Genomic DNA, 57,671 nt, shown 5'->3' on the forward strand with positions numbered 1-57,671 from the left:
TCGTCGTTCGCTCGCGCTCTCAACTACGAATAGGCAGACGGCGTCGACTATCGCGGACTAACCGCCTTCGCTTCGCTATCCATGGCGGTCAGCGTATGGAGTTGTGTTGTGTGAGTGCATGGCGTTAAGCTGAGTCTGCACCTGCAAAAAGGAAGCAGTAATAATGAGCAATAAGCAGTCGCCAGATCAGACGTCGCAAGAAGTTGAAGTTGCGGATTCAGATGAGACAAAAGAACTGCGCCTCGATGATGATGGGGCAACAACGAAACATCCCGATACTCCCCCCGGCGCACCCTCTTCTAAAGAGAGTGACAAGAAGTCATATGAGGCGGGTGAGATTTCGAGTCGGCAGATGGATGCCACTAGAATTTATCTTAAAGAGATCGGTTTCTCCCCTCTGCTTACAGCAGAGGAGGAGGTGCACTACTCTCGCATGTCGCTCAGGGGAGAGGAGGCGGGTCGCAAGCGGATGATTGAGAGTAACCTTCGCCTGGTGGTGAAGATTGCACGCCGCTATATGAATCGAGGTCTTGCACTACTCGATTTGATCGAAGAGGGTAATCTCGGTCTGATACGCGCTGTGGAGAAGTTTGATCCTGAGCGCGGGTTCCGTTTCTCAACCTATGCGACCTGGTGGATACGTCAGACTATTGAGCGCGCCATCATGAATCAGACGCGCACCATTCGACTGCCAATCCATGTCGTCAAAGAGATTAACGTCTATCTACGTGCTGCTCGCCAGCTATCACAGAGGCTTGATCGTGAGCCGACCCCTGAAGAGGTGGCTGCTGAGCTTGATCGACCGATCAAGGATGTAAAACGGATGTTGGGGCTCAATGAGCGCACCGCATCGGTTGATGTTCCGATCGGTGGTGAGGAGGGTGGCAAGTCGCTGCTCGATGCGATCCCTGATGAGAACTCACTCGATCCAACCGATTTTCTACAAGATGAGGCGATCGTCTCATCGCTTGATCGTTGGCTGGAGAAGCTAAACGATAAGCAACGCGAGGTGGTGGAGCGCCGCTTCGGTCTGCACGGCTACGATATCTCCACGCTCGAACAGGTCGGCAATGAAATTGGTGTAACACGTGAGCGTGTCAGACAGATACAGATGGATGCGCTGCGACGTCTACGCGAGATTCTCGAGCATGACGGCTACTCGATCGAGGTGTTATTGCGCTAGTCGAGTAGCAGTGCCGCAGCAACGCGGCGACTATCTGCGAGCAGTATGTTGTAGGTTCTACATGCCGCAGCCGTATCCATAACCTCTACACCGATACCGGCATTGATCAGATCGATCATCAATTTTTGGTTGGGAAAACGCTGTTTCTCACCCGTTCCCAGCACCACCACCTCGGGCTCCAGCTCGGCAATCGAGGCGAAATCGTCGCGTTGCAGCTGTTCGAATCCCGCGCTACACCACCCCTCGAGGAGCTTTTCTGGGGTGACAATCAGCGATTCAGTGTAGGTGGTCGCACCGATCTTGATCGCATCACGTTGGTAGGCACGAATGGCGTGGCCACCTGCCGATTGTTCAAGTTGAAACTGCATAAACGCACCTTACCGGTCTCATCTGCCTCGCTCAATAGCTAGCCTATAAAATATAGTGTTTGACACCCTTTCCCCTGCTAAGTAATGTTTTGCCTCTTGGCTGGGGTTATGCCCCGAATTGATGTGGCTCAGGCCCAATCCGGAAACAGATTTGTGATCGAAGAATTTCAAAGAATCAAGCGCTTACCGCCCTATGTTTTCAATATCGTTAATGAGTTGAAGGCTAAGGTACGAGCCCGTGGCGAAGATATTATCGATTTCGGCATGGGTAACCCCGATCAGCCGACTCCTCAACATATCGTCGACAAGCTGGTTGAGGCCGCTCAGCGTGGGGATACCCACCGCTACTCAGTCTCGCGCGGCATCCCACGCCTGCGCCGTGCCATCTGTAACTGGTATAAGAGCCGTTTCGATGTCGATCTCGATCCAGAGACTGAATCGATTGTCACCATCGGATCTAAAGAGGGTCTCGCCCATCTGGCGCTCGCTACCATGGGACCCGGTGACGCGGTATTGGTCCCCAATCCCGCCTATCCGATCCACCCCTACGGCTTTACCATCTCTGGTGCCGATATCCGCCACGTACCTCTGGTCGAAGGAGGTGACTTCTTCGGTGAGCTGGAGAAGGCGATCAAGGACTCGTGGCCGAAGCCAAAGATGCTGGTACTGAACTTCCCTGGTAATCCCACCACGCAGTGCGTCGAACTCGACTTTTTTGAGAAGGTTGTTGCGATTGCGCGCGAGCATGAGATCTGGGTGGTGCACGATATCGCCTATGGCGAGATCGCCTTCGATGGCTATAAACCACCCTCTATCCTTGAAGTGCCCGGTGCCAAGGATGTCGCGGTTGAGTTCTACTCACTGTCGAAGAGCTACAACATGCCGGGCTGGCGTGTCGGTTTTATGTGTGGCAACAAGACACTGGTCGCTGCGCTGGCACGAATGAAGTCCTATCTCGATTACGGCATGTTTACTCCGATCCAGGTTGCAGCAATCACCGCACTTGAGAGCGACCAGAGCTGCGTGACTGAGATCCGTGACATGTACCAGAGTCGTCGCGATGTGCTCTGTGATGGCCTTACCAGCATCGGCTGGGCAGTTGAGAAGCCGAAGGCGACGATGTTTGTCTGGGCCCCAATTCCCGAGCAGTACCGTCATCTCGGTTCGCTCGAATTTTCTAAAAAACTACTCGCTCAAGCGAAGGTTGCCGTTTCACCCGGCATCGGCTTTGGTGATTATGGTGATGACCACGTCCGTTTTGGGCTCATCGAGAATGAACATCGTACCCGTCAGGCGGTGCGAGGTATTCGCGAGATGTTCCGTAGCGATAGTAAGGCTGCAGCTGCAGCAGAAGGAGATGAGTCTTGAAGCCCGTAAATGTTGGCCTGCTGGGTCTTGGAACAGTTGGTGGCGGTACCGCCAAGGTACTCTCACGTAACGCTGAGGAGATCACGCGCAGGGCAGGTCGTGGCATCCGCGTGGTGCACGCAGCCGCACGTAATATCGATAGCGATAATCGTCCCATGGGTACCGAAGAGGCGGTTCTTACTAACGACGCCTTTGAGGTGGTTAACAATCCTGATGTCGATGTGGTGGTTGAACTGATCGGTGGTTACGATCTGGCGCGTGAACTGGTTCTCAAGGCAATCGAGAATGGCAAGCATGTGGTCACCGCCAACAAGGCGTTAATCGCTCTGCACGGTAACGAGATCTTCACTGCGGCTCAGGAGAAGGGTGTGATGGTCGCGTTTGAGGCGGCTGTTGCTGGCGGTATTCCGATTATTAAGGCTATCCGTGAGGGGCTGGCAGGTAACCGCATCGAGTGGCTGGCCGGCATCATCAACGGTACTGGTAATTTCATACTCACCGAGATGCGCGACAAGGGACGTGACTTTGCCGATGTACTGGCTGAGGCACAGGCGCTCGGTTATGCCGAAGCCGACCCGACCTTCGACGTTGAGGGTATTGATGCCGCTCACAAGTTGACCATCCTTGCCTCGATCGCCTTCGGTATTCCTCTACAGTTCGAGAAGACCTACACCGAGGGGATCAGCAAGATCACCAGCGATGATGTCGATAATGCCGCGCAGCTTGGTTACAGCATCAAACACCTCGGTGTGGCTCGTAGCACCGAGGAGGGCGTTGAGTTGCGCGTCCACCCAACTCTGATTCCTCAGCGCCGCCTGATTGCAAACGTTGACGGTGTTATGAATGCGGTACTGGTGAAGGGTGATGCCGTGGGCCCGACCCTCTACTACGGTGCCGGTGCCGGTGCCGAGCCAACTGCCTCGGCCGTTGTTGGTGATATTGTCGATGTAGTACGTACTCTCACCTCGGACCCTGAGAACCGCGTACCACATCTCGCTTTCCAGCCCGATGCGCTCTCCGATCATCCCATCCTGCCGATGGAAGAGATCGAGACGGCCTACTATCTGCGTATTCACGTCAGTGATAAGCCGGGTGTAATTGCCGATGTCTCTCGCATCCTTGCCGATCAACAGATCAGCATTGAGGCGATCCTGCAGAAGGAGCAGCCTGCTGATGCCGATTGGGTACCGGTGATCATGTTGACCCACCGTATCCGTGAGAAGCAGATGAACGAGGCAATCAAGCAGATCGAAGCGCTCGACACCGTGAAAGAGCAGGTTGTTCGAATTCGACTCGAAGCCCTCGATTCGGAATAGCTGCAACGCTACCGTGTGCCGTTACACAAAGGTGTAGCGGCACATAAACTCTGTGCAACTCCCCAAAGCCGAGCTAAGCGAGCAACGACTATCTCAGCGCCACAGAAAAATCTCACCCTGCTGATTCCTGGTCTACTGGGGCCGATTCCGCCCCATGGCGGTGCCCACTTCGAGCTACCTAAACTCGAGTCTCTATTGAGCAGAAGCGTTGTGTGTACCAACCATCACGACGCTACCCATAACCTCTTCGCCTGTTTTACCCCATCGCGCAATATCACTCCGCCGTTCTCCGTTGCGCAGGCAGCCTATGTCGCTGATGTTTCCAGCCCATCGGATAATGAGGTTGGTTATCTTCTGCGTGCAGATCCTGTCCATCTCCGCCCTGAGATAACGGGACTGCATCTCTACGAGATGCAGCTGCTCAACATTGAGAGAGAAGAGGCGGAGGCCCTGATTGAGTCGATTAACGAACTGATTACACCCACTGGTATGAGTCTCGAAATGGGTACTGAAGGGCGTTGGTATCTCAAGCTTGCAGAGGATCCAAAGCTGAACTGCATGGCGCTTGAAGAGGCGATCGGTTGTGATGTCAGTCAGCATCTGCCGAAGGGGGAGGGCGGGGCGCAATGGAACCAGTGGCTGAATGAGATACAGATGCTGCTGCACACCCATCCGGTCAATCAGCAGCGTCAACTCACAGGTCGTGCCGAGATCAACAGCCTCTGGCTCTGGGGTGGTGGTCAACTACCTGAGCTTTCGTCTCACTTTGATGAGGTGTGGAGTAATAGTGTGGTGGCAGAAGGGCTTGCACGACTCTCAGCCACAGCACACCACGATCTGCCACAACGGGGTGATAACTGGCTCGACGGGGTTGATACCTCTTCATCCAAAATACTACTGGTTATTGAGGGCCTGGAATCAGCACTCGCCTATGGCGATTTTGAATCCTGGTATAGCCAGTTACAGATACTCGACCGGAACTGGTTTGCTGCACTTCAATCGTTACTCGAATCGGGAGCAGTTGAATCGATACAGCTACTGCCGTGTAGTGGCAGTGAGTATCGGATCACTCGTTCGGATCGCTGGAAGCTGTGGCGGCGAAAAAAACCCATTGTTGATCTGATCAACTACCTGAGAGATTAAACACCATCGTGACTGATAAACAGATTATTCGGCGTGAAGAGCCTGTAGTGAGTGAATCGATCGCAAACAGTGGTCTTCCACCGCTGCTGGCACGCATCTACGCCTCTCGCGATATCAGATCCACTGGCGAATTGGAGCATGGGCTCAATGGCCTGCACTCCTATCGAGAACTGGCGGGTGTCGATGCAGCGCTCAAACTGCTCCATCAGGCGCTCAGCAGTGGTTGGCGTCTTCTGGTTGTTGGAGATTTTGATGCCGATGGTGCAACGAGCACCGCTGTAGCGGTGCGTGCACTGAAGATGATGGGGGCGGCCGAGGTCGACTTCCTGGTGCCGAATCGCTTCGAGTATGGCTACGGTCTGACCCCCGAAATTGTTGATGTCGCAGCTGAACGTAATCCTGATCTGATCATCACCGTCGATAACGGTATCTCAAGTCTGATGGGTGTGGCCGCTGCGCAGCAGCACGGTATTCAGGTGCTGGTGACCGACCATCACTTACCGGGCAGAGAGCTTCCGGCGGCCCAGGCGATCGTTAACCCTAACCAGCTCGGTGATAACTTCCCGAGTAAGAACCTTGCAGGGGTTGGCGTGATCTTCTATCTGATGATGGCGCTGCGTACCTATCTGCGTGAGCAGGGATGGTTCGCTGAACGCAATTTAGCCGAGCCCAATCTGGCACAGCTGCTCGATCTGGTGGCTCTGGGTACGGTCGCCGATGTCGTCCCGCTTGATCACAACAACCGGATTCTGGTGGCACAGGGATTATCACGAATTCGCGCCGGTAAGGGGTGTTGCGGCATTCAGGCGTTGATCGAGGTGGCTAAGCGCAACGCCTCACGTCTGGTCTCGGCCGATCTCGGTTTTGCCATTGGACCGCGGCTCAATGCGGCAGGGCGCATGGATGATATGAATCTCGGTATTCGTGCGCTGTTAAGTGATCGTCTCGAGGAGGCGCGAACTATCGCTAGCCAGCTTGACCAGCTTAATCGTGAACGGCGTGAGACTGAGGATTCGATGCGCGAGCAGGCGGTCGCCGATCTCGACAAGATGAATCTTGACGATAGCTATGAGATGCCGATGGGACTCTGTCTCTATGACCCCAACTGGCACCAGGGTGTGATCGGGATACTTGCCTCGCGGATCAAGGATCGTGTGCATCGCCCGGTGATCGTCTTCACCGATGACGGCAATGACTCAATCAAGGGCTCCGCACGCTCTATACCTGGACTGCATATCCGCGACGCACTCGATGCGGTCGCGACACGTGAGCCGGGGTTGATCACCAAGTTTGGTGGCCATGCGATGGCGGCCGGATTGAGTCTGTCTCGGGAACACTTTCCCGCCTTCAGCGAGGCCTTCGATCAGGAGGTGAGTGCACACCTTACAGAGGAAGACCTGCAGGGCGTGGTGTTGAGTGACGGGGCGCTGACCGAGGATGAAGCTGAGCTGGTACTGGCTGAACAGCTCCGTTTCTCAGTGCCGTGGGGGCAGGGTTTTCAGGAGCCGGTCTTTGATGGTGAGTTCGAGGTACGCCAGCAGCGTATCGTCGGTGATAAGCATCTCAAGCTGGTGCTCGCCTGGCCCAGTGGCAATAAAGAGGTCGATGCGATCGCCTTCAACGTTGAGCCTGCGCTACTGGATGGCAGCCTACAGAGGGTTCGTGTCGCCTATCGACTCGATGTAAATGAGTGGCGGGGTGTGCGCAGTGTGCAGCTATTGATCGAATATATTGAGTCGATCGACTAACGACTATTGATATCCCTCTTCAAGCTCAGCACAGAGTGCATGGGCCTGAGCAAGAATCTTTTTACGACCAAAGATTAACCTTAACTTTCCGCCTCCTGCTTGCTTCCAGAGAATCGCTGAACGAACACCTGACAATAGCAGGGCGCGAATGCGATTGGCATTCTCCGGGCTGTTTAGTGTCGCTGGATCGCCCTGCACCATGATGCGTGGTTGCAGGGTGCTGATGGTGGTGAAGTAGGTGTCTGCCAGACCTGCAATAACGTTGCTGTGGGTCGGTTCAAAATGGTTAAGCTGCTGACGTGCCCGCTCGATACCTGCGGTGACCGTTTCCAGCAGATCACTGCGCTTCATCAGCTGCTTCTCCAGGTGAAGCAGGGTGATCAGGTACTTGGTGGTCTCGATATCGCGTTGCGAGGTATCGTCGCCAAGCTGTCTGATCAGCAGGCGAAGTCCGTTGGCAACCCCCGCCAGACCACCGTAGACCGCTTCGATCGATGCCGGTTCGGTCTCGAAAACGGTGCCGACCATGGTCTGTAGGTCGTCTTGATCGTACTGCTCGCCGTGAGCAAGCTGTTTGACCATGGTCACCGCCTGCAGTGTGCCTGCTAGTGCTATGGTCTGGTTTCTAACTGTTTTTTCCATCTCTCTACTCTATTGCTGATTCGATGATGCCACCACCGATGCAGACCTCACCTTGATAGAAGACAACCGACTGACCTGGGGTGACGGCCCACTGCGGTTGTTTAAATTTGACCTGGCAGCACCCATCTGAAATCGGCTCAATAACACAGGCGGCATCGCTCTGGCGATAACGTGTTTTGGCGCTGCACTCGAGCGGTAGATCTGGCGCGCTTCCAGTAACCCAGTGGAGTTGGCTCGCCTCGAGACCGGTGTGGAACAGAAGCGGATGGTCGTGTCCCTGTGCGACCAGCAGTACGTTCTGCTCGAGCTCTTTTCCGACCACAAACCAGGGATCTTCACTCTTGCCCTTGATGCCACCGATACCCAGCCCCTTACGCTGCCCAAGGGTGTAGTACATCAATCCCTGATGTTCGGCGACATACTCACCCTCGGGCGTGCGCATCTCACCGGGACGGGCGGGGAGGTAACGACTGAGAAAGTCACGAAAATCGCGTTCTCCGATGAAGCAGATGCCGGTGCTATCTTTCTTGTTTTTGGTCGTAAGGTTGGCCTCCTCAGCCAGACGGCGCACCTCCGGTTTGGGTAGATGGGTGAGCGGGAAGAGGGTGCGGCTCAGCTGCTTTTGCCCGAGGGTGTAGAGGAAATAGCTCTGATCCTTGTTCCGGTCCTGACCACGTAATAGCTGGAAGTTCCCATCGACCTGATCGACTCCGGCGTAGTGGCCTGTCGCGATATAGTCGGCGCCAAGATCGATGGCGTAGTCGAGAAACGCCTTGAATTTGATCTCACGATTACAGAGTACATCGGGATTGGGGGTGCGTCCGGCACCGTACTCATCGAGAAAATACTTAAATACACGATCCCAGTACTCGGCAGAGAAGTTGACTGAGTGGAGTGGAATATCGAGCTGATCGCAGACCGCCTTGGCATCGGCCAGATCCTCAGCCGCACTGCAGTACTCCTCGTTATCGTCCTCCTCCCAGTTCTTCATGAAGAGACCTTCAACCTGGTAACCCTGCTGTTTAAGTAGCAGCGCAGCGACAGAGGAGTCTACGCCTCCGGAGATGCCAAGGATGACGCGAGTAGAGGCAGGATGTGACATAGACAAGGGGTTAACGTAACTGCGTAGAAAGAGTGGTGACTATTCTACCGACAACAAACCCTGAGTGCCTCATATCTCGCTGATTAGTTCGAGTGGATAGCGCTCGCCCGCCAGGTAATCATCAATACAGTGAAGCACCATGGGACTGCGCAATTTGATTGATGCGTTTACTAACTCGTCACGCGTGAGCCAGAGCGCCTGTTCAATACCCTGGTCGAGCGGTTGCTCAGGATGGTGGTCACCACAGCTGCCACAGAAGGTGACGCGGACGTAGGTGCGCTGATCCTCCGGACGAGTCCAGTTGTAGATACCTACAATCGACTCCGGTTGGAAGGTCCAGCCACTCTCTTCTTGAGTCTCACGAATAACCGCATCCAGTAGCGTTTCACCCGGTTCGAGGTGTCCCGCTGGCTGGTTATAGACGCGCTTTCCCTCGCTGATCTCCTCAACACAGAGAAAACGCCCATTTTTCTCGCAAATGGCGGCTACGGTGATGTGGGGTCTATCGATCTTCATCGCTGATCTGTGAGCATGGTAACGGTTTGATTCAGGGTTTCTGACTAAAATTAGCCCACGAGTCTCTATTTGGGAATCACAATAGTGAGTGTAGTTGAGGTCAGACGTCATATTAGCAAACGAATACGACTTGCGTGTTCGTTGCAGATGTCGGGCGGTCAGACCTTCTACGGAAGCACTCGCACACTTGCGATTGAAGGTGCCTTTATGGAGAGCACCTCGTTTTCAGCCGCAGGCGGTAAGATGCCCGAAATTGGCCAGGTTGGACTGCTCACGCTACGTTACAAATGTGGTATGAATGAAGCGCGAATCTTGACCAAGTGCCAGATACTCAATCTTCTGGGAACAGGTGTTGGAATCTCGATTCGCTACTCTGAACTCTCAAGAGCCGATCAGCGCACCATGGGACGAATTGTCGCCAGTGGTCGTGCCAATCTGGATGACGAGTAGCTCTGCCTGTTAATTCCGACCCAATAGCCCCGTGTTTTGCATGGCCTCCGTCGCGTTTTGAAGTGGTAGAATGCCTGCCAATTCAACAGCAACGGTAATGGTAATGGCTTACGACAAGATCGCAATTCCTGATTCTGGCGAGAAGATCACCCTCAACGACGACTCTTCTCTCAACGTACCTGATCAACCAATTATCCCCTTCATCGAAGGTGATGGAATCGGTGTCGATATCACCCCGGTGATGAAGAAGGTTGTTGATGCCGCCGTTGAGAAGGCCTATGGCGGCAATCGCAAAATCGCCTGGATGGAGGTCTATGCCGGTGAGAAGGCCAATAACCTCTACGGTGGCGATGTCTGGCTACCTGAGGAGACCTTTGAGGCGGTGAAAGACTATGTTGTCTCGATCAAGGGACCGCTCACCACCCCCGTTGGTGGTGGTATCCGCTCTCTCAACGTTACCCTGCGTCAGGAACTCGATCTCTACGTCTGTCTGCGCCCGGTTCGCTACTACACGGGTACACCTAGCCCGGTTAAGGAGCCTGAGAAGACCGATATGGTTATCTTCCGTGAGAATTCCGAGGACATCTACGCCGGTGTCGAGTGGGCCGAGGGGAGTGACGAGGTGAAGAAGGTAATCGACTTCCTGCAGAGTGAGATGGGAGTGAAAAAGATCCGTTTCCCAGAGAGCTCCGGTATCGGTATCAAGCCAGTTTCGGCCGAGGGGACCAAGCGTTTGGTACGCAAGGCGATCCAGTATGCGATCGATAATAAACGCCCCTCAGTGACCCTTGTGCACAAGGGCAACATCATGAAGTTCACCGAGGGTGCCTTCAAAAACTGGGGTTACGAGCTTGCCAAGGAGGAGTTTGGCGCGGTTGAGATTGATGGTGGTCCCTGGTGCAGCTTCAAGCATCCGGAAACCGGTGAAGAGATCGTTATCAAAGATGTCATCGCTGACGCCTTCCTACAGCAGATCCTGCTGCGTCCTGCCGAATATGATGTGATCGCAACCCTGAATCTCAATGGCGACTACGTCTCTGACGCCCTGGCGGCGCAGGTCGGTGGTATTGGCATTGCTCCCGGTGCCAACCTTTCAGATAGCGTCGCGATGTTCGAAGCAACTCACGGCACCGCACCAAAATATGCCGGTAAGGATCAGGTCAATCCCGGTTCGATCATTCTCTCAGCCGAGATGATGCTGCGCCACATGGGATGGACTGAGGCTGCTGATCTGGTGATTAAGGCGATGGAGGGTGCAATCCAGGCCAAAACCGTTACCTACGATTTTGAGCGTCTGATGGAAGATGCAACACTACTGAGCTGCTCTGCCTTTGGTGATGCGATGATAGAGAATATGTAACGATCAGTTAGTTAGCACCCAATCAACCCCGGTACTGATTCATCAGGCCGGGGTTTTTTGTGCTTGAAATACTTAATCAGGCCCATATACCTACTAAAAGCGTCGGTTATTGCAATCTGTTGCAGATCTGGCACGATGAAATTGAGGCAATGGGTAATAAAAGTGTATTTCGTTACGGTAAGAATCGGCTAAAATCGGCATCATGAGTAATAAAGAAGATCAACATCAACATGACGACGGGCTCACTCTGCAAGAGGAGAGGCCGAAGCTGAAAAAACCACCCATGTACAAGGTTGTACTGGTGAATGACGACTACACACCGATGGATTTTGTGATTGAGGTACTGGAGCGTTTCTTCTCGATGAATCGAGAGAAGGCAACCCAGATCATGCTTCATGTGCATACGCGGGGTAAGGGAATTTGTGGTGTCTTTACCCGGGATGTGGCCGAGACCAAGGTCTCACAGGTGAATGACCACTCCAGAAACAACCAGCACCCGCTGTTGTGCACGCTGGAAGAGGCGTAACTCGCCAAAGCAATTGAGGTTAAAAGGTCATGCTGAGTAAAGAACTGGAACTCTCGTTAAACAACGCCTTTCAGGCTGCTCGCGACAGTCGTCATGAGTTTGTCACGGTTGAACATTTGCTGGCTGCGCTGCTCGATAATCTGGCCGCAGCTCCGGTACTGCGGGCCTGTGGTGTTGATATCGATAAACTCCGTCTCGACCTGAGCGATTTCCTGGAGGAGACAACGCCGCTGATTCCCGTCAACGATGCGCGTGAGATTCAGCCGACCCTCGGATTTCAGCGTGTACTGCAACGTGCCATCTTTCATGTGCAATCCTCTGGCCGAGATGAGATCACAGGCGCCAATGTACTCATTGCCATCTTCGGTGAGAAGGAGTCGCAGTCGGTCTACTTCCTTGGTAAGCATGATGTGACACGTCTTGATGTGGTCAATTACATCTCACACGGCATCTCCAAGGTCGATGAGGATGAGGAGCTCTTTGGTGAGCCGCTCTCTTCGAGTGAAGATCTGGGGGAAGAGGGCGGTGGTGAAAAACAGCCACTTGAGAGCTTCGCCACCAATCTCAATGAGAAGGCACGCCTCGGGGAGATCGATCCACTAATCGGTCGTAAAGAGGAGGTTGAACGCACTGTACAGATCCTCTGCAGGCGTCGTAAGAACAATCCACTACTGGTGGGTGAGGCGGGTGTCGGTAAAACGGCCATTGCCGAGGGGCTGGCTAAGCTGATTGTCGATGGCGAGGTCCCCGAGGTGCTCTCTGAAGATACGATCTTCTCACTCGATCTCGGCGCGCTGGTGGCCGGTACGAAATACCGAGGCGATTTTGAGAAACGTCTCAAGGCGCTGCTGGCTCAGTTGCAAAAAACTCCCGGTGCCGTGCTCTTTATCGACGAGATTCATACCATCATTGGTGCCGGTTCAGCATCGGGTGGCGCGATGGATGCCTCCAATCTGATCAAACCGATGCTCGCATCGGGTGAACTGAAGTGCATCGGCTCGACCACCTATCAGGAGTACCGCGGCATTTTCGAGAAGGATCGAGCCCTGTCGCGTCGTTTCCAGAAGATTGATGTTCCAGAGCCGAGTGTCGATGAGACCTTTGAGATCCTCAAGGGGCTTAAGTCACGCTTCGAGGAGCACCACAAGGTTAAGTACCCGCTCAATAGCCTGCGTGTTGCCTCTGAACTTTCTGAGCGCTATATCAACGACCGTCATCTGCCCGACAAGGCGATCGACGTCATCGATGAGGCGGGTGCACGGGTGCAGCTGCAGCCGGCATCTAAGCGTAAAAAGACCATATCCGTGCAGATGATTGAGGAGATTGTCTCCAAGATGGCACGTATTCCGCCGAAGACCGTATCGGTCTCTGATAAGGATTCGCTGCGTAACCTCGAGCGCGATCTGAAGATGGTCGTCTACGGACAGAATGAGGCGATTGATGTGCTCAGCTCGGCGATCAAGATGTCTCGCTCCGGTCTTGGTAATCAGGATCGCCCAATCGGCTCGTTCCTCTTCGCCGGTCCTACCGGTGTTGGTAAGACCGAGGTGACCAAACAGCTTGCCAATATCATGGGCGTTGAGCTGATTCGTTTCGACATGTCGGAGTATATGGAGCGCCATACCGTTTCGCGCCTGATCGGCGCACCTCCTGGTTATGTCGGTTTCGACCAGGGTGGTCTGCTCACCGAGGCGATTAATAAACATCCCCATGCTGTGCTTCTGCTCGATGAGATCGAGAAGGCACATCCCGATCTCTTTAACCTGCTGTTGCAGGTCATGGATCACGGTACGCTGACCGATAACAACGGTCGTAAGACCGACTTCCGTAACGTTGTATTGGTGATGACCACCAACGCGGGCGCTGCGCAGATGAGCCGTAGTTCTATCGGCTTCACCACCCAGGACCACTCCAGCGATGGTATGGAGAGCATCAAGAAGACCTTTACGCCTGAGTTCAGAAACCGACTCGACTCAGTGATTCAGTTCAAGTCGCTCGATCCGTCAACCATCGGTCACGTTGTTGGCAAGTTTGTACTCGAGCTTGAGGCTCAGCTTGATGAGAAGGGTGTGACGATAGAGATCGATGATGAGGCACGTCTCTGGCTGGCGGAGAAGGGCTACGATCCGAAGATGGGTGCGCGGCCGATGGCGCGTGTTATTCAGGAGTACATCAAAAAACCGCTCGCAGAGGAGCTACTCTTCGGCCGGTTGGTCGACGGTGGCCACGTCAACATCACCAGTGACAGCGAAGGGCTTGTACTGGATATCGTCGAGGAGAGGGAGGCGGTACATTGAGGATCCGGTATTGACTGGATCCTCTGAGTGATCAGCGAGCGCGGTAGGTGATGCGACCCTTGCTGAGATCGTAGGGGGTCAGCTGCACGGTGACCTTGTCACCGGTAAGAATGCGGATGTAGTGCTTGCGCATCTTCCCTGAGATGTGAGCGGTGACGACGTGACCGTTCTCTAACTCAACGCGGAACATGGTGTTTGGCAGGGTGTCGATCACCGTGCCTTCCATTTCGATATTTTCTTCTTTTGCCATTCGGCCCTTGCTCTCTCTCTGATAATTCAGGCTGATCACGTCTTCGATTATCTGCTAGGAACGAAGACAGCTATTTTAAAGGGCGCTAATTATCGCAGCTTTTGCACGATAATGCACCGTTTTATCTACCTGAAATCAGTATAGAGAGAGGGACGTATAACCGCTACACGGCGCGTTTTAATGCGGTCGATGACCACGCTACGTGCGGGTGAATTACGTCTCTCCCCACAACAAGCTCAATCTTGAAGAAGTGATAGAGCGTGTTCTGATCGACAACCTCAGGGCACTCACTCTTTAACCGCTCAAGATGCTGGGGACTCAGGTAGAGAAGGTTAGGACGGACGCCGTGTTTCTGCTCAAACTGGTTGGCTAGTCTGTAGATCATGCTCAACATAGTTAGTGCCTCCAGGTGTTGCTAGTGACGGTGGAAAACTGCGTAATCCGTTACATCTACATCAATGTTATCGCCTTACTCAGAGTAAATTTTAGCCCTTTCATTGATGATTGCCACAATATCTTGTGGTTTAGTGGTTGGGTGGGCACAAGCCATATAAGTAGAATTAATGAAATAGGCGTTTAGAATGACATTTCTTATAAAAAAGTGTGACCATGTTCACACTTTAATTTCGATTTGATCAATATCTTCTAACTGAATGATAAAAAAGATTATTTGTTAAATTGTGCAAAATTGTTGGGTATAAATTATGAGCTGTCGTATCGCTAGATGCGCTCAAACTCAAACTAATGATTCATAAATGATGAGCATGTAAACCACACTACCCATGTGTAAATATGGCACTACTTTTTTATACTCACTTTAAACTCAATAAGTTACATAAGGGATTAAAGAAACTTTTTAACTTAGCCGCTATAATCTGCAACAAGTAAATGAATCCCATTAGACTACCTAGAAATGAAATATTGATGAAAACTGCTCTTCTGCTCACAGCTATCGCTTCTACACTTCTGCTCTCAGGATGCAACAACGACCAGTGGCATGGCTTTGTCTATACCGACCGTTATGATCTGAGTAACTACGCCTATGTTGGTAACTATGAGACCCTCAAGGAGTGTCGAATTGAAGTGGTACTAAAGATGAAAGCCTCCAACAGGTTAAGAGGTGGCGACTACGAGTGTGGCTTCAATTGTAAGCGTGATAAGAATGGGAAAATGGCTCCAATCTGTGAGTCTTCATCACGCTAGTTACCATTCAAGTCCAACTCTATATCCCTCGCGGCTGTACATCACAGCGCTGACTACGATTAATCCGTTCACCCTATGCCCCGTCTGTAGTATTATTCGGCGCTTTCTTGCCAAGACTAAGCTACGGATATCGTAATGCTGGAAATCAACCAATACATTCAAAAAATCAAAGAGATGCGTGGGCGTACAGATGCCCTTAGGGGGTACCTTTGACTTCGAAGTCCGTAGTGAGCGCCTAACAGAGGTCAAACGCGAACTAGAAGATCCCGCTGTCTGGAACGAGCCGGAACGTGCGCAGGAGTTAGGGCGCGAGCGCTCCCAGCTAGCGAAGGTGGTTGAAACGATCCTTAATCTCGATGCAATTCTCAACGACTCCTCAGATCTACTCGAGATGGCGGGTGAAGAGGATGATCAGGAGAGCCTGGATGCCGTGATCGACGATCTCGAGAAGGCTGAGACAGAGCTGGTCGAACTTGAGTTCCGTCGCATGTTCTCCGGCGAGACCGATCCCAATAGCGCCTATGTTGATATCCAGGCCGGCTCTGGTGGTACCGAGGCGCAGGACTGGGCCAATATCCTGCTACGTATGTATCTGCGATGGGGTGAGCGACGTGGTTTCAAGACCGAGCTTATGGAAGTCTCCGATGGTGAGGTGGCGGGTATAAAGTCTGCCACGATCCGTTTTGAGGGTGAGTACGCCTTCGGCTGGTTGCGTACCGAGATCGGCGTACATCGCCTGGTGAGAAAATCACCCTTCGATTCCGGCAACCGCCGCCACACCTCATTTGCCTCGGTCTTTGTATCACCCGAGATCGATGACAATATCGATATCGATATCAATCCAGCCGATCTGCGTATCGATGTCTATCGTGCCTCGGGGGCGGGTGGTCAGCACGTCAATCGCACCGAGTCAGCAGTTCGAATTACCCACAATCCCACGGGTACCGTGGTGCAGTGTCAGAACGACCGCTCACAGCACAAAAACAAGGACCAGGCGATGAAGCAGCTCAAGGCGAAGCTCTATGAGCTGGAGATGCAGAAGCGCAGTGCGGAGTCGCAGGCGCTGGAAGAGACCAAGTCCGACATCGGCTGGGGCAGTCAGATCCGCTCCTATGTGCTCGACCAGTCGCGCATTAAGGATCTTCGTACCGGGGTTGAGACCGGTAACACCCAGGCGGTACTCGATGGCGACCTGGATGATTTTATTGAAGCAAGTTTAAAGAGCGGTCTGTAGAGACCGGGCTACGCAAGAGTAGAGAGATGAATAATGAGTGAACAGCAGGACGAAAATAAGCTGATAGCCGAGCGTCGTCGCAAGCTATCCGATATCCGCGAAAATGGTGTCGCCTTCCCTAATGATTTCCGTCGCAACGTGGTTGCGGCCGAACTCCATGCTGAGTATGGCGAGAAGGATAACGAAGCGCTGGAGGCGACACCGATCCGTGTTGCGGTAGCGGGCCGCATGATGCTCAAACGCGTGATGGGTAAGGCGAGTTTTGCCACCCTGCAGGATATGTCGGGGCGCATTCAGCTTTTTGTTCAGCGCGATTCACTTCCAGAAGGGCTCTACAACGAACAGTTCAAGAAGTGGGATATCGGTGACATTATTGGTGCTGAGGGCGCACTGTTCAAGACCAAGACTGGCGAACTTTCCGTTAAGGTCGATTCGCTCAAACTGCTGACCAAGGCACTACGTCCACTGCCTGATAAGTGGCATGGACTGACCGATACCGAGGCGCGTTACCGTCAGCGTTATGTCGATCTGATTATGAGTGATGTGACTCGGGATACCTTCCGTGTGCGTTCGGCGGTCATCAGCTACATGCGAAAATTCTTCGACTCTCGTGGTTTTCTTGAGGTCGAGACACCGATGATGCAGGCGATACCGGGTGGTGCCACAGCACGCCCCTTCAGCACCTTCCATAATGCACTCGATATGGAGCTCTTCATGCGCATCGCGCCAGAGCTCTATTTGAAACGGCTGGTTGTCGGTGGCTTTGAGCGTGTCTATGAAATTAATCGTAATTTCCGTAACGAAGGCCTTTCGACGCGTCACAATCCCGAGTTCACCATGGTCGAGTTTTATGAGGCCTACGCCACCTATCACGACCTGATGGATCAGACCGAGGCACTGCTGCGTGGCATTGCTGAAGATGTGATCGGCTCTACCAAGATCACCTATCAGGGTGAGGAGTACGACTTTGGAAAATCCTTTACACGTATGACGGTCAAAGAGTCGATCCTTCACTTCAATCCCGAGCTAACTGATGCCCAGCTCGATGATATGGATCAGGCACGTGCCATTGCAGAAAAGCTCGAGATCCCGCTCAAGGATGGTTATGGCCTGGGCAAGGTTCAGATTGAGATCTTTGAGAAGACCGTTGAGCATCGCCTCAAGGACCCTACCTTTATTACCGCTTACCCGACCGAAGTTTCACCACTGGCACGTCGTAGCGACAACGACCCCTTTGTCACAGATCGTTTTGAGTTCTTTGTCGGTGGCCGTGAGATTGCCAACGGCTTCTCCGAGCTTAACGACGCCGAGGATCAGGCCGAGCGATTCCAGATGCAGGTTGCTGAGAAGGATGCTGGCGATGATGAGGCGATGCACTACGACGCCGACTACATCTGCGCGCTGGAGCACGGTATGCCACCGACAGCGGGAGAGGGGATCGGTATCGATCGTCTGGTCATGCTCTTCACCGACTCACCCTCGATCCGTGACGTACTGCTCTTCCCCCATATGCGTGCGGTTGAGTAACAACATCTCAGATCAAGATGGGTAGGTATCGTCCGCCGCAGAAACCGGGATCGAAGTACATCACTCCCGAGGGAAAGCAGAAGCTCGATGAGGAGCTCGACTTTCTCTGGCGCAAGAAGCGCCCCGAGGTGACAGCGGCACTCTCAGCAGCGGCAGCAGAGGGAGATCGCTCGGAAAACGCTGAGTATATCTATCGAAAAAAACAGCTCGGAGAGATTGACCGCCGAGTCCGTTTTTTAAGGAAACGACTCGAAAACATCGCGGTTGTTGAGGGTGAACCCGATGATCCTCGCACGATATTTTTTGGTGCCTGGGTCAGACTTGAAAACGAGACGGGTGATGAGCGTTCCTATCGCGTCGTTGGACCCGATGAGTTCGATATGGATGAACGTTATATCAGCATGGACTCACCGATGGCTCGTGCCATGATGAAGCGTCGTATCGATGATTCATTCACCGTAAAACTCCCCTCGGGTGAGGCGGAGTTCTATATCGTCGATGTCAGTTACAAACCATTTCAGCAGTAACCATTATCAGAGTGAAGGCCCCACGTGAAACAGAGTGACCTCTTTAGCTCCAGCACAAACTTTCGCTCAGCCTTTGAAGCGGGTCTCTTTACGATGCTGGGCAATGAGGGGCTCGGAACCTTTATTCTCGCCTGCGCTAACGCAACCTTCGATCACGATATCTATCGGGTGATGGAGGGCGATCTGCGAGCACTCTTCACCGCCAAAATGGGGTTTTACCAGCAGATGCTGGAGAAGGGCTATCAGATTACCGATAGCGATGAGGACCTGCTGGTTTTTCTGAAAATGGCTGCAATCGGATTCGAGGCGCTCGATATTACTGAGGATAGATCGATTGATGGTTGGAATGTTCAGTTCAACCACCTGAGGGCGTTTCGTCCACGACGCCTGACCGCTGAGGCAACGACTGGCATTCGAGCCGAATACGATAAAAACTGTTTTAACTTCAACAAACCCTTTCTGCAGAGTGAGAAACTCTGGGAGGGGGATTTGATGGGGCGTGAGATCTCACTCTTCTACAATAAATACCCCTTCGCTGAACTACATACGCTGCTGGTTCCGGAACGAAACCGAGGCCTGCCGCAGTTTCTGACCGAGGTGGATCATCGCTATAGCTGGCAAGTTGTCGAATCACTTGCCGACTCGATTCCGGGTGTTGGCATCGGCTATAACGCCTATGGCGCACTGGCATCGATCAACCATCTCCATCTGCAGATGTTTATTCGTGAGACGCCGATGCCGGTTGCCTCATCGCAGTGGCAACACAACGGTGGTGGGCGAGCCTATCCAGCACGGTGTGAACGCTTTGATGATGCAGATGTAGCCTGGCAACGAATCGAAGAATTTCATCAGCAGGAGATTCCCTACAATCTGCTCTATCTACCTGGCAGACTCTACTGTTTTCCACGGCTTTCGCAGGGAACTCACCCCGTGCCGGCCTGGAGTAGTGGTCTGACATGGTGCGAGATGTCGGGTGGGATGTTGACCTTCAATCGTGATGATTTTGAGCGTCTCGATAGCAATACCATTGAACAGGCGCTGGCAGAGACCAGTCTGAAATAGCCAAACTGGCTCAACGATAGTTAACCGAGCAGAATACTCTGGACCGCCTCGATCTGTTCGGCGTTGTCATCGATATCACCGATGTGAATCTCCGGCTCAATGCCGACCTTGTCAAAGGCTGGAACAGTAGAGCCATCGACAGAGGCCAACGGATGATCGGTGCCTGCATAGCTCTGCAGATTGGCGACGATGACCAGATCTGTGTAGTCGACCGGCCCATCATGGTCACGAGTGATATCCTCATGATTCGCCGCCACATCGATCAACTCCTGGGGAAACTGCCACGATTGTAGAATCTTCCGCCCCAGATCTGTGTGTAATTCTCTGACGCACCGATCAAGAAGCTCGATGTTTTTGATCATGGTGCGATACCCTTCCGCCTTTGAGAGTACGGGCAGTGCGCCGATATCGTGAATCAGGCCTGCCAGCAGTGCCTCATCGGGATCGAGATGGGGAAAGGCCATCGCCAGAACTCGAGAGATGGCAGCCACGTTGACATGGTGTTCCCAGAGGGTGCGTAACCGCGTATCGAGTGCCTCACTGGTCGCCTGAAACATCTGTTGCATCACCAGACTGGTAATCAGGTTGCGCGTCGTTGTCAGCCCCATTCGCGAGATCGCCGTTTTCAGGTTTTCAATCGGTGCACGGGCGCGATAGAGAGGGCTATTAGCCACTTGAAGCAGACGCGCTGATAGCGAGGGATCGGTTGCGGTAATAGCAGCCACTTCAGTGACACTACACTCTGGATCTTCAACAGTATCGCGTGCCTTGAGCGCAACCTCAGGCAGAGTAGGTAGAACCAGTGTGTTATTGGCTAAGTCAGCTTCGATTTCGGCGATGAAATCCTCTTTGGTATCCACCGTGATGGCCCCTTTATATTGGTTGGGTTACAAACCATTGCGTTTACGATGCAGCTTCTTCGATCTCAAACGGGTAGGGCAGATCATTGATGCTCAGTGTAGGGCCCTCTGCATCGGTGAGTTGAAGTCGGTCGGCCTCGGCACTGCTGATCTGGGTGACGACCAGCAGAGAGTGACCACCTTCAGGGTGTGGGGCTACTCGGACCACTTTACCGGAACCCTGATTGGACTCTGACTCTGGGTCAAACAGCTCATCACCAGGAGATGGGGCCGCTGAACTATCGACATGGGCGAGGTACATGCGACGTTTGAGCTTACCTAGGTACTGCATGCGTGCCACCACCTCCTGGCCTGGGTAACAACCCTTGCGGAAACTGACACCCTCGACCAGCTGTAGATTGACCATCTGTGGCACGAATGCCTCGAAGGTCTCGGTGAAGATTTGAGGTAGACCCGCCTCAGTATCGAGCAGCTCCCAACCATCGGCCCCTGTGGGTACCGCGTCACTGAGTTGTTGCCAGAGCGTTTTTACCGCTTCGACGTCACCACATATCTCATAACGCGGTGATGTTGATGGAATTCGCTGGATGGAGACGGAGTTGTGGGTTACTGCAAAATCGTTCTCGGGTAGCTCGCCCATTATGCTCTTTAATTGCTGTTGGCAGGCATCACCACTAACGCCTATTCGAATCAGCTCGTCGCTGAGATCTGTCAGTGTGACCTTGGCGCGGAGAATAAACATCTGCAGGCGCTTAAGAATCGGTTCGACCAGTGGACGAGGTAGCTTCAGATAGAAGGCGTCGTTGTGCTGATAGATGGTGAAGATCGCCAGCATGCGCCCCTTGGCGCTGCAGTAGGCGCTGAGTTGACCGATATTCTCATCGACTTCACGCATATCGTTGGTGAACTGATTCTGCAGATAGTCACGCGCCTCTTCACCCTCAACTCGGATGGTGCCGAAATGGCTAAGATCGCAGATCAGGTTGTCTGTAGGTGATGGGGTGTCTTCAAATCCACTCACCGTGCCTGTGTCATCAAACTGTGCTTTCGCGCTCTGTAAAAAGCTATTCCATTCAGAATTCATCGTTTCGCTCTCAGGCAATAGGTATTGCTCGATTCTATGCAATCGAGTCCACAATGTCAGCTCAATACACCTCTGATAGAGGGGGAATTCAGTGCTCATCGGGGGAGGAAATATTAATGTGCTTCAATCTATGCTAAAGCTATAGGCAGTGAGTACCAACGACCCGCTAATCGATCAATTCAAGGAGTAGTCAGTAGTATGCAGCGTCGTCCGGTCTACCTTAATCTCTTCAAGATTACGCTACCCGCAACTGCCTGGGTCTCTGTTCTGCACCGCGCCAGCGGTGTGTTGATGTTTCTCGCTATTCCCGCTTCGATCTATCTGTTGGGACTCTCGCTGCGCGATAGCAGCGGTTATAACCAGGTGCTCTCCATCTTGAGTCATCCCATCTCACTGTTGGTGATGCTGTCGATGCTCTGGGCTCTCATTCACCATCTACTGGCCGGTATCCGCTTTCTGCTTATCGATATCGACATTGGTATTGAGAAGGAGTCGAGTCGACGCAGTGCCTGGTGGGTTGTTATTGCTGCCCTGATCCTGACGTTGATGATCGCCGGAGTTTTAATATGAGTCACGGTGCGCAGGGGATGAATGCCTGGCTGGTGCAGCGCATCAGCGCGATCTACATCGCACTCTTTCTAATCTATCTGCTACTCATCCTCGCCATCGACCCGTTTCTCTCCTTTGATGGTTGGCAGGAGTGGATGGCATCTCCACTGCAGACGATCACCTTCTCGCTCTTCTTTATCGCGCTACTGCTTCATGCCTGGGTCGGTATTCGCGATGTCATACTCGACTATATCCATCCAACCCTGTTACGACTGCTGATGCTGACACTATTAATGGCGCTGTTACTGGGTGAGGCGGTCTGGGTATTTAAAATATTACTGGGGGCGGGATGACAATTGCGCATCGCAAGTTTGATACCTTGATCATCGGAGCCGGCGGCGGTGGTCTGCGTGCAGCGCTGCAGCTGGCTCGGGCCGAGGCCCATGTCGCAGTGGTCTCCAAGGTATTCCCGACACGCTCACATACCGTCGCGGCACAGGGTGGGGTTAATGCGGCGTTGGCCAATGTACTGCCCGATAACTGGCACTGGCATATGTTCGACACGGTCAAGGGGAGTGACTACCTCGGTGATCAGGACGCGATCGAGTATATGTGCCGTGCCGCTCCGCGAATCGTCTATGAGCTGGAGCACTTCGGCGTCCCCTTCTCACGACTCGATAACGGCAAGATCTATCAGCGCCCCTTTGGTGGTCAGAGTCGCGACTTTGGTGGTGAGCAGGTGGCGCGTACCTGTGCGGCGGCCGACCGAACCGGCCACGCCATACTCCATTCGCTCTACCAGCAGAATATCAAATCGCGCACCCACTTCTTCGATGAGTACTTTGCGGTCGATCTGCTCAAGGACGATGAGGGTAATATCTTAGGTGCGCTGGTGTTCGATATCGCCAGCGGTGAGCCGATGATTATCGAGGCGAAGACCACTCTGATCGCCACCGGTGGGGCAGGGCAGCTGTTCCGCACCAATACCAACGCACTGATCAACACCGGCGATGGCATTGCGATGGCGCTACGTGCCGGTATTCCAGTCCAGGATATGGAGTTCTTCCAGTTCCACCCGACCGGTATCGCCGGCAAGGGGATGTTGATTTCTGAGGGAACGCGGGGTGAGGGTGGCTATCTAGTCAATGGCGAGGGCGAGCGCTTTATGGAGCGATATGCACCACGTGCCAAAGATCTTGCCAGTCGCGACGTGGTGAGTCGAGCCATCGCCATTGAGCTGCGCGAAGGGCGAGGCTGTGGCCCTGAAAAGGATCACGTACTGCTCAAGGTCGATCACGTTGGTGAAGAGGTGATCCGTAAACGTCTGCCCGGCATCCGTGATCTCTCGATGACCTTTGCCCATATCGATCCGATCGATGCCCCCATTCCAGTTGCACCTACCGCCCACTACACCATGGGTGGCATTCCGACCAACCGCTTCGGCCAGGTCGTGACACCTCTCGATACGGCACCCGAAGAGCCGGTCCCTGGGCTCTATGCTGCAGGGGAGTGTGCCTGTGTATCGGTACACGGGGCCAACCGTCTTGGTGGTAACTCGCTGCTCGATATTTTGGTCTTTGGTCGCGCGGCGGCCAACCACATCATTGATCACCTGAAGCACAACCGACACCATCGCCCACTCAATCAGGCGAGCGTCGATCAGGCGATGGCACGTCTGGAGCGCTGGGATCGAACCGATGGTAGTGAAACCGTCGATGGACTGCGGAGTGAACTACAGCAAGCCATGGAGACATACTGTGGCGTATTCCGTACCGAAGAGGTTCTGCGCGAGGGGCTAGAGAAGGTGAGTGAGCTCGAGCAACGTATGGATCAGGTTGCGTTACATGATCACAGCCGGGTGTTTAACACGGCACGTGTCGAGGCGATGGAGCTTGAGAACCTGATGGGCCTGGCATTGGCCACCGTTAGCTCCGCCCTGGCGCGCACCGAGAGCCGAGGTGCCCACTCTCGAATTGACTACCCCGATCGTGATGATGTGAACTGGATGAAACACTCTCTCTACTTCCACGATGATCGTCAGGTCGACTATAAACCGGTTCGGCTCAAACCGGTCTCGGTTGACTCCTTCCCACCCAAGGAGCGGGTCTACTGACCCGGTACTGACTGCGATGCGATTCTCAATCTACCGATTTAATCCTGAAGTCGATAAGACGCCTTACATGGAGAGTTGTGAGCTGGCCGATGAAAAGCTCTCTCCCGGCATGATGCTGCTTGATGCACTCAAACTACTTAAAGTAAAAGATGAGAGTCTCGGCTTTCGTCGCTCCTGTGGTGAGGGTGTCTGTGGTTCTGATGCCATGAATATCAACGGTACCAATGGACTCGCCTGCATCACACCACTCGACTCACTCAAACAACCGATTGAAATCCGTCCGATGCCAGGCATGCCGGTGATCCGTGATCTGATTGTCGATATGGAACCCTTCTACCGTCAGTACCGCGAGGTGAAGCCCTATCTGATCGTTAACGATCCGGAACCCGAGGTGGAGCGACTGCAAAGCCCCGCTGATCGTGACAAACTTGATGGCCTTTATGAGTGCATTCTCTGCGGTAGCTGCTCCACCTCATGTCCCTCATTCTGGTGGAATCCCGATAAGTTCCTGGGGCCTGCGGCACTGCTGCAGGCGTGGCGTTTCCTCGCCGATAGCCGTGATCAGGAGGCCGAGGCACGGCTGGAAGCACTGGAAGGTCCCTACAAGCTGTTCCGCTGTCACACCATCATGAACTGTGTGCAGGTCTGCCCTAAGGGACTTAATCCGACCCGTGCGATCGGCAATATTAAACAGATGATGTTAAAGCGCTCGGTATGAGTCTGGATGACGATGAACGTAAGCTGGCAAGACTGCAGTGGCAGTGTCGGCGTGGTATGCGAGAGCTTGATGTGCTGCTTCGTGATTATCTGGATGAGTGTTATCCAGAACTGGATGACAAAAAGCGGGGTGAGTTCGAGCGGCTATTAACATCGGCCGACCAGGAGCTGCTGGAGTGGTTGATGGGACGTGCCGAACCCATGGATGGAGAGTTACAAGGTGTCGTCAAACAGATCCGTAGCCACGCCCAACGTTGAACTGCAGCCATCTGCTGAGTTCACTGTTGTTCTACTGCTCCTGCATGCCGCCGCAGCGATTACTCTCGCGCTAACTGAATTGAATATAGTTGTGGTGTTGATGCTCTTCCTGTTGTTAACGGTCAGCCTCTATTACTCAATTCACCGCTTCGCTCGATTGAGCCACCGCCACGCCGTTTTGCGAGCGGTTCATCGTGAGGAGGGATGGCTGTTAACGCGCCGTGATGGATCAACTGTAACGGCCTCATTGCTGGCCGAGAGTTATCTACACCGATTATTCACTATTCTGCGCTTTGCTATGGAAGGTAGAAGCGTGTGTGTAGTGATCTGGCGCGATATGCTTGATGCCGATTACCGACGACAACTGGTTGTCGCACTGCGAAGCCTTCAGCAGGAAGATCTTGCTTCAGGGCGTCAGGATGGTCGTTTGTGAGGTGAGAAGTTCATCTGTTTGCGGATAGTCGATGGTGTAGTGGAGACCGCGTGACTCCGTGCGACTTTGTGCCGAACGGATAATCAGATCGGCCACCTGCGCCAGGTTTCGCAGTTCAATCAAGTCGTTACTGATGCGGAAGTTACCGTAGTACTCATCAATTTCTCGCAACAGTAGGTCGACGCGACTTTTGGCCCGCTGCAACCGTTTATCACTGCGCACGATGCCGACGTAGTCCCACATGAAATGGCGTAGTTCATCCCAGTTATGCGAAACCACTACCTCCTCGTCGGAGTCGGTCACGCGGCTCTCATCCCAGGCGGGTACTGCGGCGGGTGGTGGCATCGTATCGACTGCTGTCGCAATAGCATCGGCTGCGGCTGAGGCAAACACCAGGCACTCCAGCAGCGAGTTACTGGCCATGCGGTTGGCGCCGTGAAGGCCGGTATAGGCGACCTCACCGACGGCAAACAGACCATCGATATCGGTCTGCCCCTGCTGGTCTGTGACGATGCCACCGCAGGTGTAGTGGGCAGCAGGCACCACCGGAATCGGCTCCTGGGTAATGTCGATGCCAAACTCGAGACAGCGCTTCTGCACAGTTGGAAAGTGTTCGGCAATGAATTCGGCTGAGCGGTGGCTGACATCGAGCAGAAGGTGGTCGGCACCGAGCCGTTTCATCTCGTGGTCGATGGCACGAGCGACAATATCGCGTGGTGCCAGCTCGCCTCGCTCATCGAAGCGGTTCATAAAGCGGTTGCCATCGGGCAGCAGCAGTCGTCCCCCCTCACCACGTACCGCTTCGGTAATCAGGAACGATTTTGCCTGGGGGTGGTAGAGACAGGTGGGGTGAAACTGGATGAATTCCATGTTGCCGACTCGACAACCGGCGCGCCACGCCATCGCGATTCCATCGCCGGTTGAGATGTCGGGATTGCTGGTATAGAGATAGACCTTGCTGGCCCCCCCAGTGGCCAGCACCACAAAGCGCGAACGCACCGCATTGACGCTATCCTGTTGACGATCGAGCAGGTAGGCACCGTGACAGCGCTGGTCATCAAGACCCAGCTTGGAGCCGGTGATGAGGTCGACTGCAATATGACGTTCCAGCAGGGTGATGTTGCTGCGCTGTTTGATCTGTCCGAGTAGGGTGGTCTCAATCTCACGACCGGTGGCATCCTTGGCGTGGATAACACGACGGTGGGTGTGGCCACCTTCACGAGTGAGGTGGTAGCAGGTGTCACCCTCAGCCGACTCCTCGGTGGTGAAATCGACACCGTTCTCAATCAGCCACTCAATCACCTTGGGGCCGTTTTCAACGGTATAATTTACGATCTGCTCATCGCAGAGTCCGGCACCTGCATTGAGTGTATCCTTGACGTGTGACTCGATCGAATCGTTCTCTTTATCAAGTACGGCCGAGACGCCGCCTTGAGCGTAGAGGGTACAGCCCTCACGCAGACGCTCCTTGGAGACAACGGCAACACTGAGATCAGAAGGGAGGCGAAGTGCGGTACTGAGGCCGGCCGCACCGCTGCCGATGATCAACACATCGAAGTAGGGGGTGTTTTCTGCTGTTTGAGTCACTATCTAATACGGTTATTTTGTCGAAAAGGCATGATGAACGGCAATATACCCTCTTTTAGACGTCACTTGCGAACTATCTTCCAACACCATTGTCGTATCACCCATAAGCGGGCTACGGCCATATAATAAGGGGTAGCCCCGAATGGGCAGCCAAGCAACAGATCAAGAGCTGGTAGTACGTGTCCAGGAGGGTGATAAACGCGCCTTCGACCTGCTGGTGCTCAAGTACCAGCAACGTATTATCAAACTGATCTCACGTTACATTAAGGATCAGAGTGAGGTGCTGGATGTGACGCAGGAGGCCTTTATTAAGGCCTACCGGGCGATCGCAAAGTTTCGTGGTGATAGCGCCTTCTACACCTGGCTCTATCGGATTGCGATCAACACCGCCAAGAATTATCTGGTCAGTCGCGGTCGCCGGCCGCCCAGTAGCGACATTGATGCCGATGAGATTGAGAAGATCGACGCACCGGCCACGATGCGTGATGGGGATTCGCCTGAAGCGCTAGCGATGCGTGATGAGGTGATGCAGACCGTATCAACAACGATTGAACGGCTACCTGAGGAGCTGCGTACAGCGATTCTGCTACGCGAACTCGAGGGCATGAGTTATGAGGAGATAGCACAGACGATGGAGTGTCCCGTGGGGACGGTGAGATCGAGAATCTTCCGTGCCCGCGAAGCGATCGATAAGCAACTGAGAGAACTCGAGAAGTAGAGGTGAATTATGAGCGATAAAGTCGGCGAACAACTCTCGGCCTGGATCGATGGTGAACTCAGCGCTGAGGAGCTAGAACTCTTCTACAAACGTATTGGTGAGGATGGTGAGCTGCGACGCCGTTGGCAGAGCTACCACCAGATCGGTGATGCGATCAGCGGACACGGCACCTCTATTCAAGATGATCAACTGGCCGATCGTATCGCCAGTGTGTTGGTCGACGAGCCGGCGCCAACGATGCAGCGTCGAAACTCTCTGACCTCTCGATTCATAAAACCGTTGGCTGGGTTTGCAGTCGCCGCTTCGGTCGCAACAGTCGCCGTGCTGGCCCTGCAGTTTAATGCACAGGTCTCTATTGATGGTGGCGGTGAACTGGTTGCCGAGAAACCTGCTGAACCGGTTGAATATCGCCGTCTTGCGGGACTCGAAGAGTATGGTCCGCGCCCCAATCTGCAGCGGGAGCTCGATCGCTACCTGGTGGTCCACAGTGAGCAGCTATCTGGCAGAAGTATTCAGGGTATGTCACCGATCAGGAGAATCGCCGTTGAGCGCGCAATGGTCGAGTAGAGGCACTATGTTTAACCGTACCCTTACCATTCTGATCGGCTGGCTACTGCTCTGGAACGTTGCTGCTGTCAGCGGCGCAGATGCGCAGATGCTGCTCGAAAAAATGCGCACCGCGATGGAGAACCTCAGCTACGAGGGCGATTTTGTCTTCAAGCAGGGTGATCATCTTGAGCCGATGCATATCCTCCACCAAGGGAGTGCCGATGGTGGTGGTGAACGTTTAACCACTCTCTCCGGGGTTCATAGCGAGATCGTTCGCCGTGGCGGCGGTCGGCAGTGCATCTATACCGGCGGAAGAAAACCGAAGGTCGATGTTGCTGGTGATTCGCATACACCCTCAACCCATCTTCTGCCCTATGCGGCCTTCGGCAGTATTGAGCAGCTCTCTCGAAACTACTCAATAGAGCTACTGGGACAGGACCGGATGGCTGGTCGAATGGCCGATGTGATTGCCATCGAGCCACCCGACAAACTCCGCTATGGCTACCGCCTCTGGCTCGATGCTGAGAGAGCGCTTCTACTCAACTTTATGGTGCTGGATAACGAAGGTGAGCCGATAGAGCAGCTGATGTTCACCTCTTTAAAGCTAATGGATAAGGTTCCAGAAGCGTGGCTAAAATCAGAGGCGTGTCGTCTTCGTCAGGCCGACAGCAAATCGGTTGAAGTGCAGCAAGAGCACGGAGCCGCTGGGTTGTGGGAGAGTAGGGCGCTGCCGAGCGGATTTGAACTTACACTCAATCAACAGCGTTCCAGTCGGCAGGTCGAGCACCTGGTCTACTCCGATGGTCTGGCTACGGTGTCGGTATTTATCGAACAGGCCGGTGAGGCACATCTACCTGATGGGTCCCACGCGATGGGGGGTTCGGTCAACGCGTTTTCACGCTTTGTAGAGCCACACCAGATCGTCGCTGTTGGTGAGGTGCCAGCCGCTACGGTTAAGCTGATCGCTGAATCGATTCAGCAGAAATCTACGGACTGACTCCGTGATTGAGGAGCAGGCTCAGGTTGTTCGAGTTGAGAGTGGAGAGGTCTGGGTTGAGACGCAGCGAAAGAGTAGCTGTGGTAGCTGCGCTGCGAATAGAGGCTGTGGAACTGCCGTTCTTTCGAAGGTGCTCGGGAACCGCACAACACCCATTCGTGTCATATGTGATGTGCCGGTAGGTGTAGGTGATCAGGTCGTCATTGCGATCCGTGAGGAGGCGTTGGTGCGCGGGTCGCTTGCCGTCTATATGGTTCCGTTGTTGGGTGTCTTGCTGGGTGCGATGTTGGGTGAGTGGATGGCGCCACAGTTGGGCACCGCTGTTGAGATGAGCACTATTGTGGGCGGAATAACAGGTATGTTGATCGGACTCTTCTGGTTGCGCCTCTTTAGCCGCAAGATCGGTAGCAGTCCACTCTATCAACCGGTTGTTGTTAAGAGAGTTGAAACTCTGAATCAGATTTAGCGTCTGCTCAGAGAAGCGAGATAATAATTGGAGTAAGCATGAACAGAGTATTTGATATAAGCCGACATCCCTTTCTGGCAGCGCTATTGGTGATTTTCTCAAGCCAGGCGTTCGCCGTATCACTTCCCGACTTTACCGAACTGGTAGAGGAGAATAGTGCCGCTGTAGTCAATATCAGCACGGTACAGAAAGTACAGGGTAAGCGGGTGATTCCCCATGTGGAGATCCCCGACCTGCCTGAGGATAGCCCCTTTGGTGAGCTGTTCCGTAAATTCTTCGGTGAAGGTGGTGAAAGTGAAGGGCTGGAACGTGATGCTCGCTCACTAGGCTCTGGTTTTATTATTTCGAATGATGGTTATGTTCTAAGCAACTACCACGTGGTCAAGGATGCCGATGAGATTATCGTGCGTCTTAATGATCGTCGCGAACTGAAGGCGGAGTTGGTCGGGTTTGATAAACGCAGCGATATCGCTCTGCTCAAGATCGAAGCCACTGATCTACCTGTTGCCCGTATTGGCAGCTCCGAACAGTTGCGACGTGGTGAGTGGGTGCTGGCAATTGGCTCGCCTTTTGGCTTTGAGTCATCCGTGACCGCCGGTATTGTCAGTGCGACGGGCCGTAATCTGCCGAGCGAGAACTACGTCCCCTTCATTCAGACCGATGTCGCAATCAATCCGGGTAACTCGGGTGGTCCGTTGTTCAATCTTGACGGCAAGGTGGTCGGTATCAACTCACAGATCTATAGCCGCACCGGCGGGTATATGGGCCTCTCGTTTGCGATTCCGATTGAGGTGGCAATGGATGTGGTCGCACAGCTGAAGGATAAGGGACACGTTACCCGCGGCTGGCTTGGTGTACTAATCCAGGATGTTACCCGTGATCTCGCCGAATCATTTGGTATGAAGAAGCCACAGGGTGCACTGGTTGCACAGGTATTACCGGGTGGGCCTGCAGAGAACTCGGGGCTTCGTGTTGGTGACATTATCCTTGAGTTCAATGGCCATCACGTTGATAGCTCAGGCAAACTACCGCCAGTGGTTGGTAGAACCCCCGTGGGTAAACGTGTTCCGGTCACGGTGCTGCGCGAGGGCAAGCAGCAGAAGATCTGGATTAAACTCGGCGAGCTCCCCGATGAGGCGGAGCTGAAGAGCAGCAAGCAGAATCTGCGTAGCCACTCCGATAATCGTCTTGGTGTCGATGTGATCGAGCTGACTAATGAGCAGCGCGAGTCGCTCGAACTGAGTGAGTATGGTGTGCTGGTCGAGGCGGTCAAACCAGGTCCAGCGGCACAGGCAGGGATACATCGTGGTGATGTGGTGGTGATGATCAATAACATCAATGTGAAGGATACCCGCCACTTTGAAACACTGATCAAGGAGCTACCCGCAGGCAAAAGGGTTGCACTACTGGTTCAGCGTCGCGGTGGCCCGGTGTTCCTGGCGATTCGCGTGCCCGAATAGTCGCCTAAATCCTGGGCTGGGGTGCTTATCCAGCCGTTTTCAGGATATAATCGGCGTAATCCAGAGCGGGGGGTGCAGTTGCACCCCCCGCTTGATATTCAGCTCAAAGAAATCTTGAGATATCAAACAGGTAAAGTAGGTGTCCTCTCCCGTGTCAGATATGAAAAATATCCGTAATTTTTCGATTATTGCCCATATCGACCATGGTAAATCGACCATTGCCGACCGTTTTATTCAGTACTGTGGCGGTCTGGAGGATCGGGAGATGTCTGCTCAAGTGCTTGATTCTATGGATATCGAACGTGAACGTGGCATCACCATCAAGGCTCAAAGTGTGACGCTCGACTTCAAGTCGAACGATGGCAACACCTATCAGCTCAACTTTATTGATACTCCGGGACATGTCGACTTCTCCTACGAGGTCTCCCGATCACTCGCAGCCTGTGAGGGGGCACTACTAGTGGTCGATGCTGCACAGGGCGTTGAGGCACAGAGTGTGGCCAACTGCTACACCGCCATTGAGCAGGGTCTCGAGGTGGTGCCGGTACTGAACAAGATCGACCTGCCCTCAGCCGATCCTGAGAAAGTGATCAACGAGATCGAAGAGATCATCGCCATTGAGGCGGAGGATGCCGTGCGGGTTAGTGCCAAGACCGGTGTCGGTATTCCTGACCTGCTAGAGCAGTTGGTGCAACGAATTCCACCACCAGAGGGTGATGTGAATGCGCCGCTACAGGCGCTGATTATCGACTCCTGGTTCGACAGCTATGTGGGTGTTATTTCGCTGGTGCGAGTGGTGCAGGGGCGTATGACACCCAAGTCGAAAATGCAGGTGATGTCGACAGGACGGACTCATCTGATCGAGAAGGTCGGCATCTTTACACCCAAACGCAACGACCTTGAAGCGCTCGAAGCGGGGGAGGTTGGATACGTTATTGCCGGTATCAAGGAGATCGATGGCGCGCCGGTGGGCGATACCCTGACCGGTGCAGTTAATCCCTCGGAAACAGCACTGCCCGGTTTTCAGGAGATGCAGCCTCGCGTATTTGCAGGTCTATTTCCGGTTAGCTCCGACGATTACGAAGATTTTCGTGATGCTCTGCAGAAGCTAAAACTCAATGATGCGGCGCTTCACTACGAACCAGAAACCTCCCAGGCGTTGGGTTTTGGTTTCCGTTGTGGCTTCCTTGGTGTGCTTCATATGGAGATCATTCAAGAGCGCCTCGAGCGCGAGTACGATCTTAATTTGATCACCACCGCACCCAGTGTTATCTACGAAGTGCTCGATACCCAGGGCGAGCAGATCGAAATCGATAATCCCGCTAACCTGCCGCCGACCAATAAGATCGACGAGATTCGCGAACCTATTATCATGGCCAACATTCTGGTTCCGCAGGAGCATGTTGGTAATGTTATAGGGCTCTGCATAGAGAAGCGCGGTGTACAACGCAAGATGCAGTACCACGGAAACCAGGTGGCGCTCAGCTATGAGTTACCGATGAGTGAGGTGGTGCTCGATTTCTTCGATCGTCTTAAATCAGTCAGTCGTGGCTACGCCTCCTTCGACTACGCCTTTGAACGTTTTCAGGCCGCCCCTATGGTCAAGCTCGATGTGATGATCAATAGCGAGCGTGTCGATGCACTCTCTATCATCGTACATAACGATCAGGCACAGTTTCGTGGTCGAGATCTGGCCGATAAGTTACGCGAGATCATCCCTCGGCAGATGTATGATGTTGCCATCCAGGCAGCCATCGGTAATCACATTATTGCCCGTACCACGGTCAAGGCACTACGCAAGAACGTGACTGCCAAATGTTACGGTGGCGACATCACTCGTAAGAAGAAGCTGCTGGAGAAGCAGAAGGCGGGTAAAAAACGCATGAAGCAGGTCGGCAGGGTAGAGATTCCTCAGGAGGCGTTTCTAGCCATTCTGCAGGTTGGAAAAAAATAAACCCCACATGGATATGTAAAAGAGCGCTATGTCATTCGATTTTCCCGCAGTTCTGGTTCTGGCTACTTTAGTAACGGGTGTTATCTGGGCCGCTGATGCGATGTTTTTCGCCAAATGCCGAGCGGCGCAGGCCTCCGGTGGTGAGACCAAAGAGCCAGTTGCCGTTGAGTGGTCGCGCTCGTTTTTTCCGGTGATCTTTGTTGTTCTCATTCTGCGCTCATTTGTCGCAGAGCCCTTTCGCATACCCTCTGGTTCAATGATGCCTACCCTGTTGGTGGGTGACTTTATTCTGGTCAATAAGTTTTCTTACGGTCTCAGGCTGCCTGTTGCTGATACCAAGGTTATCGAACTGGGCTCACCCAAACGTGGCGATGTAGTGGTGTTTCGTTACCCGAAAAATCCCTCTATCGACTACATTAAACGTGTAGTGGGAATACCTGGCGACAAGGTTGGCTACTTCAATAAGCAGCTCTACATTAATGGTAATCCGATTAAGCAGAAATCAAAGGGCGTTTATATTGGTGATGGAGCGGGCGCTGAGATGACAGGGGCCAGTCTGCGTGATGAGTCGCTAGAGGGTGTAGAACATGAGATTTTAGTAGTACCGGACAGTAATGGCATGGAAGGGGAGATTGTTGTGCCGAAGGGGCAATACTTCGTTATGGGTGACAATCGAGACCGTAGCAATGATAGCCGTTATTGGGGTACAGTTTCCGACAAGCATCTGGTTGGTAAGGCATTTTTTATCTGGATGAACTGGGACTGGAACGGTGGTGGTGTTCAGTGGCAGCGAATTGGAAGCAGTATTGATTAATAACGGTTCTATGAGGATGGATATGATGAATAATAAAATTGCATACTCACAACGTGGTGTAACGGCGCTGGGCTGGATGATTATTCTAGCGATGATCGCTTTTTTTACCTTACTCGCCCTGCGTGTGGTGCCGATGTATCTCGAATACTCCAATGTTGTTTCCATTATGGAATCAATCAAAGATGAGGCTCAGGAGAGTAAAAAGTCGAAGAAAGATCTTAAGAAAATGATTACACGCCGACTAGATATGAATGATGTAACAAACGCGACAGTCGAGGACGTGAAGTTCGAAGAAAAGAGTAACAAAATGACCGTGACCATCGAGTACGAGGTCAGGCAACCGATGGTTAAACAAATCGGTATTGTTGGCTCATTTAATAAGAGCGTTGAATACACTACTCCTGCACGTTGATATTATGCTCGACCGCCTACAACAGCGCCTTGGTTATCGTTTCAAGGATGAGACGCTACTACAAAAGGCACTGACCCATAGAAGTGTAGGTAGCAATAATAATGAGAGGCTGGAGTTTCTAGGTGATGCCATTCTAGGAATGGTGATAGCAGAATCACTCTTTCAACAGTACCCTGAGGAGCGAGAAGGCGCATTAAGCCGAAGGCGTGCATCGATCGTTAAGGGTGAGTCACTTGCGGTAGTGGCTCGCATGCTTAATCTGGGCGAATTTATCAAACTAGGTCCTGGGGAGCTCAAGAGCGGAGGCTTCCGCCGTGACTCAATTCTTGCTGATGCTGTTGAGGCTATTCTGGCCGCTATCTATCTCGATTCAGAGATTAACACCGTTCGAAAAACGATATTGACTCTGTTCGAGTCTTTAATCGACAGCTCAATGGATCCCGCGTTACTAAAGGATCCAAAAACCAGGCTTCAAGAGTATCTACAGAGCCGTAAGATTGATCTACCCATCTACGAGGTGATCTCAATCTCAGGAAAAGATCATAATCAGTTGTTTCAGGTCAGTTGTTGTCTGGCATCACTGAATATCAACACCAAGGGAGAGGGTGGCAGTAGACGTCAGGCAGAGCAGCAGGCTGCTGAAAAAGCACTGGATGAAATTAAATGAATAGTAGTGAACAATTCCGTTTTGGTTATGTGGCGATACTGGGGCGACCTAATGTTGGAAAATCAACACTGCTAAATCATCAGCTCGGACAAAAAATCAGTATTACCTCTAAGCGTCCCCAGACAACTCGCCATTCTATTCTTGGTATTAAGACCACAGACAACTACCAGATTGCATACGTTGATACGCCAGGCATCCATGAGGCGACCAAGGCGGTTAATCGCTATATGAACAGGTCTGCGATATCTGTTATCCATGATATCGATGTAGTGATCTTCGTTGTTGATAGAATGCAGTGGCGTGATGAAGATGAGCGTGTACTAGAGATCGCAAAACAGAGTGGTGTACCCATTATTTTAGCGATCAACAAGATCGATATGATAGAAGATAAAGAGAAGCTGCTCCCTTATCTAGGGGAGGTCTCACAGAAATATAGTTTTGCTGCGCTAGTACCAATCTCCTCTAGCCGAGGCATGAATCTCGATATGCTTGAGGAGACGGTAGCAAAATACCTACCTCAATCTGATCCGCAGTTTAGCCCCGATGAAGTCACTGATAAGAGCGTGCGCTTCCTTGCCGCTGAAATCATTCGTGAAAAACTAACACGGAATCTTGGAAAAGAACTACCATACTCTCTGACGGTTGAAATTGAAGACTTCAAAGAGGAGCAGGGTCTGGTTACGATTCATGCGCTAATTTGGGTAGAGCGTTCGAGTCAAAAGGCCATCGTGATTGGTAAGGCAGGAAAGATGCTCAAGGAGATAGGAGAGAAGTCGCGTATTGATATTGAACGCATGTTGGAACAGAAGGTATTCCTTAAGCTTTGGGTGAAAGTTAAAGAGGGATGGGCTGATGATGACAGGGCGCTGAAGAGCCTTGGTTATAACGATAAATAGAGTATGAGTCGACTGTAGTGGTACGTGTCGATGCACATCCATGTTATCTCCTCCATTCGAGACCCTATCGTGAAAGCAGTCTGATTCTTGATGTGTTCAGCTTTTCATACGGTAGAGTAGCCCTTATCGCTAAGGGTGCACGCAGTTCAAAATCTCGCCTTAAACCTGTGCTCACACCCTTCAATCAACTATTGATTAGCTGGAGTGGGCGAGGTGACCTATATACTCTGAGAGAGGCAGAGACTACTCACACATCCCTCCCGCTTCTGGGTAGTCGGTTGATTAGTGCTCTCTATCTCAATGAACTCATAAGAGACCTATTACACACAGAAGATCCTTGCGAGGATCTTTATGATCTCTATGAGAGAACCCTTAATGAGATTCGGCATGGTGACACGATTGACCATTCACTAAGATTGTTTGAAAAACATCTTCTTGAAGTGATGGGGTACGCGCTAATACTAGATCACGAAGCTGTTAATGGGGCACCGCTTGAAGATCTATTGTGTTATCGATATGAGATTAATAACGGACCTGTAATATGTGATTGCAACAATCGTGGGGCTGTTTTTAGAGGTCGTGATTTAATCGCATTTTGCAATGAGAATTTTGAAAGTGAAGAGTCTCTTAAATCGTCAAAGCGGCTAACTAGGTTAGTCCTGTCAAATCTAATTAGTCGAAAAGAGATAAAGAGCCGTTCACTCTTCAGTGTGCTCTAACTATTATTCCAGATATCACTGTGTAAGGTAAGTTGATGAATAGAAGATTACTAGGCGTAAATATCGATCACATCGCTACTATCCGTCAGGCGAGAGGTACACGCTACCCAGATCCCATCTATGCAGCAATGATTGCAGAAGAGTCGGGGGCCGATATTATCACTCTCCATCTCAGGGAAGATAGACGGCATATTCAAGAACGTGACGTAGAGATACTCAGTCAGACTATACAGACGAGAGTAAATCTTGAAATGGCTGTTACGGATGAAATGGTCGATATAGCCTTAAGACTTGCCCCTGCAGATTGCTGCCTGGTTCCTGAGAGACGAGAAGAGCTTACAACTGAGGGTGGCCTTGATGTGGTTGGTCACATCGATCCGATAACTTCCGCATGTCAGCGGCTAACAGCAAATGACACCTGTGTATCACTCTTTATCGACCCTGATAATAGTCAGATTGATGCCGCCTATGAGGCCGGTGCCAGGGTAATAGAAATACACACCGGACACTATGCAGATGCTGCATCTGATCAGATTGCAGATAGCGAATTTGAAAAAATTAAATCAGCAGTCGACTATGCTGCGCAGAAGGGTATCAAGGTTAATGCTGGTCACGGCCTTAATTATCATAATGTCGCTAGAATTGCTGAGATTGATTCAATAGCGGAGCTGAATATTGGTCATGCAATTATTGCTCGAGCTCTCTTTTGTGGGTTGAATAATGCCATTAAAGAGATGAAACAGCTTATCTTGGTTAGAAATAAACAATGATTATCGGTATTGGTACGGATATTGTGTCGATTGATAGAATCGAATCCGCATTATTGCGTTTTGGTGATCGGTTTGCTGCGAGGGTGTTGGCAGTAGAAGAGATGACCGTATATCAAGCGAGTGCGGCTAAACATAGAGTGCTGGCAAAAAGATTTGCTGCAAAGGAGGCTGCGGCGAAGGCGATGGGCACAGGTTTTAGAAACGGTGTATGCATGCGTGATATCGTGATCACACATGACCAACTTGGAAGGCCGTTGTTGCAGTTCTCAGGAAAGGCGTTGTTGTATCTAGAAAAGATTGGTATGAAGAGTAGCCATCTTAGTATATCTGACGAACAGAAGTACGCGATCGCTTTTGTAACGCTTACAAGCTGAACAATCTGTTTCTGTTACTTTTTATTTCCTCTATTCTCTCAAGCACGCAGTAATAAGTTTGTTTGATTAGCTCAGGTTGTCCATCGACAACTGCCTGCTCAAGTTCGGAGGCCGCTTTTTCAAGGCGCGGCATGCTGCAGTAACTTGCCGATCCATTCAACTTATGCGATGCCACCCGGAGGTTGTCTAATCTATTTGAAGCATAGGCTTCTGATAGCACATTCTCATGCTCATCAATCTCATCGATGAGCATTGCGACTAGCTCCTGAGCTAGCTTCTCGTTGCCACCTGTTTTCTTTTTTGCTTGTTCGTTGTCGTAGATGGAATCTAGTGAGTTATCAATAGCTGTCACTGTATCAGCGCCAACAAGATCAGTACTGTTAAGGCAGCTATTAAGGGTGGAGATTAACATCTCTTCATTAATTGGTTTTAGTAACATATCAGTGATTCCTGCTTCACGACACAGCTGTTCTGTCTCTGGCAGGGTGTCAGCAGTTAGGCCAATAATTGTTGTTTCGCTGTTGATGATGTTGTCATTTTTTATCTTCTCTGTGGTTTCGATTCCGCTTATGCCGGGCATGTGGATATCCATAAATATTATGTCGTAGCTATTATTCTGACACAGTTCGACAGCCTGGTTGCCGTCAGTGGCTTCATCGATCGACTTTGTCCGTTTTTGTAGAAGCGATGTCAAAAGCTTTCGGTTGATTTGGTTGTCATCAACCACAAGAATCCTTAAGTCACTTCTTTCTAACTGTGTGGTAGCAACCTCGTTGTGTGTGCTTGGTTCTACGAAGTCCTTGTCGAAAAGTCTCGAGATTAGAGTCAGCCCAGCTGCAAGGGTTACATACTCCTTGCGTAGGGTTACATTACTCAGGTCGAGTCTATTATCGAAATCTATAAAGTCAGGATTGTCGGTAATAATAAGCACAGGAATGTGAGCAAGGAACTCGGATATGTATTGTGCCAGATCAAGTCGTTCTATCTCAGTTGAACTGGATCGAACCACAATCAAATCAAATCCTGTTGGATCTTCAGTATAAAAAGAGTCTATAGACCTAACAACAACACATGCGCCTCGCTCTTCTATCGGTGCTATCAATACGTCATCGCCGTTTACCTTGTCATGTAAAAAAAGAACCTCTCGGTCGAAATATATATTGGCATCAAGGTTCTTATTGTCAGCATCAACAACAACTCCTTTAGGAAGGGTAAACCAGAATCTTGTTCCATGCCCTGGTGAACTGTTAACACCTATCTCGCCACCTAATAGGTCAATCAGCTTTTTAGATACTGCCAGACCAAGTCCAGTTCCCCCGTAGTTTCTTGTGATGGAACAATCCTCCTGGGTGAATTCATTGAACATCTTCCGTTGAAAATCATATGAGAGGCCAATACCCGTATCAACAACTTCGATCAATAAGTTATTACTGTTTTTATTATTAACAATATTTACTTTTACATAACCGTTTTCAGTGAACTTGATGGCGTTGTTTACAAGGTTGGTCAATATCTGTTTTATTCTTAATCGATCACTTCGGATAAATCTTGATGAGATGTCTGTATTTGAATAGTAGAGATTGATCGATTTGTTGTGGGCGTAAGGCGATAACAGGACCATAACTTCCTCGATACATTCGTTGATGTCGATGGTTTGTTGGTCAATATCGAGCATGCCGGCATCGATTTTTGAGAAATCAAGAATGTCATTGATTATCTGCATCAGGGTTCGAGAAGAAACCTGTATGGCCGCCATTGCCTCCTGCTGCTCAAATGATAGCTGCGTATTTGCTAATACATCACAAAATCCAGTAATACCGTTGAGTGGTGTCCTCAATTCATGGCTCATATTTGCAAGGAACTCACCTTTCACTTCATTCGCCTTTACAGCCTTCAATCGTTCTGTTTCTAGTTCTCTGTTTTGAATTTCGATCTTATTGATACTGTCTGTAAGTTCGTTGGTTGCAGCTTCAATCTCCCGTTGTTGGTTGGTAATTAAACTACCAATCGATCTCGCCATGCTAGAGATGCCATTGGCCAGATAGTCAAGGTCTCGATTACTATACCTGCCTACCTCTATGTCATATTTGTTATTGCTGATCTTCTCTATCGCTTTCGTCATCTTTACAATTGGATTAGAAAGACGCCTGGAAAGTGATATCAGCAGTGCTAGCGAGATGGTGATTACAGCGATAAGAAATATGACTATTCTTGCTATTACGTTACTTTTTTTAGCCGCATTCTCAAAACCTGACATTCTGACAAAGATCCAACCAAGCTGTTCATCGTTGTTAGTGTCGAATATATCGTCAACAGTGTCGGAGATATTGATTCCCTTCAAAAATATTGGATGCTTATATGAAATAGGATCCACAACGACCACGGCATGGTTGATTCGACTTATAACGGTATTGTCTTCAATGTCGACGATGGTAATACTAATTAGGTCGTTACCCTTTAAGGCCTCTTCCAGCAGGTCTGATAGAAATTCGGTATTACCTGAAACCACTCCATACTCAGTCGCAGGAGCTAACATTTTGGCTGTTGTTTCTGCTCTCATCTGGAGTTGTATGTCTGACTCTTCAAAGTGTGTTTGGATGAAATAGTAACCAAACGTTAAGCAGGCAATCAGTACTGGGATTAGACCCAGAATGATCGTTTCAAGATGAATTGATGGCTTATTCATTGATTCATCCTTTCGATAAGAGTGGCCTTAAGGCTGGTAGCATCCGGCAGCCTTAAATTGAGTGAGTCAGATACTCTTCGATTGACCGTTACTGAGAACTCAGTCGGTTTTACGATGTAAAGGTCTGTTGCTGGTGTCTTGTTTGTATCCAGTAAGGCGGATATATCAGCCGCAATATTTTCTATCGAGCTATATAGTGCCGCCGAGGCACCGGCGGTACTGTATGCCTTGCTGTATGCGACGAGTGGGACGCCCATTCGATAGCTGTTTAAAATAATAGATTTGGCATTACTTCGATTGTGTAGTGCGCGATCTGGTATGGCTAGAACCGCTTCTGACCCTCTTATAGCATCAATAAGATGGTGGGTAGTTAGTGGTAGGTCGATCTGTTTGAGGGTTAACCTTATGCTGTTTTTTAACGCGAACTGCTTGATCCGAGTTATCTTGGAGGTGTTGTTTGCCGTGCTGTAAGGTAAAACAATACTGTTGTGATCACTAACTTCATCTGCTAATAACAGCAGTCGCTCAACGGGTTGGTCGACTACTAATGCCGTTACGCTGTTTCTGTTTGTTCCCGGATTTGAATAAAGATGTTCTATTTCTGACTCAGAAACCATAGCAGCGATGATCTTTTTCCCATTGAGATAATTGACCAGCTGTTTTGTGACTTTTATTCCTATCGCAAGATACACGGTGTTATCTTTGGATAGAGATAATTTATCATCGGTTGTTAATGGCGAACTGAGTAATCGACCATCTATCTTTCTCGACGGTATTGACGAGAGCGCGTTAATCAGTTTTGTGACTCGTTTACTCTCCTTTTGATAGACAGCGATAACATCCATTGTCGACGTTGTTTCTGCGAGAACCAGACGAGGGGAGGTAAGAATCGCTGCGAACAGAACGACTCCTGTGAGCACCGTAATGATGCCCCTTATACTTGCTGAATTAAAACGCATTCCTTGCATTATTGTTTGTTTGATTAATTGATTCTGATAAGGGTTGGCATGGGCTATAGACTCAGAAGAAGTTCTAGATAACCGCGTCTTTCGAAGAGATTATCTTTATCATATTCGCGATAATCTTCATCCAATGTGTTTTGCACAACCATTGCGATGGTTGCCTTATTGCCGCCGAATGAGACGGACCTGGATAACCGTAAATCTAGTCGATCGATTGGACCGGTATCATCTCCTGTACCAAGTCCGTGAATCTCATCCATGTGATAGAAGTTCAGGCTGACATCAAGAAGCCTGGGGATACGCTGGATGAGAAGAATGTTGTAGCTGTTCTCAGGCGTTGCTTCTTCGATGCCATCATCACTATAGTCACTGCTCGAAACAAATGCTCTGGAGTAGCTGGCGTGTACTCTGGTCTTGTCAGTTGGGGAGAAGTCAATCTCAAGCTCCACACCATCGGCGGTTGCGTGATCAAGATTTTGGTGGATATCACTAATGGTACCAACCATACGACGCAGCTCGTCATGGAAAAGTCTTATATCTGTCGTCAAGCCAACACTTCTATACTGACCTAACCAGCCAATCTCAGCGGAACGAATAACCTCTGATTTTAATCCTCCAGTGCTGCTGTAGACCGTCAGGGGGAAACAAGTAGTTGGAGCGGCAATAAGGCAGAGCGTGATCTCTGCGTTAGCCTGATCCTCGTACAAAACAGGGTTTCTACTTGCCTTGGAGTAGCTCACTCTAAAAGTATTGCTAGGATTGAGTTTATAGACGAGACCGATCTTGGGTGATGTGTCATCACCAATCAGATCACTCTCTTCATACATCAGGCCGCCATTAAGCAACAAGGAGTCGGTCAACTTCAATTCCACATTGGCGTATGCCCTTAACAGGGTGTTTTCCAATGTCGCGTCAGTTCCCAGATATCCCACTGAGTTCACACTATCTTCACGAGCCCCCAGCCCCCAAAGGGCCTTTACGCTGTTACCAAGAGTGAAATTGTGCTGGAACTCTGCAGCATAACGTCTGCCGGAGTAGTCAAAGTCGATATTGGAGAAGACGTCCATACCGCTAACGTTGGCGATGGCTCTGTAGTTATCGTCCAGCTCGTAGTACTGGTGAGAGAGCTGTAGGCTAAACTGATTGTTCGCGTCGTTGCTATGCTCCCAGCGCATAAGCTGAAAGTTATAGTCACCATTTTGCATGTGAGGCGGATTCAGGCTGCTATCGACATGTCCATCTTTCTTGTAACTCTGGTTCAAACCCGCCTCGAGAAACAGCGAGTCATTCGCAGTAACCTGATAGTCGAATCGCCCCGTTAATATTCCCTGCTCCTGGCCATCATGACGCTCAATAAAACCCTCTTCCGTAAGGGCGCTGAAGCCGATGCGGTAGTCGATATCACCCAGTGAATTACCGTGGCGTATGTCGATCTTTCGATGTTCGTTATAACCCCCCGTCAGCTTGAAACTAGTTCCTAAATCCTCAACGGAGTGTTTGGTAATGATATTGATCACGCCCAGATAGGCATTGGCACCGTAGGTGGCAGCATTGGGTCCACGCACAACCTCAATACGCTTAATATCCTCAATAGTAATCGGTAGATTGGACCATGGAACACCGCCCGTTGTCGGAAGATAGACGGAGCGACCATTTATCAACACCTGCATCCGTTTTGAGACATGTTCGCTAAGACCATGAGAGGTGACGCCCATATTCGTCGTGTTGCTATACATCACCTGAAAGCCTGGAACGAGTCTGAACAGCTCGGGGATTGTTCTTGCACCTGAGGCAATGATCATCTCTTCGTCGATGACCGACATACTGATTGGAACTTCATTGAGTGGTTGCGAAATACGTGTCGCGGAGAGGACTAAAGGAATCTCACCTTGATAGGCCTCATCTTCATCCCACATATGATCATCGGCAAGAGAGTGAGAGACCAGCGCTAGAGAGAGCAGGGGAGCGAGTAAGGACAGGTGTGGTGTGTGCATGTATCCGTTCCGCATTTATTGTATACAATGCCTTCATCGTCACGCGATTTGTCGACTCACGTGGCAGACATTTTGTTCAAAAAATTTTACTTGATGAGGCTCTGTAACACAATGAAAAACCAAGAATTCAAGACCATTGAATCGTTTATTGGTGGTACGCCGTTGGTGCGATTACAGAGATTAGCTCAAGAGAATGGCAACACCGTACTGGTGAAGCTAGAAGGTAATAACCCTGCCGGTTCCGTTAAAGATCGCCCTGCTATGAGCATGATTCGTCATGCTGAATCACGTGGCGAGATCAAGCCGGGAGATACCTTGATTGAAGCCACCAGCGGCAACACAGGCATTGCCCTTGCCATGGCTGCAGCTATTAAAGGTTATCGCATGGTGCTGATCATGCCTGAGCACATGAGCGTTGAACGTCGCTCAATCATGCTCGCCTATGGCGCTGAGATTGTTTTGGTCAGTAAAGATGAAGGCATGGAAGGTGCTCGCGACCTGGCCAAACAGATGGAGTCTGAAGGTAAGGGCCGTGTGCTTGATCAGTTTTCTAATGAAGATAATCCACTGGCTCACTATGAGTCGACTGGGCCTGAAATCTGGAGCGATACCAATGGCACCATTACCCATTTCGTCAGCTCGATGGGTACAACAGGTACGATTATGGGCACCTCCAGATACCTTAAAGAGCGTAATCCTGCTATTGAGATCGTCGGTGTGCAGCCAACTGAAGGTTCGAGTATTCCAGGCATACGCCGCTGGCCGGAGGCCTATCTGCCAGCCATCTATCATGGCGATGAGGTCGACCGCACCATCGATATCAGTCAACAACAGGCTGAGGATATGACCCGCCGGCTTGCGACTACCGAAGGGATTTTTGCCGGAATATCCTCTGGTGGTGCCGTTGCGGCAGCCCTTCAGCTTGCAACTGAGCTGGAGAATGCCGTGATTGTGGTAATTATCTGTGATCGAGGAGATCGTTATCTCTCTACGGGTATTTTCCCAGAACAATAGCCACGTGAAGCTCTGGCTAACGCTATTCTCACTGCTGCTGTTATGCATCGGCTCATCATCGCTCTATGCCGTTGAGCAGATCGGATTCGAACTTTCCGAGATTGGTGATAACACCGTTCAGATCGATAATCTCGAGATATTTGTCAATCTTGGCAGTCGAGAGGCAGGAAGTCTCGAACTGACAATCGATAAAATTGAGCTTGCTGCACCTGAACTATCCATCACCTCACTGACGCTTCGATGTGATCATGCCGTATACAGCGCAGATCTGATTGAGTGTGTAAAAGGTACTGCGAAGGCCAAATCTGAATATCTCCAGGCGCGTGAATTCCAACTTTCATTCAGTTATCACCCGGACACCTCTACTTTTAATTTTGAAGCTGAGCAGCTTCCCCTCTTCGACGGGAAAGGACGCATCAAAGGTCTTTACAAAGATTCCGTGCTCGAGATAGAAAGTCGGCTCTCAGATCTGTCACTTGAGCAACTCAGTTTGCTGATCCCAGAGTCTCATCGAGAGGGATTAACGCTCTCTGGCAAAGGTGATATCGACGTTACCCTTACAGTCGCTCAAGGCGATATCGATGCCAGTGGCACGATTGCACTCAAGCAGATTGATCTGGCCAATGGTGATGACACGTTCGTAACGGAACAGCTCAGCACTGAGAATCAATTCCGAGTGAAGAAGAACGGCTACCAGTGGAGTATCAGCCACGAACTCACACTTAGCGATGGTGCACTCTATTTAGAACCACTCTACCTGGAGTTTGATTCCACGCCGCTACGAGCCAATATGGTTGCCATCTATGATCAACAGAAGGCGCTGCTCAACGTCACTATGCTGACTATTGAAGATGATCGTAGTAATCGCGTTCATGCAAAAACAGTCGTTAATCTCGATAACGATTTAAATGAATTGTCGATTGCTGTTGATGCAGAGCTTGGTGATCTTGCCGCCGTCTATCAGCACTACCTTCAACCAGCCCTTATTGGAACCTCGCTCGATGCTCTGGAGATGGCTGGCAAACTCAATGGGCAAGCCATTATAGAGCAGGGTACCGTCACTCAGCTCAATCTCAAGCCAACGGCCATACATCTTGACGACACAAAAGGGCGCTTTGGGCTGTTTAATCTCAACGGCACTATCGATTGGAGCGATGATCTGCAACCACACCACTCATCACTGAGCTGGGACGGAGGGCACCTCTACAACCTGAGCTTTGCCAGCAGCGAACTCGATCTAACAAGCAAGGGGGAGCAGGTGGAGTTGCTGCACCCAGTCACGCTACCGCTTCTGGATGGTGCATTAACCGTTGAGTCTTTTCTGCTTAACGGCATCAGCGATGTGAATCGCAGTTGGCAATTCAGCGGCTATCTTGAACCGGTCTCGATGGAGGCGATCAGTCATGCACTGGGTTGGCCACAGATGTCGGGAAAGCTCTCCGGCATGATTCCTGAGGTGACCTATAGCGATCATCGGGTGACTATGGATGGCATGTTATTGGCGCGCGCCTTCGATGGAGATGTAGTCATCAGCAATCTATCACTCACCGATCCTCTGGGCGTTACACCGGAACTTAATGCAGATATTAAGATCACAAACTTAGACCTGGAGCCACTTACCCGTACCTTCTCATTCGGCAAGATTGAGGGACGCCTCAATGGTGAGATCAACAAATTGAGTATGGTGTCATGGATGCCAAACTCATTTGAGGCGAGACTCTATACACCGAGAGAGGATGAGTCCCGGCACAGAATTAGCCAGCGTGCGGTCGATAACATCTCAAATCTTGGCGGAGTTGGAGTCGCGGGTTCACTATCGAGAAGCTTTCTGCGCTTCTTTGATGAGTTCTCCTACGATCGCATCGGTATTAGCTGTAAATTGCGTAATGGCATCTGTGAAATGGATGGTGTCGAGGCGGCTGAAAACGGCTACTATCTGGTCAAAGGCGGTGGATTACCACGCATCGATGTAGTCGGTTTTATTCGCCGTGTCGACTGGGATGAACTGATTGATCGGTTAAAATCTAGCACCCTCGGCGAGAGCCCGGTCATCGAGTAGCAAATACAGATATAGAGAATAAGGAGTGAGAAAGATGAGTAGAAAAAGCAGTTTCACCCTGATGAGTCTTCCGTTATTTCTAATGGCCTGTGTGACCATCAACATCTACTTCCCTGCCGCTGCTGCTGAAAAGGCCGCTGATCGGATTATTGAGGATGTTTGGGGCAAGGAGGGTGAGCAGCCTGCACCCGAGGCAAAACCTGAAGAGAGCAGTGCCGTTCAGCCACAGAGCGGCCAATCACACAACGTTGCGATCGCCGTACTCGACTTCTTTATTCCTGCCGCCCAGGCCGCAGATGCAGACATCTCTATTTCGACACCTGCGATCGACCGCCTGAGAGGCTCAATGCGCAAACGTCACGGTAAACTCAAAGGTTCCTATAAGAGCGGAGCTATTGGTCTTACACGCGATGCGCTAATCAAGATACGTGATCGCAAGGCTGTCCCGCTCAAACAGCGCAACTCACTCAAACAGCTGGTTGCAGATGAAAATCGTGATCGGAATGGACTCTATCGTGCTATCGCTGATGCCAATGGTCATCCAGAGTGGGAACGTGAGATTCGTGCCACCTTCGCGAAACGCTGGGTAGGAAAGGCTAGAGGTGGTTGGTGGTATCAGGATCGCTCAGGTGGCTGGGTACAGAAATAGAATAGGAGAAATGCTCTCTAGAGTACCTCGCCTCTGCGACACAGGCTCTAGAGGGCACAGTTAATTTCTGCGAAGGCATTGGCCTGGTTCCTGCCATGCTCCTTACCAAAGTAGAGCGCCTGATCCGACTCTTTGATCATCTGCTCCAGAGTCTGCTCGTTGCGTGTCTCTGATTCATCACGAACAGAGATTCCAATGGTAGCCGATACTTTGATCTGCTGACTATCGACATCGACTTTTCTACCGCCTAATGAACCAAGGATTCTCGAGGCCATCTGCTTGGCGCCCGCCAGACCGGTATCGGGGAGTGCGATAATAAACTCCTCACCACCGAAACGTGCCAGCAGGTCACTTTCACGAATGATCTCTTTGAATATAGAAGCAGCAACCTCAAGCACCGTATCACCGGCAGCGTGACCAAAACGGTCATTGATCGATTTAAACAGATCCAGGTCGATGGCCAACACCGAAAAGGACTCGTTACGACGAATGGCGTGCGCCATGGCCGCCTTGGCGGCGGGGAAGAAATGGCGTCGATTGTAGAGGCCAGTCAACTCATCAACGCTGCTCAGTTCTTCAAAGCGCCGCTTCAGGTTCTGCGCCTCTATCAGTGCAAGTTCTAGTTGATGCGTTCTTCTATCGATCTCCGCTTCCATGAAACGGGTACGACGCAGGTTGGCGAGGATCTGTCCCAGGAAGTTTGAGAAGAGCAGCAACATCTGCTCACTATCCTCTGCGGTCTGTGGCTTTGGATAGTAGGCGATCAGCACTCCCAGTAGATCACTACCCGAGACGATCGGTACGGAGAGTGTGAAACCACCGGCCTGGGTTGTTAATGATGTTTCATTGAGATCGAAAATCTGGCTCGGTGAGCAGTGCTCACTCCGTTGCGGCTGGCGAGTGTCGGCAACCTGGCTCAACATCCCATGTCCGGTGCTTAATACTTTTCCACGAAGTGTGGCAAAAGGGTTTTTGAGTTGTTGCTCACCACCTCTTAGATTGCACAGATCGGTACCGGCAGCGTAAAGCAGGCCTTCGTTACAGGTGAGAAAGATGGTGCAGTGCTGCATATCCTGATACTCCATCAGAATATCGAGGCTCTTCTGGAGGAGCGCTGCTTCGCGAGTGGTCTCTATGTCGATATCTGAGAGCGCACGTAGTGCTGAGAGCGCATCAAGCAGACGCGTATAGTTCTGATTAATCTCCTGATACGACTCTTTTATGTGTTCAATCATCTGGACGAGACCTCACTCGATCGCGAGAATTCGCGACATGCTGGCGATATCTTCATTCTGTTCGGTGATTCGTTCAATCACCTGTTCAAATGCGGCACTATCAATGCCGAGAGAGCCAAGCTCATCAGTCTCGACCTGTAACTCATCGCCAGCGATCATCGTGTTGGCGATACGCGATGCCAGACCGATCATTTTGACTTTCCGCGCCAGCTCGCCTTGATAATCTTTGTCATGATGATTCTCGATCACGACGCTGACATCGAGTGGCAGATGCCACTTCCTGGCAATAACAGCACCTGCGCAGTGGTGGTCAATTCCAAGCTCGCGCTCTTCAATCTCTATTAGGTGGGATGACTCATCTTCATGGTCAGCCCTTATTGCACTACCCATCTCAGATGGGAAACAGCTTGTCAGCACCAGCATGCCGATGTTGTGTAGCAGACCACAAAGATATGAGCTGTCGGGTTCTATCGACTCATCTTTAAGCAGGGGAGCAAGCGAGCGTCCGACAGCCGCGCTAAGCAGTGCCACATGCCAGTAGCGTTGCAGGTCAAAACCACCACACTTGCTGACATCAAAGGGGGAGCTGAGCAGAATGCCGATAGCGAGACTACTCACCGTCTTCAGACCGAGAACCCTGACGATTGCATCCTGAACGGTATAAATAGGTTTTGGCTGTCCGAAATAGGCCGCGTTGGAGAGACCGATAATACGAGCCATGACGCCGGGGTCTTGCTCAATGGTTTTCGACAGTCGACGGATATCGACGTCTTTATCGGTGGCCTGCTCAAGTATCTGCTGAGCAATAACTGGCAGCGGAGGAAGATGGGGGATGTCACAGAGGGTACGCAGTGTGTCGCTCATTTGCACCTGTGCCAGCATTTCGTCTTTTTCTACCATTTCAGTGGGTTATGAAATCCCTGTAAATAGCCCAATTAACTTCTGTAATCCTTAATTCAGCTTCGCATTATGCCATATCTGACGGATACATAAGAGACCACACCTGATGATAGATCATGAAAGTGTGATCAATTCCCATTTTATCACCTCTGTGCTTGATCCAAATCAGGCTGTAGAATTGCGCCTCCCTGATCCTCACAACAAAATTGAGTCGTAGAGTCATGTCGAGAAGACGCCGCAGAAAGATCCCCCAAGAGCCTGTCGAGGCCACAATTGAGTCGATGTCACACGATGGTAAAGGTGTCGCCCATCTTGATGGGAAAGCACTTTTTATTGGGGGAGCACTGCCTGATGAGCGGGTCATGTTCAAATATAGTCGGCTCAATCGCCGATTCGATGAGGGTAATACGGTCGAGGTGCTTGAGGCCTCTCCAGACCGGGTTGAGCCAAAGTGTCTGCATGCCGCCATCTGCGGTGGCTGCACACTGCAGCACATGGATAGCGATGCCCAGATCAGTGCCAAGCAGCAGGTGCTGCTTGATAACTTTGAACACCTGGGTAAGGTGGCCGCCGAGACCATTTTACCGCCCATCACGGGGCCTGTTTGGGGCTATCGGCGCAAGGCTCGTCTCGGCGTCAAGGATGTGGTCAAAAAGGGGAAGGTACTGGTTGGTTTCCGTGAGAAGGGAAGCCCCTATCTGGCTGAACTTGAACAGTGCGAGGTACTACACCCCTCAGTAGGCCTGCGTCTTCGCGAGCTGGCCACCTTGATTGAGGGGATGGATACCCACAACCGTATCGCCCAGATCGAAGTGGCGGTCAGTGACAGCGATACAGCACTGGTATTTCGCAATCTCGACCCTCTCAGTGAAGGTGACCATAAAAAACTACTCGACTACGCTCAGGCGCAGCAACTGCAGGCCTACCTGCAGCCGGGCGGTCCCGATACCGTTACACCTCTCTGGCCCGAGGCTCCCAGCCTTAGCTACCGACTCGACGCCTACGACGTTGAGATCACCTTTGAGCCGGGTGACTTTACCCAGGTCAACCATGAGATAAACCACCAGATGATCGATCGGGCCATTGAGATGTTGGAGTTGGAACCGGGGGAGCGAGTGCTCGATCTCTTCTGTGGATTGGGTAACTTCACCTTACCGATCACACGTCGAGCAGCCGCCGTCGTCGGGGTTGAAGGTGATGCCACCCTGGTCGAGCGTGCAAAGGCTAATGCAGAACGAAACGGCATCGAGAACGCAGAGTTCCACGTGGCCGACCTTGCCGATGAGCATATTGACCCGCCGTGGTTACAGGGGGGCTTTGACAAGATTCTGCTCGACCCGGCTCGTGCCGGTGCTCTGGAGGTGCTACCGACACTGGCCAAGCTCGGCACAAAGCGCATCGTCTATGTCTCGTGTAATCCGGCAACGCTGGCACGTGATGCGGGAGAGCTGGTCCACACACACGGCTTTCGACTCGTCTCTGCAGGGGTGATGGATATGTTCCCCCACACCGGCCACGTCGAATCGATTGCGCTCTTTACTCGGGATTAGCACGACAGGCGTCCAAACCTTCCGCTCTATTTGCCGTTGTAGCTGATCCGATAGATCACACCCGACAGATCGTCAGAGACCAGCAATGCACCATCCTTTGCCACGGCGACGTCAACCAGGCGTCCCCACGGCATCTCTCCCTTTTTGCCTGCCCAGCCGGAGGCGAATATCTCCTCGTTGCGTTTGCGACCATCCTTAACCGTTGCCATCCAGATCTTGAAACCACGCTTTTGCTGCTGATCCCAGGAGCCATTCTCGACCAGATAGAGTCGCTCTTGATAGGCGCTCGGAAAACCCTTGCCGGTATAAAAAAGCATACCCAGAGGCGAGACATGAGCCCCGAGTTCAACCACCGGTGAGCGATAGTTGCCGCAGTGGTGATTCACACCATATTCAGGATCACGCATCCCCTTGCCAAAACAGTAGGGGAAGCCGAAATGGAGGCCCGCAAGTGGTGCGTAGTTGAGTTCGTCCTGAGGTTGCTCGCCCTCTACCCAATTCCTTGCCGTATCGGTAAACCAGAACCCACCGGTCTCCGGGTGCCAGTCGAAACCACCACTATTTCTCACCCCGGTAACGAAGGGTTTGATGCGTTTCTTCTCCAGATCAAGCCGAACAATCTGGCCGAACCCACTGCGGCTGCAGATGTTGCAGGGGGCGCCAATTGAGATATAGAGCTGCCCATCGGGGCCAAAGCGTATATAGCGCCATCCCTGGTAGCGTTCGGTAGGCAGACGGCTATAGACCGTTTCGGGCTTGAGCTGTTTTTCAAGATTCTCTTCGATCTTGTTATAGCGAAGAATGCGCCGATTTTCGGCAACATAGAGCGCTCCCTTATGAAAGGTGACGCCGTTGGGCATGAAGTGACGTCCACCGACCTCGATCACCTTATCAACCTTACCGTCGCCATCCTTGTCGGGCAGGGCGTAGACTTTACCCAGGGTGCGTGTGCCAACAAACAGCGTTCCCTGGTCTCCAACCGTAAGGGTCCGAGCGTTTGGAACCTGATCGCTGTAGATCTCAATCTCAAAGCCGGAAGGAAGCGTAATCTGCTCCAGAGGGAGTTCGCGTTTATATTCAACAATGGGTGATGTATCACTACCCCCACGTTTTTTTCTCTCGGCATCAGCCGCAGCCTTTGCCTTAGGATCGATGACTATCGGGGCAGGCAGAGATATTGGCTCGAAGAGTTTGGGTGCTGAATATAGCGCTGGGGATAGAAACAACATGGAGAAAGTGAGCAGCAGTGTCGTAATGCTTGCCGCACGTGTCCCTCCCATCATCTGTCGTTTTTTACTATCCATCTCATTCACTCACTATCAATCGCTAACACCAGCTTACCGCTAGTCGAACCCTGCTCTATGCGCTGATGCGCCTCGGCGGCACGCGCTAGCGGTAATACATCGGCAACCTTGATGCCCAGCTTGCCCTGATCGAAAAGTGCCGCGCACTGGCTCAGGATATTGCCCTGATGTTGGCGCGCCTCGATCATGTTGTAGTAGAGCGGCGTCAACATTAACTCCAGCGAGATACGCAGGTTGCGCATTCTCGCAATCTTCCAGTCCAGGTCAGGCGCCGGTTGCAGCAGCGTTACCAGATCGCCGCCGTAACGCAGCGCCGCGAATGAGTCGCTGAAGGTCTGCCCGCCTACAGTATCGAAGATGCAATCGACCCCGCGCCCCCGACTCCAGCTCAGTGCCACCTTGGCGAAATCGGTCTCACTGTATAGAGTCACCTGATCGGCCCCGAGTTCACTGCAGAATGCCGCTTTCTCCTGATCGCTGACCGTGGTTAACACCTCGGCCCCCGCAATCTTCGCCAGCTGAATCGCTACATGTCCCACACCCCCGGCACCGGCGTGAATCAGCACCTTATCCCCCGCCTTGATACCGACCCGATCGTGTAGTGCCTCCCAGGCGGTGATCAGAACCAACGGCGCGGCGGCCGCCTCGACAAAGGTGAGAGCGGCAGGCTTGTGCGCCACATAGCGCTCATCGACCACGGCGTACTCAGCGTAGTTCCCACACGGTCCGCCAATACCGCCGTTACAGAAGTAGACCTCATCTCCCACTGCAAAGCGCTCTACAGCCGCACCCACCGACTCCACAATACCCGCGCCATCACAGCCGAGGATGGTAGGGGTGAGTTCAGGGTGATAGGTGCCAGCACGGCGAAGTTTGGTGTCAATCGGATTGACGCCAGCCGCCTTGAGACGGACCTTTATCTCTCGTTTCTGTTCAATCTGGGGGGCGTCAATCTCACTCAGCTGCAGCACATCAGGTGCACCCGTGCTCTCCATCACTACGGCTTTCATGCTCGATTCCTTATTGGGTATACCCCTCTTATCGGCAGAGGGCAGATTTTTTTCAGTAAGCATACACAACAGCCTATGGCTGTCATACCATGTCGCTTTGCGCAGCGAGTGATGGATAAAAGATGGCCAAAGAGATCGAAAGAAAGTTTCTGCTCAGAGATGAGAGCTGGCTGGGTGAAGTGGTTCGAGAGATTCCTTACCGACAGGGCTATCTGGCCAATACTGAAGAGGTCTCAGTTCGCATCAGAATCTCAGGCGAGAGCGCCAAGCTCAACATTAAAAGTGCCACGCTTGGCATCGAACGGCATGAGTATGAGTACGCGATACCGGTCGAGGAGGGACAGGAGATGCTCGACAATCTCTGCAAGGGTCCCATTATCGAAAAGGTGCGTCATATCGTTAAACGGGGTGGACACACCTGGGAGATCGACCGCTTTAGCGGCGAGAACGAGGGGCTGGTGGTTGCCGAGATCGAATTGGCTTCGACCGATGAGGCCTTTGAGCGTCCGGTGTGGCTGGGTGATGAGGTCTCCAGCGATACTCGCTACTACAACAGCTGCCTGGTTAATCACCCCTATAAGGATTGGTGATCTCCTTGTCCTACTTCCGTGGAGTCGTCGTTCGCTCTGCACTCCTACTGCTCTTGGTACTGCTTAGCGGCTGTAGCGAGCGTGAGACGCAGCTTGAAGTGCGTTTTGGTATCTCGAGTGCTCCACTCAATCTCGATCCCCGTTTTGCCACTGATGCCACCTCAGAGCGTATCAATCGACTGCTCTACCAACCTCTGGTTGAGTTCGATGAGGCTGCACGCCCAGTCCCAGCGATGGCCCGCTGGGAACGGCTAACACCGAACCACTACCGTTTTTACCTCAAAGTAGATCGCGCCCCCTTCATCAATGGACGACGACCCACTGCAGATGATGTGCTGACAACCTATGCAAATGTGCTTAATCCGGCGACCGCCTCTCCACATAGAACCACCCTTGAGCGAATCGTACAGCTTCGGCTCATCGATGCCGAGACGATCGACTTTCATATAAAAATCGCCGACCCACTCTTTCCCGCCTATCTCACGCTCGGCATCCTACCCGCCGAACTGATCAAACAAGATCATGACTTCAGCCACTCTCCACAGGGTAGCGGTCCTTTTAAATTCGCGGACTGGCCAGAGGAGGGTAACCTCGCCCTGATGCGCCGCCGCGATCACCAGCTGTTCCGGTTCCTGCGGGTTGCTGATCCGACGGTACGTCTGTTGAAGTTGATGCATGGTGAGATCGATATGGTGCAGAACGATCTACCCCCAGAGTTGATCGGTTATCTGAAACAGCAACCCGAGATTGCAGTCACACAGCGAAATGGCATCAACTTCAGCTACCTCGGTCTAAACCTCAGTGATAAAGCGACTGCAAAGCTCAAGGTCCGTCGTGCCATCGCCCATGCCATCGATCGGCAGACGATCATTCGCACCCTGTTTAACGATGGTGCGGTCACGGCCAATGCGATGTTGCCAACTCAACACTGGAGCGGATATCGGGGCAACTCTCCCTATCGCTACGACCCGGCGGCCGCACGCGCGCTGTTAACTGAGGCGGGTTATGGTGAGAACAATCGCTTGAAGCTGGTCTACAAGAGTTCAAGTGACCCACTGCGTCTACGCCTGGCCACCGTTTTACAGCATCAGTTACAGGCGGTCGGTATCGATCTGGAGATCCGCAGCTACGACTGGAGCACACTGTTTGGCGATATTAAGGCGGGACGTTTCCAGCTCTACTCACTTGCCTGGGTCGGTATTCGTACCCCCGATATCTTTCGTTACGCCTTCCACAGTGAATCACTGCCGCCGAGTGGTGCCAATCGCGGCCGTTTTATCGACCACACAGCTGACCATCTCATCGAGTCCGCCGAGACGAGTGAGACGTTGCAAGGGCAGGCACAGCACTACCGCTCACTACAGCAATATCTACTCGAACAGCTACCCTATATTCCGCTCTGGTATGAACATCAGACGGTGGCAAGCCGACGATTCATAAAAGGGTATCGGCTCGCTGCCGATGGCAACTATGATGGACTGACTGAAGTGGTGTTGGAGAGATAGTGTGACGAAACAGGCGGTCAACATTGTGGTCGATATTGCTTCGCAACGTCTGTTGCTGCGTCGCGGTGATCAGGTGGTGGGCGAGTTCCCTATCTCTACGGCAAAAAATGGAGCAGGGCAGCAACAGGGGAGCGAGTGCACACCGCTTGGCCGACATCAGATCCGTGCCATGATCGGTGCTCAAGCACCGCTTAACTCGGTCTTTGTCGCGCGTCGTGCCACGGGGGAGATCTACTCCTCGGTACTGGCCGCTGAACACCCTGGGCGCGACTGGATTCTCACCCGCATTCTCTGGCTTAGCGGGCTTGAGCCAGGACTCAATCGGTTTGGCAGCGTCGATACAATGCAGCGCTATATCTATATCCATGGCACCCCTGAGAGTGAACCGATGGGAGAGCCGCTCTCACACGGTTGTGTGCGTATGCGCAATCACGATCTGATTGAACTGTTCGATCAAATAGAAGTGGGTACGGAAGTAGTGATCGTGGAGCAGCTGGAGCGTGATTAATCTGCTGCTGAGCCGACTTGGTGCTTCGCTGCTGGTGATCCTGGGTGTGGTCACGCTCACATTCCTGCTGCTGCATCTGGTTCCGGGTGATCCGGTAGAGATGATGTTGGGGGAGAGTGCCCAGGCGGCCGATAGAGAGGCGTTGCGTGGTCAGCTCGGACTCGATCGCCCCCTGCATCGACAGTATTTAGATTTTCTCACAGGCGTTGCTACGCTCGACCCTGGTCAGTCTATCCATACGCGCCAACCGATTGGTGAGATGGTCTGGTCTCGGCTACCGGCCACCCTGGAGCTCACTGCTGCAGCCCTGCTGATTGCTATCGCCATGGCTCTGCCTCTCGGTGTTGTGGCTGCCGTTCATCGAGGTTCGCTTTGGGAACGTCTGGCGATGGGCTTCTCCCTGTTGGGTATCTCTATACCCAACTTCTGGATGGGACCACTGTTGATCCTGCTCTTCTCACTGGGACTCGGCTGGTTCCCGGTTAGCGGGCGTGAGGATTGGACCTCTCTGGTGCTGCCAGCATTGACGCTCGGTACTGCGCTGGCCGCGATCCTCTCACGAATGGTACGCAGCACGCTGCTCGATCTTCTTGGCGAGGGTTTTATTCGCACCGCACGCGCCAAGGGGCTCTCGGAGTATCGGGTGATCTACTACCACGGTCTGCGTAACGCGCTGCTACCACTGATTACTCTACTCGGGCTGCAACTCGGTGCACTGTTGGGCGGGGCGGTCATTACCGAGACGATCTTCTCCTGGCCCGGCATCGGGCTGCTGATCATCGAGTCGATACAGCGTCGTGACTACCCGGTGGTGCAGGTCTGTGTGATTCTGGTCAGCTGTAGCTATGTGCTGATCAATCTCATCACCGAAATGCTCTACGCCTGGGCCGATCCACGCATTCGCAGAGGAGGAGGGGTGTGAAGCGCCTTGGTTGGCCTATCTGGTTACTGTTGCTCTGGGTCGTAGTTGCACTGCTGCAGCCGCTGCTGCCGATTGAACCCAATCAGATTGGTCTTGAGCGTATCCTGCACGGACCGGATGGAGTCGCTCTGCTCGGTTATGACGACCTGGGTCGTGATCTCCTGCATCGCCTGATCGCGGGTAGCAGCACCTCATTGATGGTCGCCTTCTGGGCGGTTGTCGTCTCGGCTCTCATCGGTACGGCTCTCGGTACAATCAGTGGCTACATTGGCGGCGCCTGGGATCTTGTTACCGTGCGCCTTATCGATATCTTTCTCGCCTTCCCCGGTATTCTGCAGGCGATCGCACTCGCTGGTTTGCTCGGTCCCGGCATTGATAATGTAATCATTGCTCTGGCAGCGGTTGGTTGGGTCGGTTATGCTCGACTCGCCAGAGCGCAGGTGTTGAGCCTTAAACATCGCGAACATGTCGAGGCGGCGATTGCTCTGGGTACAACCACACCCCGTATACTCACTCGACACCTGTTGCCACTGATTCTCACCCCTCTGATGATCGAGGCGACCT

General features: G+C 51.9%; 58 protein-coding genes (1 of these 58 running past the window's edge). 42 read left to right on the plus strand and 16 right to left on the minus strand.

The window, feature by feature from the left end; genetic code table 11:
- The first annotated feature begins 163 nt into the window (after positions 1–163).
- Positions 164–1,183: an RNA polymerase sigma factor RpoS gene (rpoS, locus tag BOW52_RS01260; protein WP_078482270.1), complete on the plus strand. Its 1,020-nt coding sequence runs from the start codon at positions 164–166 to the stop codon at positions 1,181–1,183.
- Here rpoS and BOW52_RS01265 read toward each other — a convergent pair.
- Positions 1,180–1,551, minus strand: coding sequence for an Mth938-like domain-containing protein (locus tag BOW52_RS01265; RefSeq protein WP_078482271.1), 372 nt, complete (start codon positions 1,549–1,551; stop codon positions 1,180–1,182). The two genes, rpoS and BOW52_RS01265, sit on opposite strands and share 4 nt — an antisense overlap.
- Positions 1,552–1,704: 153 nt before the next feature.
- On the opposite strand from BOW52_RS01265, the gene alaC reads away from it, so the two are divergent.
- Genes alaC through recJ form a run of 4 tightly spaced genes read left to right on the plus strand, consistent with a single transcriptional unit; the run spans position 1,705 to position 7,126 of the window.
- Complete coding sequence (gene alaC, locus BOW52_RS01270) at positions 1,705–2,919, plus strand: alanine transaminase (protein WP_135621914.1); 1,215 nt, start codon at positions 1,705–1,707, stop codon at positions 2,917–2,919.
- Positions 2,916–4,235, plus strand: a complete 1,320-nt coding sequence (locus tag BOW52_RS01275; protein WP_078482273.1) for a homoserine dehydrogenase — start codon at positions 2,916–2,918, stop codon at positions 4,233–4,235. Before alaC ends, BOW52_RS01275 begins: the two co-directional genes overlap by 4 nt.
- 15 nt (positions 4,236–4,250) lie before the next feature.
- Positions 4,251–5,378 (plus strand): hypothetical protein, encoded by a 1,128-nt coding sequence (locus BOW52_RS01280; RefSeq protein ID WP_172840053.1) that lies wholly within the window; start codon positions 4,251–4,253, stop codon positions 5,376–5,378.
- Between the two features lie 8 nt (positions 5,379–5,386).
- Positions 5,387–7,126 carry a single-stranded-DNA-specific exonuclease RecJ gene (recJ, locus tag BOW52_RS01285; protein ID WP_135621918.1) on the plus strand — a complete coding sequence of 580 codons (1,740 nt, stop codon included), beginning with the start codon at positions 5,387–5,389 and terminating at the stop codon, positions 7,124–7,126.
- Between the two features lie 3 nt (positions 7,127–7,129).
- On the opposite strand, the gene hflD is transcribed toward recJ, so the two are convergent.
- The 3 genes from hflD to BOW52_RS01300 all read right to left on the minus strand — a co-directional run bounded on the left by hflD (position 7,130) and on the right by BOW52_RS01300 (position 9,386).
- The gene (gene hflD, locus BOW52_RS01290; RefSeq protein WP_078482275.1) at positions 7,130–7,768 is read right to left on the minus strand and encodes a high frequency lysogenization protein HflD; all 639 of its coding nucleotides are present in this window, start codon (positions 7,766–7,768) and stop codon (positions 7,130–7,132) included.
- Between the two features lie 4 nt (positions 7,769–7,772).
- Positions 7,773–8,876, minus strand: a complete 1,104-nt coding sequence (gene mnmA / locus BOW52_RS01295) for a tRNA 2-thiouridine(34) synthase MnmA (RefSeq protein WP_172840054.1) — start codon at positions 8,874–8,876, stop codon at positions 7,773–7,775.
- Between the two features lie 63 nt (positions 8,877–8,939).
- Positions 8,940–9,386: an NUDIX hydrolase gene (locus BOW52_RS01300; protein WP_078482277.1), complete on the minus strand. Its 447-nt coding sequence runs from the start codon at positions 9,384–9,386 to the stop codon at positions 8,940–8,942.
- 147 nt (positions 9,387–9,533) lie between these two features.
- Here BOW52_RS01300 and BOW52_RS01305 point away from each other — a divergent pair, with 147 nt between their 5' ends.
- From BOW52_RS01305 to clpA, 4 genes are all read left to right on the plus strand, one after another.
- Complete coding sequence (locus tag BOW52_RS01305) at positions 9,534–9,836, plus strand: hypothetical protein (protein ID WP_078482278.1); 303 nt, start codon at positions 9,534–9,536, stop codon at positions 9,834–9,836.
- A gap of 103 nt (positions 9,837–9,939) precedes the next feature.
- On the plus strand, positions 9,940–11,196 hold the full coding sequence (icd, locus tag BOW52_RS01310; protein ID WP_078482349.1) for an NADP-dependent isocitrate dehydrogenase: 1,257 nt from the start codon (positions 9,940–9,942) through the stop codon (positions 11,194–11,196).
- A 202-nt stretch (positions 11,197–11,398) separates the two neighbouring features.
- On the plus strand, positions 11,399–11,722 hold the full coding sequence (gene clpS, locus BOW52_RS01315) for an ATP-dependent Clp protease adapter ClpS (protein ID WP_078482279.1): 324 nt from the start codon (positions 11,399–11,401) through the stop codon (positions 11,720–11,722).
- A 29-nt stretch (positions 11,723–11,751) separates the two neighbouring features.
- Positions 11,752–14,019: an ATP-dependent Clp protease ATP-binding subunit ClpA gene (gene clpA / locus BOW52_RS01320; RefSeq protein WP_078482280.1), complete on the plus strand. Its 2,268-nt coding sequence runs from the start codon at positions 11,752–11,754 to the stop codon at positions 14,017–14,019.
- 31 nt (positions 14,020–14,050) lie between these two features.
- On the opposite strand, the gene infA is transcribed toward clpA, so the two are convergent.
- Both infA and BOW52_RS01330 read right to left on the minus strand, forming a co-directional pair.
- Positions 14,051–14,269, minus strand: a complete 219-nt coding sequence (gene infA / locus BOW52_RS01325; RefSeq protein WP_078482350.1) for a translation initiation factor IF-1 — start codon at positions 14,267–14,269, stop codon at positions 14,051–14,053.
- 163 nt (positions 14,270–14,432) lie between these two features.
- Entirely contained in the window at positions 14,433–14,654 is a 222-nt protein-coding gene (locus BOW52_RS01330; RefSeq protein WP_135621920.1) for a hypothetical protein, read from the minus strand.
- A 539-nt stretch (positions 14,655–15,193) separates the two neighbouring features.
- On the opposite strand from BOW52_RS01330, the gene BOW52_RS01335 reads away from it, so the two are divergent.
- From BOW52_RS01335 to BOW52_RS01355, 5 genes are all read left to right on the plus strand, one after another.
- Positions 15,194–15,472: a hypothetical protein gene (locus tag BOW52_RS01335; protein WP_078482282.1), complete on the plus strand. Its 279-nt coding sequence runs from the start codon at positions 15,194–15,196 to the stop codon at positions 15,470–15,472.
- A gap of 135 nt (positions 15,473–15,607) precedes the next feature.
- Positions 15,608–16,706 (plus strand): peptide chain release factor 2 gene (gene prfB / locus BOW52_RS01340; RefSeq protein WP_135621922.1). Its coding sequence is split into 2 segments (ribosomal slippage): positions 15,608–15,682 and positions 15,684–16,706, totalling 1,098 coding nucleotides; the frame shifts between segments, so codons are not numbered across the junction.
- Positions 16,707–16,739: 33 nt separating this feature from the next.
- A complete protein-coding gene (gene lysS, locus BOW52_RS01345; protein WP_078482284.1) occupies positions 16,740–18,233 on the plus strand; it encodes a lysine--tRNA ligase in 1,494 nt (497 codons plus the stop codon).
- Positions 18,234–18,250: 17 nt separating this feature from the next.
- The gene (greB, locus tag BOW52_RS01350) at positions 18,251–18,760 is read left to right on the plus strand and encodes a transcription elongation factor GreB (RefSeq protein ID WP_078482285.1); all 510 of its coding nucleotides are present in this window, start codon (positions 18,251–18,253) and stop codon (positions 18,758–18,760) included.
- Positions 18,761–18,784: 24 nt separating this feature from the next.
- Positions 18,785–19,822, plus strand: a complete 1,038-nt coding sequence (locus BOW52_RS01355; protein WP_078482286.1) for a GDP-D-glucose phosphorylase 1 family protein — start codon at positions 18,785–18,787, stop codon at positions 19,820–19,822.
- Between the two features lie 20 nt (positions 19,823–19,842).
- Here BOW52_RS01355 and BOW52_RS01360 read toward each other — a convergent pair whose 3' ends face one another.
- Positions 19,843–20,682 (minus strand): HDOD domain-containing protein, encoded by an 840-nt coding sequence (locus BOW52_RS01360; RefSeq protein WP_172840055.1) that lies wholly within the window; start codon positions 20,680–20,682, stop codon positions 19,843–19,845.
- A 43-nt stretch (positions 20,683–20,725) separates the two neighbouring features.
- A complete protein-coding gene (gene ygfZ / locus BOW52_RS01365; RefSeq protein ID WP_078482288.1) occupies positions 20,726–21,766 on the minus strand; it encodes a CAF17-like 4Fe-4S cluster assembly/insertion protein YgfZ in 1,041 nt (346 codons plus the stop codon).
- 198 nt (positions 21,767–21,964) lie between these two features.
- Between ygfZ and sdhC the strand changes: the two genes are divergently transcribed.
- Genes sdhC through BOW52_RS01395 form a run of 6 tightly spaced genes read left to right on the plus strand, consistent with a single transcriptional unit; the run spans position 21,965 to position 25,836 of the window.
- Positions 21,965–22,336 carry a succinate dehydrogenase, cytochrome b556 subunit gene (gene sdhC / locus BOW52_RS01370; RefSeq protein WP_078482289.1) on the plus strand — a complete coding sequence of 124 codons (372 nt, stop codon included), beginning with the start codon at positions 21,965–21,967 and terminating at the stop codon, positions 22,334–22,336.
- Positions 22,333–22,668, plus strand: coding sequence for a succinate dehydrogenase, hydrophobic membrane anchor protein (sdhD, locus tag BOW52_RS01375; RefSeq protein ID WP_078482290.1), 336 nt, complete (start codon positions 22,333–22,335; stop codon positions 22,666–22,668). Before sdhC ends, sdhD begins: the two co-directional genes overlap by 4 nt.
- The gene (gene sdhA, locus BOW52_RS01380) at positions 22,665–24,428 is read left to right on the plus strand and encodes a succinate dehydrogenase flavoprotein subunit (RefSeq protein ID WP_078482291.1); all 1,764 of its coding nucleotides are present in this window, start codon (positions 22,665–22,667) and stop codon (positions 24,426–24,428) included. Before sdhD ends, sdhA begins: the two co-directional genes overlap by 4 nt.
- A 16-nt stretch (positions 24,429–24,444) precedes the next feature.
- Positions 24,445–25,146 (plus strand): succinate dehydrogenase iron-sulfur subunit, encoded by a 702-nt coding sequence (locus tag BOW52_RS01385; RefSeq protein ID WP_078482292.1) that lies wholly within the window; start codon positions 24,445–24,447, stop codon positions 25,144–25,146.
- On the plus strand, positions 25,143–25,403 hold the full coding sequence (locus tag BOW52_RS01390) for an FAD assembly factor SdhE (RefSeq protein WP_078482293.1): 261 nt from the start codon (positions 25,143–25,145) through the stop codon (positions 25,401–25,403). Before BOW52_RS01385 ends, BOW52_RS01390 begins: the two co-directional genes overlap by 4 nt.
- Positions 25,366–25,836 (plus strand): protein YgfX, encoded by a 471-nt coding sequence (locus BOW52_RS01395; protein ID WP_135621923.1) that lies wholly within the window; start codon positions 25,366–25,368, stop codon positions 25,834–25,836. Before BOW52_RS01390 ends, BOW52_RS01395 begins: the two co-directional genes overlap by 38 nt.
- Here BOW52_RS01395 and nadB read toward each other — a convergent pair.
- Entirely contained in the window at positions 25,810–27,423 is a 1,614-nt protein-coding gene (gene nadB, locus BOW52_RS01400; RefSeq protein WP_078482294.1) for an L-aspartate oxidase, read from the minus strand. The two genes, BOW52_RS01395 and nadB, sit on opposite strands and share 27 nt — an antisense overlap.
- A gap of 142 nt (positions 27,424–27,565) precedes the next feature.
- Between nadB and rpoE the strand changes: the two genes are divergently transcribed.
- From rpoE to acpS, 13 genes are all read left to right on the plus strand, one after another.
- On the plus strand, positions 27,566–28,141 hold the full coding sequence (rpoE, locus tag BOW52_RS01405) for an RNA polymerase sigma factor RpoE (protein WP_078482295.1): 576 nt from the start codon (positions 27,566–27,568) through the stop codon (positions 28,139–28,141).
- Positions 28,142–28,150: 9 nt separating this feature from the next.
- Positions 28,151–28,708 (plus strand): sigma-E factor negative regulatory protein, encoded by a 558-nt coding sequence (locus tag BOW52_RS01410; RefSeq protein ID WP_078482296.1) that lies wholly within the window; start codon positions 28,151–28,153, stop codon positions 28,706–28,708.
- A gap of 7 nt (positions 28,709–28,715) precedes the next feature.
- The gene (locus BOW52_RS01415) at positions 28,716–29,687 is read left to right on the plus strand and encodes a MucB/RseB C-terminal domain-containing protein (protein ID WP_172840056.1); all 972 of its coding nucleotides are present in this window, start codon (positions 28,716–28,718) and stop codon (positions 29,685–29,687) included.
- A gap of 4 nt (positions 29,688–29,691) precedes the next feature.
- Positions 29,692–30,153, plus strand: a complete 462-nt coding sequence (locus BOW52_RS01420; protein ID WP_078482298.1) for a SoxR reducing system RseC family protein — start codon at positions 29,692–29,694, stop codon at positions 30,151–30,153.
- 38 nt (positions 30,154–30,191) lie between these two features.
- On the plus strand, positions 30,192–31,613 hold the full coding sequence (locus BOW52_RS01425) for a DegQ family serine endoprotease (protein WP_078482299.1): 1,422 nt from the start codon (positions 30,192–30,194) through the stop codon (positions 31,611–31,613).
- A gap of 160 nt (positions 31,614–31,773) precedes the next feature.
- Positions 31,774–33,567 carry a translation elongation factor 4 gene (gene lepA, locus BOW52_RS01430; protein WP_078482300.1) on the plus strand — a complete coding sequence of 598 codons (1,794 nt, stop codon included), beginning with the start codon at positions 31,774–31,776 and terminating at the stop codon, positions 33,565–33,567.
- 28 nt (positions 33,568–33,595) lie between these two features.
- Positions 33,596–34,381, plus strand: a complete 786-nt coding sequence (gene lepB, locus BOW52_RS01435) for a signal peptidase I (RefSeq protein ID WP_078482301.1) — start codon at positions 33,596–33,598, stop codon at positions 34,379–34,381.
- A gap of 22 nt (positions 34,382–34,403) precedes the next feature.
- The gene (locus tag BOW52_RS01440) at positions 34,404–34,793 is read left to right on the plus strand and encodes a DUF4845 domain-containing protein (RefSeq protein WP_172840058.1); all 390 of its coding nucleotides are present in this window, start codon (positions 34,404–34,406) and stop codon (positions 34,791–34,793) included.
- Between the two features lie 4 nt (positions 34,794–34,797).
- Positions 34,798–35,460 (plus strand): ribonuclease III, encoded by a 663-nt coding sequence (gene rnc, locus BOW52_RS01445; RefSeq protein ID WP_078482303.1) that lies wholly within the window; start codon positions 34,798–34,800, stop codon positions 35,458–35,460.
- Complete coding sequence (gene era, locus BOW52_RS01450; RefSeq protein WP_078482304.1) at positions 35,457–36,356, plus strand: GTPase Era; 900 nt, start codon at positions 35,457–35,459, stop codon at positions 36,354–36,356. Before rnc ends, era begins: the two co-directional genes overlap by 4 nt.
- A 17-nt stretch (positions 36,357–36,373) precedes the next feature.
- Positions 36,374–37,075 (plus strand): DNA repair protein RecO, encoded by a 702-nt coding sequence (recO, locus tag BOW52_RS17965; protein WP_172840059.1) that lies wholly within the window; start codon positions 36,374–36,376, stop codon positions 37,073–37,075.
- 35 nt (positions 37,076–37,110) lie between these two features.
- A complete protein-coding gene (gene pdxJ / locus BOW52_RS01460) occupies positions 37,111–37,845 on the plus strand; it encodes a pyridoxine 5'-phosphate synthase (RefSeq protein ID WP_078482306.1) in 735 nt (244 codons plus the stop codon).
- On the plus strand, positions 37,842–38,219 hold the full coding sequence (gene acpS / locus BOW52_RS01465) for a holo-ACP synthase (protein WP_078482307.1): 378 nt from the start codon (positions 37,842–37,844) through the stop codon (positions 38,217–38,219). The genes pdxJ and acpS overlap by 4 nt, the downstream gene beginning before the upstream one ends.
- On the opposite strand, the gene BOW52_RS01470 is transcribed toward acpS, so the two are convergent.
- The 3 genes from BOW52_RS01470 to BOW52_RS01480 are packed head-to-tail and all read right to left on the minus strand — an operon-like array spanning position 38,209 to position 43,861.
- Complete coding sequence (locus BOW52_RS01470) at positions 38,209–40,905, minus strand: ATP-binding protein (protein ID WP_078482308.1); 2,697 nt, start codon at positions 40,903–40,905, stop codon at positions 38,209–38,211. The genes acpS and BOW52_RS01470 overlap by 11 nt on opposite strands.
- Positions 40,902–41,873, minus strand: coding sequence for a hypothetical protein (locus tag BOW52_RS01475; RefSeq protein WP_078482309.1), 972 nt, complete (start codon positions 41,871–41,873; stop codon positions 40,902–40,904). Before BOW52_RS01475 ends, BOW52_RS01470 begins: the two co-directional genes overlap by 4 nt.
- 44 nt (positions 41,874–41,917) lie before the next feature.
- Entirely contained in the window at positions 41,918–43,861 is a 1,944-nt protein-coding gene (locus tag BOW52_RS01480; RefSeq protein ID WP_172840060.1) for a TonB-dependent receptor plug domain-containing protein, read from the minus strand.
- A 111-nt stretch (positions 43,862–43,972) separates the two neighbouring features.
- Here BOW52_RS01480 and cysM point away from each other — a divergent pair, with 111 nt between their 5' ends.
- The 3 genes from cysM to BOW52_RS01495 are packed head-to-tail and all read left to right on the plus strand — an operon-like array spanning position 43,973 to position 47,583.
- Positions 43,973–44,875, plus strand: coding sequence for a cysteine synthase CysM (cysM, locus tag BOW52_RS01485; protein ID WP_078482311.1), 903 nt, complete (start codon positions 43,973–43,975; stop codon positions 44,873–44,875).
- A gap of 4 nt (positions 44,876–44,879) precedes the next feature.
- On the plus strand, positions 44,880–46,934 hold the full coding sequence (locus BOW52_RS01490; RefSeq protein ID WP_078482312.1) for an AsmA family protein: 2,055 nt from the start codon (positions 44,880–44,882) through the stop codon (positions 46,932–46,934).
- A 34-nt stretch (positions 46,935–46,968) separates the two neighbouring features.
- Positions 46,969–47,583 (plus strand): YdbL family protein, encoded by a 615-nt coding sequence (locus BOW52_RS01495; RefSeq protein WP_078482313.1) that lies wholly within the window; start codon positions 46,969–46,971, stop codon positions 47,581–47,583.
- Positions 47,584–47,630: 47 nt separating this feature from the next.
- Here the strand turns inward: BOW52_RS01495 and BOW52_RS01500 are convergent, their stop codons facing one another.
- Both BOW52_RS01500 and BOW52_RS01505 read right to left on the minus strand, forming a co-directional pair.
- Complete coding sequence (locus BOW52_RS01500; RefSeq protein ID WP_078482314.1) at positions 47,631–48,818, minus strand: sensor domain-containing diguanylate cyclase; 1,188 nt, start codon at positions 48,816–48,818, stop codon at positions 47,631–47,633.
- 12 nt (positions 48,819–48,830) lie between these two features.
- Positions 48,831–49,682, minus strand: coding sequence for an HDOD domain-containing protein (locus BOW52_RS01505; protein ID WP_172840061.1), 852 nt, complete (start codon positions 49,680–49,682; stop codon positions 48,831–48,833).
- Positions 49,683–49,939: 257 nt separating this feature from the next.
- Between BOW52_RS01505 and rlmD the strand changes: the two genes are divergently transcribed.
- Positions 49,940–51,268 (plus strand): 23S rRNA (uracil(1939)-C(5))-methyltransferase RlmD, encoded by a 1,329-nt coding sequence (gene rlmD / locus BOW52_RS01510; RefSeq protein ID WP_078482316.1) that lies wholly within the window; start codon positions 49,940–49,942, stop codon positions 51,266–51,268.
- A 26-nt stretch (positions 51,269–51,294) separates the two neighbouring features.
- Here the strand turns inward: rlmD and BOW52_RS01515 are convergent, their stop codons facing one another.
- Together BOW52_RS01515 and BOW52_RS01520 are read right to left on the minus strand one after the other, a co-directional pair.
- Positions 51,295–52,572 (minus strand): PQQ-dependent sugar dehydrogenase, encoded by a 1,278-nt coding sequence (locus BOW52_RS01515; RefSeq protein WP_236725601.1) that lies wholly within the window; start codon positions 52,570–52,572, stop codon positions 51,295–51,297.
- Between the two features lie 5 nt (positions 52,573–52,577).
- Positions 52,578–53,582 (minus strand): zinc-dependent alcohol dehydrogenase family protein, encoded by a 1,005-nt coding sequence (locus tag BOW52_RS01520; RefSeq protein WP_078482352.1) that lies wholly within the window; start codon positions 53,580–53,582, stop codon positions 52,578–52,580.
- A 122-nt stretch (positions 53,583–53,704) separates the two neighbouring features.
- On the opposite strand from BOW52_RS01520, the gene BOW52_RS01525 reads away from it, so the two are divergent.
- The 5 genes in view from BOW52_RS01525 to BOW52_RS01545 are tightly spaced (at most 5 nt apart) and all read left to right on the plus strand, a layout consistent with a single transcriptional unit that may run on beyond the window.
- Positions 53,705–54,172 carry a CYTH domain-containing protein gene (locus tag BOW52_RS01525; RefSeq protein ID WP_078482317.1) on the plus strand — a complete coding sequence of 156 codons (468 nt, stop codon included), beginning with the start codon at positions 53,705–53,707 and terminating at the stop codon, positions 54,170–54,172.
- 5 nt (positions 54,173–54,177) lie between these two features.
- On the plus strand, positions 54,178–55,677 hold the full coding sequence (locus BOW52_RS01530) for an ABC transporter substrate-binding protein (RefSeq protein ID WP_078482353.1): 1,500 nt from the start codon (positions 54,178–54,180) through the stop codon (positions 55,675–55,677).
- Position 55,678: 1 nt separating this feature from the next.
- Positions 55,679–56,185 carry a L,D-transpeptidase gene (locus BOW52_RS01535; RefSeq protein WP_078482318.1) on the plus strand — a complete coding sequence of 169 codons (507 nt, stop codon included), beginning with the start codon at positions 55,679–55,681 and terminating at the stop codon, positions 56,183–56,185.
- Positions 56,181–57,107, plus strand: coding sequence for a nickel ABC transporter permease (nikB, locus tag BOW52_RS01540; protein WP_408021558.1), 927 nt, complete (start codon positions 56,181–56,183; stop codon positions 57,105–57,107). Before BOW52_RS01535 ends, nikB begins: the two co-directional genes overlap by 5 nt.
- Positions 57,104–57,671, plus strand: the 5' portion of a protein-coding gene (locus tag BOW52_RS01545; RefSeq protein WP_078482320.1) for an ABC transporter permease. The gene runs 236 nt beyond the window's last position; only the first 568 of its 804 coding nucleotides appear in the window; the start codon lies at positions 57,104–57,106; its stop codon lies off the right edge, out of view. Before nikB ends, BOW52_RS01545 begins: the two co-directional genes overlap by 4 nt.

This window comes from Solemya pervernicosa gill symbiont (assembly GCF_002020875.1).
GTDB lineage: Bacteria > Pseudomonadota > Gammaproteobacteria.

What these genes read in the sequence shown, in the direction of transcription:
- acpS (WP_078482307.1), top strand. Translation starts at nt 37,842, where the DNA reads ATGATTATCGGTATTGGTACGGATATTGTGTCGATTGATAGAATCGAA.
- lysS (WP_078482284.1), top strand. Translation starts at nt 16,740, where the DNA reads ATGAGTGAACAGCAGGACGAAAATAAGCTGATAGCCGAGCGTCGTCGC.
- lepB (WP_078482301.1), top strand. Translation starts at nt 33,596, where the DNA reads ATGTCATTCGATTTTCCCGCAGTTCTGGTTCTGGCTACTTTAGTAACG.
- BOW52_RS01415 (WP_172840056.1), top strand. Translation starts at nt 28,716, where the DNA reads ATGTTTAACCGTACCCTTACCATTCTGATCGGCTGGCTACTGCTCTGG.
- rpoS (WP_078482270.1), top strand. Translation starts at nt 164, where the DNA reads ATGAGCAATAAGCAGTCGCCAGATCAGACGTCGCAAGAAGTTGAAGTT.
- icd (WP_078482349.1), top strand. Translation starts at nt 9,940, where the DNA reads ATGGCTTACGACAAGATCGCAATTCCTGATTCTGGCGAGAAGATCACC.
- BOW52_RS01515 (WP_236725601.1), bottom strand. Translation starts at nt 52,572, where the DNA reads ATGGATAGTAAAAAACGACAGATGATGGGAGGGACACGTGCGGCAAGC.
- clpS (WP_078482279.1), top strand. Translation starts at nt 11,399, where the DNA reads ATGAGTAATAAAGAAGATCAACATCAACATGACGACGGGCTCACTCTG.
- BOW52_RS01525 (WP_078482317.1), top strand. Translation starts at nt 53,705, where the DNA reads ATGGCCAAAGAGATCGAAAGAAAGTTTCTGCTCAGAGATGAGAGCTGG.
- rnc (WP_078482303.1), top strand. Translation starts at nt 34,798, where the DNA reads ATGCTCGACCGCCTACAACAGCGCCTTGGTTATCGTTTCAAGGATGAG.
- BOW52_RS01500 (WP_078482314.1), bottom strand. Translation starts at nt 48,818, where the DNA reads ATGATTGAACACATAAAAGAGTCGTATCAGGAGATTAATCAGAACTAT.
- BOW52_RS01390 (WP_078482293.1), top strand. Translation starts at nt 25,143, where the DNA reads ATGAGTCTGGATGACGATGAACGTAAGCTGGCAAGACTGCAGTGGCAG.
- BOW52_RS01520 (WP_078482352.1), bottom strand. Translation starts at nt 53,582, where the DNA reads ATGAAAGCCGTAGTGATGGAGAGCACGGGTGCACCTGATGTGCTGCAG.
- lepA (WP_078482300.1), top strand. Translation starts at nt 31,774, where the DNA reads ATGAAAAATATCCGTAATTTTTCGATTATTGCCCATATCGACCATGGT.
- BOW52_RS01475 (WP_078482309.1), bottom strand. Translation starts at nt 41,873, where the DNA reads ATGCAAGGAATGCGTTTTAATTCAGCAAGTATAAGGGGCATCATTACG.
- BOW52_RS01305 (WP_078482278.1), top strand. Translation starts at nt 9,534, where the DNA reads ATGTCGGGCGGTCAGACCTTCTACGGAAGCACTCGCACACTTGCGATT.
- BOW52_RS01410 (WP_078482296.1), top strand. Translation starts at nt 28,151, where the DNA reads ATGAGCGATAAAGTCGGCGAACAACTCTCGGCCTGGATCGATGGTGAA.
- rlmD (WP_078482316.1), top strand. Translation starts at nt 49,940, where the DNA reads ATGTCGAGAAGACGCCGCAGAAAGATCCCCCAAGAGCCTGTCGAGGCC.
- BOW52_RS01470 (WP_078482308.1), bottom strand. Translation starts at nt 40,905, where the DNA reads ATGAATAAGCCATCAATTCATCTTGAAACGATCATTCTGGGTCTAATC.
- BOW52_RS01425 (WP_078482299.1), top strand. Translation starts at nt 30,192, where the DNA reads ATGAACAGAGTATTTGATATAAGCCGACATCCCTTTCTGGCAGCGCTA.
- sdhA (WP_078482291.1), top strand. Translation starts at nt 22,665, where the DNA reads ATGACAATTGCGCATCGCAAGTTTGATACCTTGATCATCGGAGCCGGC.
- sdhD (WP_078482290.1), top strand. Translation starts at nt 22,333, where the DNA reads ATGAGTCACGGTGCGCAGGGGATGAATGCCTGGCTGGTGCAGCGCATC.
- greB (WP_078482285.1), top strand. Translation starts at nt 18,251, where the DNA reads ATGGGTAGGTATCGTCCGCCGCAGAAACCGGGATCGAAGTACATCACT.
- BOW52_RS01440 (WP_172840058.1), top strand. Translation starts at nt 34,404, where the DNA reads ATGATGAATAATAAAATTGCATACTCACAACGTGGTGTAACGGCGCTG.
- BOW52_RS01330 (WP_135621920.1), bottom strand. Translation starts at nt 14,654, where the DNA reads ATGATCTACAGACTAGCCAACCAGTTTGAGCAGAAACACGGCGTCCGT.
- pdxJ (WP_078482306.1), top strand. Translation starts at nt 37,111, where the DNA reads ATGAATAGAAGATTACTAGGCGTAAATATCGATCACATCGCTACTATC.
- BOW52_RS01505 (WP_172840061.1), bottom strand. Translation starts at nt 49,682, where the DNA reads ATGAGCGACACACTGCGTACCCTCTGTGACATCCCCCATCTTCCTCCG.
- hflD (WP_078482275.1), bottom strand. Translation starts at nt 7,768, where the DNA reads ATGGAAAAAACAGTTAGAAACCAGACCATAGCACTAGCAGGCACACTG.
- sdhC (WP_078482289.1), top strand. Translation starts at nt 21,965, where the DNA reads ATGCAGCGTCGTCCGGTCTACCTTAATCTCTTCAAGATTACGCTACCC.
- BOW52_RS01495 (WP_078482313.1), top strand. Translation starts at nt 46,969, where the DNA reads ATGAGTAGAAAAAGCAGTTTCACCCTGATGAGTCTTCCGTTATTTCTA.
- rpoE (WP_078482295.1), top strand. Translation starts at nt 27,566, where the DNA reads ATGGGCAGCCAAGCAACAGATCAAGAGCTGGTAGTACGTGTCCAGGAG.
- era (WP_078482304.1), top strand. Translation starts at nt 35,457, where the DNA reads ATGAATAGTAGTGAACAATTCCGTTTTGGTTATGTGGCGATACTGGGG.
- ygfZ (WP_078482288.1), bottom strand. Translation starts at nt 21,766, where the DNA reads ATGAATTCTGAATGGAATAGCTTTTTACAGAGCGCGAAAGCACAGTTT.
- BOW52_RS01335 (WP_078482282.1), top strand. Translation starts at nt 15,194, where the DNA reads ATGAAAACTGCTCTTCTGCTCACAGCTATCGCTTCTACACTTCTGCTC.
- cysM (WP_078482311.1), top strand. Translation starts at nt 43,973, where the DNA reads ATGAAAAACCAAGAATTCAAGACCATTGAATCGTTTATTGGTGGTACG.
- clpA (WP_078482280.1), top strand. Translation starts at nt 11,752, where the DNA reads ATGCTGAGTAAAGAACTGGAACTCTCGTTAAACAACGCCTTTCAGGCT.
- BOW52_RS01300 (WP_078482277.1), bottom strand. Translation starts at nt 9,386, where the DNA reads ATGAAGATCGATAGACCCCACATCACCGTAGCCGCCATTTGCGAGAAA.
- infA (WP_078482350.1), bottom strand. Translation starts at nt 14,269, where the DNA reads ATGGCAAAAGAAGAAAATATCGAAATGGAAGGCACGGTGATCGACACC.
- BOW52_RS01480 (WP_172840060.1), bottom strand. Translation starts at nt 43,861, where the DNA reads ATGCACACACCACACCTGTCCTTACTCGCTCCCCTGCTCTCTCTAGCG.
- BOW52_RS01385 (WP_078482292.1), top strand. Translation starts at nt 24,445, where the DNA reads ATGCGATTCTCAATCTACCGATTTAATCCTGAAGTCGATAAGACGCCT.
- BOW52_RS01265 (WP_078482271.1), bottom strand. Translation starts at nt 1,551, where the DNA reads ATGCAGTTTCAACTTGAACAATCGGCAGGTGGCCACGCCATTCGTGCC.